Annotated in this window: 50 protein-coding genes (2 of these 50 cut by a window edge); 28 read left to right on the forward strand and 22 right to left on the reverse strand. The window is 65.6% G+C overall.

The window, feature by feature from the left end; all coding sequences use genetic code 11:
• Window positions 1-1,662, reverse strand: partial view of an amylosucrase gene (locus DFP89_RS03570; RefSeq protein ID WP_114348011.1) — the 5' portion only. The gene continues 237 nt to the left of window position 1, outside the view; only the first 1,662 of its 1,899 coding nucleotides appear in the window; it begins with the start codon at window positions 1,660-1,662; the stop codon falls past the left edge of the window.
• Between the two features lie 429 nt (window positions 1,663-2,091).
• Here DFP89_RS03570 and DFP89_RS03575 point away from each other — a divergent pair, with 429 nt between their 5' ends.
• The 3 genes from DFP89_RS03575 to DFP89_RS03585 are packed head-to-tail and all read left to right on the forward strand — an operon-like array spanning window position 2,092 to window position 4,500.
• Window positions 2,092-2,565, forward strand: a complete 474-nt coding sequence (locus DFP89_RS03575; protein WP_114348012.1) for an SRPBCC family protein — start codon at window positions 2,092-2,094, stop codon at window positions 2,563-2,565.
• Entirely contained in the window at window positions 2,562-3,977 is a 1,416-nt protein-coding gene (locus DFP89_RS03580; RefSeq protein WP_114348013.1) for an MFS transporter, read from the forward strand. Before DFP89_RS03575 ends, DFP89_RS03580 begins: the two co-directional genes overlap by 4 nt.
• 22 nt (window positions 3,978-3,999) lie before the next feature.
• Complete coding sequence (locus DFP89_RS03585; protein WP_114348014.1) at window positions 4,000-4,500, forward strand: universal stress protein; 501 nt, start codon at window positions 4,000-4,002, stop codon at window positions 4,498-4,500.
• A gap of 50 nt (window positions 4,501-4,550) precedes the next feature.
• On the opposite strand, the gene DFP89_RS03590 is transcribed toward DFP89_RS03585, so the two are convergent.
• A complete protein-coding gene (locus DFP89_RS03590; RefSeq protein ID WP_114348015.1) occupies window positions 4,551-5,582 on the reverse strand; it encodes a LacI family DNA-binding transcriptional regulator in 1,032 nt (343 codons plus the stop codon).
• Between the two features lie 354 nt (window positions 5,583-5,936).
• Between DFP89_RS03590 and DFP89_RS03595 the strand changes: the two genes are divergently transcribed.
• The 3 genes from DFP89_RS03595 to DFP89_RS03605 all read left to right on the forward strand — a co-directional run bounded on the left by DFP89_RS03595 (window position 5,937) and on the right by DFP89_RS03605 (window position 9,069).
• Complete coding sequence (locus DFP89_RS03595) at window positions 5,937-7,250, forward strand: hypothetical protein (protein ID WP_114348016.1); 1,314 nt, start codon at window positions 5,937-5,939, stop codon at window positions 7,248-7,250.
• Between the two features lie 111 nt (window positions 7,251-7,361).
• The gene (locus tag DFP89_RS03600; RefSeq protein WP_114348017.1) at window positions 7,362-8,174 is read left to right on the forward strand and encodes an FkbM family methyltransferase; all 813 of its coding nucleotides are present in this window, start codon (window positions 7,362-7,364) and stop codon (window positions 8,172-8,174) included.
• A gap of 13 nt (window positions 8,175-8,187) precedes the next feature.
• Window positions 8,188-9,069 carry a glycosyltransferase family protein gene (locus DFP89_RS03605; protein WP_114348018.1) on the forward strand — a complete coding sequence of 294 codons (882 nt, stop codon included), beginning with the start codon at window positions 8,188-8,190 and terminating at the stop codon, window positions 9,067-9,069.
• Between the two features lie 32 nt (window positions 9,070-9,101).
• Here DFP89_RS03605 and DFP89_RS03610 read toward each other — a convergent pair whose 3' ends face one another.
• Together DFP89_RS03610 and DFP89_RS03615 are read right to left on the reverse strand one after the other, a co-directional pair.
• Complete coding sequence (locus DFP89_RS03610) at window positions 9,102-10,835, reverse strand: hypothetical protein (RefSeq protein WP_181870230.1); 1,734 nt, start codon at window positions 10,833-10,835, stop codon at window positions 9,102-9,104.
• A gap of 116 nt (window positions 10,836-10,951) precedes the next feature.
• Entirely contained in the window at window positions 10,952-11,341 is a 390-nt protein-coding gene (locus DFP89_RS03615) for a MerR family transcriptional regulator (protein WP_114348020.1), read from the reverse strand.
• 73 nt (window positions 11,342-11,414) lie between these two features.
• On the opposite strand from DFP89_RS03615, the gene DFP89_RS03620 reads away from it, so the two are divergent.
• The 6 genes from DFP89_RS03620 to DFP89_RS03645 all read left to right on the forward strand — a co-directional run bounded on the left by DFP89_RS03620 (window position 11,415) and on the right by DFP89_RS03645 (window position 20,874).
• Complete coding sequence (locus DFP89_RS03620) at window positions 11,415-12,683, forward strand: NADH:flavin oxidoreductase/NADH oxidase family protein (RefSeq protein ID WP_114348021.1); 1,269 nt, start codon at window positions 11,415-11,417, stop codon at window positions 12,681-12,683.
• 571 nt (window positions 12,684-13,254) lie between these two features.
• Window positions 13,255-16,599, forward strand: coding sequence for a M10 family metallopeptidase C-terminal domain-containing protein (locus DFP89_RS20985; RefSeq protein ID WP_114348022.1), 3,345 nt, complete (start codon window positions 13,255-13,257; stop codon window positions 16,597-16,599).
• Between the two features lie 107 nt (window positions 16,600-16,706).
• Complete coding sequence (locus DFP89_RS03630; RefSeq protein ID WP_114348023.1) at window positions 16,707-17,111, forward strand: hypothetical protein; 405 nt, start codon at window positions 16,707-16,709, stop codon at window positions 17,109-17,111.
• A 286-nt stretch (window positions 17,112-17,397) separates the two neighbouring features.
• Window positions 17,398-18,387 carry a DUF4123 domain-containing protein gene (locus tag DFP89_RS03635; protein WP_114348024.1) on the forward strand — a complete coding sequence of 330 codons (990 nt, stop codon included), beginning with the start codon at window positions 17,398-17,400 and terminating at the stop codon, window positions 18,385-18,387.
• 1 nt (window position 18,388) lies between these two features.
• A complete protein-coding gene (locus DFP89_RS03640; RefSeq protein WP_114348025.1) occupies window positions 18,389-20,089 on the forward strand; it encodes a polymorphic toxin type 15 domain-containing protein in 1,701 nt (566 codons plus the stop codon).
• A 107-nt stretch (window positions 20,090-20,196) separates the two neighbouring features.
• On the forward strand, window positions 20,197-20,874 hold the full coding sequence (locus DFP89_RS03645) for a GAD-like domain-containing protein (RefSeq protein ID WP_181870231.1): 678 nt from the start codon (window positions 20,197-20,199) through the stop codon (window positions 20,872-20,874).
• A gap of 337 nt (window positions 20,875-21,211) precedes the next feature.
• Here the strand turns inward: DFP89_RS03645 and DFP89_RS03650 are convergent, their stop codons facing one another.
• Window positions 21,212-21,400 carry a DUF2293 domain-containing protein gene (locus DFP89_RS03650; RefSeq protein ID WP_114348027.1) on the reverse strand — a complete coding sequence of 63 codons (189 nt, stop codon included), beginning with the start codon at window positions 21,398-21,400 and terminating at the stop codon, window positions 21,212-21,214.
• Between the two features lie 631 nt (window positions 21,401-22,031).
• Window positions 22,032-22,682, reverse strand: coding sequence for a carbonic anhydrase (locus tag DFP89_RS03660; protein WP_114348028.1), 651 nt, complete (start codon window positions 22,680-22,682; stop codon window positions 22,032-22,034).
• A gap of 144 nt (window positions 22,683-22,826) precedes the next feature.
• Here DFP89_RS03660 and DFP89_RS03665 point away from each other — a divergent pair, with 144 nt between their 5' ends.
• The 5 genes from DFP89_RS03665 (at window position 22,827) to DFP89_RS03685 (ending at window position 27,905) form a co-directional block, all read left to right on the forward strand.
• A complete protein-coding gene (locus DFP89_RS03665; protein WP_114348029.1) occupies window positions 22,827-23,204 on the forward strand; it encodes a hypothetical protein in 378 nt (125 codons plus the stop codon).
• Between the two features lie 76 nt (window positions 23,205-23,280).
• A complete protein-coding gene (locus DFP89_RS03670) occupies window positions 23,281-24,684 on the forward strand; it encodes a leucyl aminopeptidase family protein (RefSeq protein ID WP_114348089.1) in 1,404 nt (467 codons plus the stop codon).
• Complete coding sequence (locus tag DFP89_RS03675) at window positions 24,681-25,535, forward strand: C40 family peptidase (RefSeq protein ID WP_114348030.1); 855 nt, start codon at window positions 24,681-24,683, stop codon at window positions 25,533-25,535. Before DFP89_RS03670 ends, DFP89_RS03675 begins: the two co-directional genes overlap by 4 nt.
• A gap of 29 nt (window positions 25,536-25,564) precedes the next feature.
• Window positions 25,565-26,632 carry a saccharopine dehydrogenase gene (locus tag DFP89_RS03680; RefSeq protein ID WP_114348031.1) on the forward strand — a complete coding sequence of 356 codons (1,068 nt, stop codon included), beginning with the start codon at window positions 25,565-25,567 and terminating at the stop codon, window positions 26,630-26,632.
• Between the two features lie 58 nt (window positions 26,633-26,690).
• A complete protein-coding gene (locus tag DFP89_RS03685) occupies window positions 26,691-27,905 on the forward strand; it encodes a PQQ-dependent sugar dehydrogenase (RefSeq protein WP_114348032.1) in 1,215 nt (404 codons plus the stop codon).
• 30 nt (window positions 27,906-27,935) lie between these two features.
• On the opposite strand, the gene DFP89_RS03690 is transcribed toward DFP89_RS03685, so the two are convergent.
• Window positions 27,936-28,307, reverse strand: a complete 372-nt coding sequence (locus DFP89_RS03690) for a DUF3775 domain-containing protein (protein ID WP_114348033.1) — start codon at window positions 28,305-28,307, stop codon at window positions 27,936-27,938.
• 52 nt (window positions 28,308-28,359) lie between these two features.
• Window positions 28,360-30,189, reverse strand: coding sequence for a DNA mismatch repair endonuclease MutL (gene mutL / locus DFP89_RS03695; RefSeq protein ID WP_114348034.1), 1,830 nt, complete (start codon window positions 30,187-30,189; stop codon window positions 28,360-28,362).
• 82 nt (window positions 30,190-30,271) lie between these two features.
• Here mutL and DFP89_RS20085 point away from each other — a divergent pair, with 82 nt between their 5' ends.
• A complete protein-coding gene (locus tag DFP89_RS20085; RefSeq protein WP_147273263.1) occupies window positions 30,272-30,490 on the forward strand; it encodes a hypothetical protein in 219 nt (72 codons plus the stop codon).
• A 45-nt stretch (window positions 30,491-30,535) separates the two neighbouring features.
• Here DFP89_RS20085 and DFP89_RS03700 read toward each other — a convergent pair whose 3' ends face one another.
• The 7 genes from DFP89_RS03700 to DFP89_RS03730 all read right to left on the reverse strand — a co-directional run bounded on the left by DFP89_RS03700 (window position 30,536) and on the right by DFP89_RS03730 (window position 39,292).
• The gene (locus DFP89_RS03700; RefSeq protein WP_114348035.1) at window positions 30,536-31,867 is read right to left on the reverse strand and encodes a M16 family metallopeptidase; all 1,332 of its coding nucleotides are present in this window, start codon (window positions 31,865-31,867) and stop codon (window positions 30,536-30,538) included.
• Complete coding sequence (locus DFP89_RS03705; RefSeq protein WP_114348036.1) at window positions 31,864-33,291, reverse strand: M16 family metallopeptidase; 1,428 nt, start codon at window positions 33,289-33,291, stop codon at window positions 31,864-31,866. Before DFP89_RS03705 ends, DFP89_RS03700 begins: the two co-directional genes overlap by 4 nt.
• Window positions 33,292-33,397: 106 nt before the next feature.
• Complete coding sequence (locus tag DFP89_RS03710; RefSeq protein ID WP_114348037.1) at window positions 33,398-33,961, reverse strand: DUF3035 domain-containing protein; 564 nt, start codon at window positions 33,959-33,961, stop codon at window positions 33,398-33,400.
• Between the two features lie 31 nt (window positions 33,962-33,992).
• Window positions 33,993-34,682, reverse strand: a complete 690-nt coding sequence (gene lspA, locus DFP89_RS03715; RefSeq protein WP_114348038.1) for a signal peptidase II — start codon at window positions 34,680-34,682, stop codon at window positions 33,993-33,995.
• Window positions 34,682-36,271, reverse strand: a complete 1,590-nt coding sequence (gene purH / locus DFP89_RS03720; RefSeq protein ID WP_114348039.1) for a bifunctional phosphoribosylaminoimidazolecarboxamide formyltransferase/IMP cyclohydrolase — start codon at window positions 36,269-36,271, stop codon at window positions 34,682-34,684. The genes lspA and purH overlap by 1 nt, the downstream gene beginning before the upstream one ends.
• Window positions 36,272-36,307: 36 nt before the next feature.
• On the reverse strand, window positions 36,308-37,957 hold the full coding sequence (locus DFP89_RS03725) for a heparinase II/III family protein (protein ID WP_114348040.1): 1,650 nt from the start codon (window positions 37,955-37,957) through the stop codon (window positions 36,308-36,310).
• 30 nt (window positions 37,958-37,987) lie between these two features.
• Window positions 37,988-39,292 (reverse strand): RsmB/NOP family class I SAM-dependent RNA methyltransferase, encoded by a 1,305-nt coding sequence (locus DFP89_RS03730; protein ID WP_181870232.1) that lies wholly within the window; start codon window positions 39,290-39,292, stop codon window positions 37,988-37,990.
• Window positions 39,293-39,334: 42 nt separating this feature from the next.
• Between DFP89_RS03730 and DFP89_RS03735 the strand changes: the two genes are divergently transcribed.
• The 5 genes from DFP89_RS03735 (at window position 39,335) to DFP89_RS20245 (ending at window position 45,232) form a co-directional block, all read left to right on the forward strand.
• Window positions 39,335-39,508, forward strand: a complete 174-nt coding sequence (locus DFP89_RS03735) for a DUF1674 domain-containing protein (protein ID WP_114348041.1) — start codon at window positions 39,335-39,337, stop codon at window positions 39,506-39,508.
• Window positions 39,509-39,670: 162 nt separating this feature from the next.
• Window positions 39,671-40,849, forward strand: a complete 1,179-nt coding sequence (locus tag DFP89_RS03740; protein ID WP_114348042.1) for an efflux RND transporter periplasmic adaptor subunit — start codon at window positions 39,671-39,673, stop codon at window positions 40,847-40,849.
• Window position 40,850: 1 nt separating this feature from the next.
• The gene (locus tag DFP89_RS03745; protein ID WP_114348043.1) at window positions 40,851-43,952 is read left to right on the forward strand and encodes an efflux RND transporter permease subunit; all 3,102 of its coding nucleotides are present in this window, start codon (window positions 40,851-40,853) and stop codon (window positions 43,950-43,952) included.
• Window positions 43,949-44,992 carry a selenide, water dikinase SelD gene (selD, locus tag DFP89_RS03750; protein ID WP_114348044.1) on the forward strand — a complete coding sequence of 348 codons (1,044 nt, stop codon included), beginning with the start codon at window positions 43,949-43,951 and terminating at the stop codon, window positions 44,990-44,992. Before DFP89_RS03745 ends, selD begins: the two co-directional genes overlap by 4 nt.
• A gap of 63 nt (window positions 44,993-45,055) precedes the next feature.
• Window positions 45,056-45,232 (forward strand): hypothetical protein, encoded by a 177-nt coding sequence (locus tag DFP89_RS20245; protein ID WP_181870233.1) that lies wholly within the window; start codon window positions 45,056-45,058, stop codon window positions 45,230-45,232.
• Between the two features lie 70 nt (window positions 45,233-45,302).
• Here the strand turns inward: DFP89_RS20245 and DFP89_RS03755 are convergent, their stop codons facing one another.
• Window positions 45,303-45,998, reverse strand: a complete 696-nt coding sequence (locus tag DFP89_RS03755) for a fumarylacetoacetate hydrolase family protein (RefSeq protein WP_114348045.1) — start codon at window positions 45,996-45,998, stop codon at window positions 45,303-45,305.
• A gap of 110 nt (window positions 45,999-46,108) precedes the next feature.
• On the opposite strand from DFP89_RS03755, the gene DFP89_RS03760 reads away from it, so the two are divergent.
• The 3 genes from DFP89_RS03760 to DFP89_RS03770 are packed head-to-tail and all read left to right on the forward strand — an operon-like array spanning window position 46,109 to window position 49,134.
• Window positions 46,109-46,762, forward strand: a complete 654-nt coding sequence (locus tag DFP89_RS03760) for a protein-L-isoaspartate O-methyltransferase family protein (RefSeq protein WP_114348046.1) — start codon at window positions 46,109-46,111, stop codon at window positions 46,760-46,762.
• A gap of 23 nt (window positions 46,763-46,785) precedes the next feature.
• Complete coding sequence (locus tag DFP89_RS03765; RefSeq protein WP_114348047.1) at window positions 46,786-48,177, forward strand: TolC family outer membrane protein; 1,392 nt, start codon at window positions 46,786-46,788, stop codon at window positions 48,175-48,177.
• Window positions 48,178-48,207: 30 nt separating this feature from the next.
• Window positions 48,208-49,134, forward strand: a complete 927-nt coding sequence (locus tag DFP89_RS03770) for a hypothetical protein (protein WP_147273264.1) — start codon at window positions 48,208-48,210, stop codon at window positions 49,132-49,134.
• 146 nt (window positions 49,135-49,280) lie between these two features.
• On the opposite strand, the gene DFP89_RS03775 is transcribed toward DFP89_RS03770, so the two are convergent.
• The 3 genes from DFP89_RS03775 to surE are packed head-to-tail and all read right to left on the reverse strand — an operon-like array spanning window position 49,281 to window position 51,962.
• Window positions 49,281-50,459: a M23 family metallopeptidase gene (locus DFP89_RS03775; protein WP_114348049.1), complete on the reverse strand. Its 1,179-nt coding sequence runs from the start codon at window positions 50,457-50,459 to the stop codon at window positions 49,281-49,283.
• Between the two features lie 49 nt (window positions 50,460-50,508).
• Complete coding sequence (locus DFP89_RS03780) at window positions 50,509-51,159, reverse strand: protein-L-isoaspartate(D-aspartate) O-methyltransferase (RefSeq protein ID WP_114348050.1); 651 nt, start codon at window positions 51,157-51,159, stop codon at window positions 50,509-50,511.
• Between the two features lie 8 nt (window positions 51,160-51,167).
• Window positions 51,168-51,962 carry a 5'/3'-nucleotidase SurE gene (gene surE, locus DFP89_RS03785; protein ID WP_114348051.1) on the reverse strand — a complete coding sequence of 265 codons (795 nt, stop codon included), beginning with the start codon at window positions 51,960-51,962 and terminating at the stop codon, window positions 51,168-51,170.
• 172 nt (window positions 51,963-52,134) lie between these two features.
• Between surE and DFP89_RS03790 the strand changes: the two genes are divergently transcribed.
• The gene (locus tag DFP89_RS03790; protein WP_114348052.1) at window positions 52,135-53,058 is read left to right on the forward strand and encodes a sulfite exporter TauE/SafE family protein; all 924 of its coding nucleotides are present in this window, start codon (window positions 52,135-52,137) and stop codon (window positions 53,056-53,058) included.
• A complete protein-coding gene (locus tag DFP89_RS03795; RefSeq protein WP_114348053.1) occupies window positions 53,055-53,864 on the forward strand; it encodes a TIGR02186 family protein in 810 nt (269 codons plus the stop codon). The genes DFP89_RS03790 and DFP89_RS03795 overlap by 4 nt, the downstream gene beginning before the upstream one ends.
• Here DFP89_RS03795 and DFP89_RS03800 read toward each other — a convergent pair.
• The 3 genes in view from DFP89_RS03800 to DFP89_RS03810 are tightly spaced (at most 32 nt apart) and all read right to left on the reverse strand, a layout consistent with a single transcriptional unit that may run on beyond the window.
• On the reverse strand, window positions 53,861-55,003 hold the full coding sequence (locus tag DFP89_RS03800; protein ID WP_114348054.1) for a GNAT family N-acetyltransferase: 1,143 nt from the start codon (window positions 55,001-55,003) through the stop codon (window positions 53,861-53,863). The two genes, DFP89_RS03795 and DFP89_RS03800, sit on opposite strands and share 4 nt — an antisense overlap.
• A 32-nt stretch (window positions 55,004-55,035) precedes the next feature.
• Window positions 55,036-55,782 carry an SDR family oxidoreductase gene (locus DFP89_RS03805; RefSeq protein ID WP_114348055.1) on the reverse strand — a complete coding sequence of 249 codons (747 nt, stop codon included), beginning with the start codon at window positions 55,780-55,782 and terminating at the stop codon, window positions 55,036-55,038.
• Between the two features lie 23 nt (window positions 55,783-55,805).
• A protein-coding gene (locus DFP89_RS03810) for a glycerophosphodiester phosphodiesterase family protein (protein WP_181870238.1) crosses the window boundary here: on the reverse strand, window positions 55,806-56,220 show its 3' portion. 344 nt of this gene lie beyond the right edge of the window; only the last 415 of its 759 coding nucleotides appear in the window; its start codon lies off the right edge, out of view — the gene reads right to left on this strand; the stop codon is at window positions 55,806-55,808.

The following is a 56,220-nucleotide window of genomic DNA, read 5'->3' on the forward strand; positions in this document are numbered from 1 at the left end:
CTTGGCGTGGAATTCCGGCGTCGCGGCGCGGCGGGCCAGCATCCCGCGCAGCCCCGAAAACACCCGCGCCGCAGCCCCGTCCGGGTCCGCAGCCATGCCATCCACCCGGTCCCAGTCCATGATCGGGCGATGCAGCCAGCGGCTGTCATGGGCGTGGGGCTTATAGTCGTGATAGCCGTAATCGTTCGGCAGCGCGACCTCGTCACCCATATAGATCAGCGGCAACCCGCCGTGGCTCGCCATCAGCGCATGGCCCATCAGGATGCGGTCCACGGCGCGGTCGATGGCCTCGGCATCCCCGGCAGCCTCGGCCTTTTCCAGCCCGGCAAGCGAGGCGCAGGTGCCGCTGATCCGCTTGTCGCCGGTCTCGGGGTTGTATTGGAACAGCTCGCCCTTGGCGAAGGAATCCGGGAACACGCCTTCGTAGAAATCCGACAGGAAGGCGCGGTGCAGCCGGCCGTTCAGGCCCACGGCGGCGGCGTCCTCGTCAGTCACCGCCCAGCCGATATCGTCATGGCAGCGCAGGTAATTGGCAAAGGTCGCATTGGTCAGCGTGCCCGGGAAATGCGTCGCCATCACATGCGTCATCAACTGCGTGTCGCGCGCCGCGAGCGCCGACCAGAACTGCACCATCAGCGAGTTGTGATAGGCCAGATTGCCTTCCTTGCCGTCATGCTCGCCCCGGCCCAGATAGGGCAGCATTTCCTCGGGGCTGACGATGGCCTCTTCCAGATGGATGACGGATGGCGCGACGATGCGGCAGGCGGCGCGCAGGGCTTGCAGGATCATATGCGCCTCGGGCTCGGACTGGCAGCGGGTGCCCATGCGCTTCCACAGGAAGGCGACGGCATCCAGCCGCATGATCTCGACGCCCTTGTTGGCAAGGTTCAGCATGATCTCGGTGATTTCCAGGAACACCTGCGGATTGGCCCAGTTCAGGTCCCACTGATGTTCGTTGAAGGTGGTCCAGACCCAGCGCTGGCAATCCTCGTACCAGGTGAAGTTGCCCGGCGCGTTGTCGGGGAACACCTCGGTCAGGGTTTTCTCATATTGCTTGGGCAGGGTGTCATCGGGGAACATCAGGTAATAATCCTGATATTTCGCATCGCCCTTGCGCGCGGCCTTGGCCCAGCGATGTTCCTTGGCGGTGTGGTTGATCACCAGATCGACGCAGACGCTGATGCCCCGCTCGCGGCAGGCTTTGGTCGCGGCCTCGAAATCCGCCATGTCGCCGTAAAGCGGGTTGATGGCGCGGTAGTCCATCACCGAATAGCCGCCGTCATTGTCGCCCTTGCGCGGTTTCAGGCAGGGCATGAAATGGACATAGTTGATGCCCAGATCCTTCAGGTAATCCAGCCGCCCGACGACGCCCTTCAGGTCATTGGCGAAGCGGTCGATATAGAAGCAATAGCCGGCCATGCCGGGGCGCATGAACCAGTCCGGTTCCAGATCGCGGATCATGTCCAGCCGCTTCAGGTCATCGGGGCGCTGGCGCCAGGCAGTCAGCAGCGCCTTGTCCAGATCCTTGCGGAAGGCGGCAAAGCCCGAATGCGCGCCGTATAGCCGCGTCAGCATGTCCCACAGATCGTCCCGGCTGCGCGCGTAACGCAGTTCGAACAGCGTATCGTCCGAGATGCCGGGGGCCGGGGCTGCTGTGGTCATGGTCGCGTCTCCTCTGCGGACTGGGTCGGAAAAATGGGCTGATCGGGTGAAGGCGGGGCTATCGCGATTCGGTTCGGCGGTGCGGGGCGGTGACTCGTCTCAAGCGATAGTGGCTCATGGCGTCCCCTCCCCCCAGATTTGGCATGATCACTGCCGCTGATTCCAGCAGCGTCAACCTGTCACGCGCTTCTTTGCCTATTCTTAACGAATTTGTCTTCCCAAATCGATTTGGATTGTTAACTTCGGGGCAGTTTTTTGGAATCACCGACTGCGTCAGCGATCTGGCGCCAGCCCCCTTTGCCACCGGCGCCACCCGCGTCCGGGGACAGATGGGGCATGGCCAAAGCCTGCACGCATATCTGCACAAGGCACGTTCACGAGAATTTCTGAAAAGGGATGCCCCATGCGGGCAAGGGGAGGAGGGTTCGCATGACAGCAAATGTCATGGTCATCGTCGAGCGCCAGTTCGACTATCCGCGGCAGGTGGTGTTTCGCGCCTGGACCGCGCCCGAGGAAATGGCCCAATGGCGCGGCAGCCCCGGCTGGCATGTCGAGGCCGAAACCGTCACGTCCGACCTGCGGGCCGGCGGGCGCCATCACCACGTCAAGCTGCGCGACAACGATCCCAGCGTGCGTGTGACCACGGATGCGGTCTTTACCGAGTATTTCGAACCCGACGTCTTTGTCGCCCGCCAGCGCATCACCGGCGATCCCGGCATCGATCCCGACAGGCCGCTGGAACTGCGGGTCGAGTTCACCAAGATGGGCCGCGATGGCACGCTTTTGCGCATCGTGCAGGGCCCTTATGACGCCGAGGTTGCCGGTTTCCACAGCAAGGGTTGGGAACTGGAACTGGGACGGCTTCAGGAATTTCTGGATCGCACCGCAGGAGGCGTCAGATGAGCGTTCAGACCGAGGGCGCTGTCAGCGCCGCCCTGCCCGATGGCGGGGAAGACCTTACCCACACCACCATCGTGCGGCAAAAGCCCCTGATGGACATGCGCCAGATTCTGCTGATGAATTTCGGCTTTTTCGGCATCCAGTACAGTTTCGGGATGCAGCAGACGGCGATCAACCCGATCTTTCAGTTCATCGGCGCCAACGCCCATGACCTGCCGATCCTGAACCTGGCCGGGCCGGTGACGGGCCTCTTGATCCAGCCGATCATCGGCGCGCTTTCCGACCGCACCTGGAGCCCGCGCTGGGGCCGCCGGAAACCGTTCTTCCTGATCGGCGCCATCGGCTGTTCGATCTGCCTGTTCCTGTTCCCCTTCGTCTCGGCCTTGTGGATGGCGGTGCTGCTGCTTTGGCTGCTGGATGCCAGCAACAACACCGCGATGGAGCCCTACCGCGCCTTCATCGCCGACAAGCTGCCGCCCTCGCAACTGGGCAAGGGGTTTCTGGCGCAAAGCTTTTTCACCGGCTTCGGGATCACGCTGGCGAACCTGTCGCTGTTCGTGTTCCAGAACCTGATAGACGGCGCGACCGAGGCGGGTATTCCCTATTGGGTCGTCGGTTCCTTCATGCTGGGCTCGGTCTGCTCGATCGGATCGGTTCTGGTCTCGGTGCTGACCACGCCCGAGATCCCGCCGACCGAGGCGGAGCTCAAGGCGCTGCGCGAGAAAAAGGGCAGCGCGCTGGGGTTCATCCGCGAGATCTGGGACGCCATCGTCGAAATGCCGACCGAGCTGCGCAAGCTGGGGCTGGTCTATCTGTTCCAGTGGTATGCGATGATGTGCTATTGGCAGTTCGTCACGCTTTCCATGGCGAAATCGGTCTGGGGCACCACGGATGCGCATTCCGAGGGCTTCAAGGAGGCCGTCGGCTGGACCGGGCTGATCAACGGCTGGTACAATATCGTGACCTTCATGGTGGCGTTCTCGCTGGTCGCCTTCGCACGGCGTCGGGGCGCGAAATTCGTCCACATGACCTGTCTGCTGCTGGCGGCGGCGGGGCTGCTGATTTTCCCGCACCTGACCAACAAATACCTGCTGTTCATCCCGATCATCGGGCTTGGCATCGCCTGGGCCTCGATCATGGGCGTGCCCTACATCATGGCGGTGCGGATGATCCCCTCGACCCGCTACGGGGTCTATATGGGCATCATCAACATGATGATCGTGATCCCGATGCTGATCCATTCGGTCACTTTCGGCTGGGTCTATACCCATATCCTCGGCGACAACCCCAACAACGCCATCACCTTTGCGGCGCTGGGACTGGCGGCGGCGGCCATCGCCATGCTGTGGATCCGCGAACCCCCGATCGTGCGCGACGTCGATGACGTCATGGCGATGCCCGGCGGCGGCCACTAGGCCAAGGACAGGAGAAAACAGCATGAAAATGACCGATTACAGCGTGGTCGTCGTCGGCACCGATGGCTCGTCGCTGGCCGAGCCGACCGTCGCCCGCGCCGCATGGCTGGCCAAGCACGAGGATGCCGATCTGGTGATCGTCTGCGCCTATAGCCGGCTGTCGCTGCGCGCCGAGGCCAAGAACGTCGCCACTCTTGGCGGCGATCCGCGCGGGGGCGAGGTCCTGGGCCGCGCCGCCGCCAATGATGCGCTGACCCGCGCCGTCTCGGTGGCCTCGGGCTGCGGCGCCACCGTCACCGCGGCGCTGATGATCGAGGGTGACCCGGCCGAGGCGCTGATCGACACGGTCAAGAAATACCAGGCCGAGGTGCTGGTTCTGGGCGCGCGCTCGGATGTCAGCTTCACCGAACGCCTGCTGGGCACGCTGGCGCGCGAGATCGTCGACCGCGCCTTCTGCGACATCCTGATCGTGCGCCCCAATGAGCCGGGCGAAATCCCCGTCCCCGAGGACGCCGAAGGCTGACTCGCAAGAAACGACAAAAGGGGCGCGGCCGATGGCTTGCGCCCCCTTTTCTATGCGCGGGCGGGTGCCGCGACCGATGCGCCCTGCACCGCAACCGGCGCGATCAGCTTTTGCAGCCCGCCGGGGTTCTTGCCGTCGATGGCTTGCCCCAGAAAGCCCGCGATATCGCCCCAGGCCTCGGTAAAGGGGGATGCGGTGCCCGACAGATCGGGCGTCAGCGTGGTGCGGGGATAGCGCGCCAGCACATCGTCATGGGCCATGACCGAGACATCGCCCGGCACCGAAAGCCCCAGCCGCTGCAAGCCCCGCATCACCCCGGTCGCCAGCACCAGATTGCCGACCATGATCGCCGTGGGCGCGCGGTCCGGGTTCTTGAACAGCGACAGCACCGCCGCCTCGCCGAATTGCTCGGTCATCATGCCGCGATGGATCAGGTCGTCGCGCTGGCTCAGGCCCCGCGCCGCCAGAACGCCGCTCAGGCCCGAAAGCCGCTCTTCGGCCGAGAAGCTGTCTTGGGGGCCGTCGACAAAGGCGATGTCGCGATGGCCCAGATCGGCCAGCCGCGCCGCCATGATCTGGCCCACGGCGCGGTTGTCCAGATCGACAAAGGCATGCCCGGCCGTGGTTGCGGCGCGGCCATGGGTGACAAAGGGGATGCTCTCGGCCATCAGAAAGGCCAGAAGGCCCGGATCGGCGCTGGGATTGACCACGACAAAGCCGTCAACGGCGGCCTGCCGGAACAGCCGGGTATAGGATTTCGTGCTGGGCGCGGCCTTGGGCAGGACGTTCAGCACCACCAGCACGTCGCGCTTCCAGAACTCGACCGCCAGCCCCAGCAGGATTTCCAGCAGGATATTGCTTTCTTCCTGTTCCGAGTTCTCGGGCACGACCAGCCCAACCACGCCCGAGCGCCCGGCCTTCAGGCGCAGCGCATTCGGATTGGGGCGATAGCCCAGCTGGCGCACCGCGTCCTCGACCCGCTGACGGGTGTCGTCGCTGACATCGGGATAGCCGCCAAGGGCCCGGCTGACTTGCGTCGGCGAAATGCCCAGACGAAGGCCGATATCTTTCAAGGTTACCACGAGCTGCGCCTGTCCAATGATTGACCCATGCCGCCAAGGGCGCGGCCCGCTTTTCCGAAAACCCTGCGCGCGCAGGCCACGGCGTCGGTCCGATCCCCGCCACTGTTGTCCGGTTGGCCCCGTATTTGCAAGAAAATTTGCGCCATGGCGGGCCGGGGCGATGCGCGCCGATCAAAGGACGGGCACCGGCGGTCGGGATCGGGCAAATGCGCAACCCTGCCGCCGCCATCGGGCCTTGCCGTCATCATCGCCGCTTTCAAATCCGCCCGACTGTGCCTAGCCTGTCGCAACGCCCCCCTGCCGGGCCGAGACGAACGGCCCTGGCCCCGCGCCCGGGCTCCATGCGGAGGCACCATGCCCGACGACGACGCCGAAGCCGAAGACCTTCTTGCGGACGATCCGCAACCCGCCCCCGCGCGCGAGGCAGCCCCCGAATGGCTGGTGAATTTCCGCCGGTCGGAATTCCGCCGCGGCTTCTATGTCTCGGGCGAGGGCTATGGCGTGGTCTTTTCCGACCGCACAAGCGAGGTTCTGGTCGTCAGTTGCGACAACCTGTCCTCGGCGCGCGAGGATACGCTGGACCGCCTGCCCTGGGGCTATGGTTTCGTGGCCAAGAACGGCTGGTCGCAACTGGGCATCATGACCTTCGATGCGGACTGGTTTCGCAATGACGGCCTGCTGGGCTATATGCAGGAACTGGCGCAATCGGGATTTTTCCGCAGGTTCCGCAAGGTGGTGATGACCGGCACCTCGATGGGCGGCTATGCGGCCTGCGCCTTCGCCTCGCTGGCGCCGGGCTGCACGGTGATCGCGTTTTCACCGCAATCGACGCTGAAAAAGGATCTCGTGCCCTGGGAAAGCCGCTTTCCCTCGGGGCGGCGCGCGGATTGGAGCGGCGCCTTTGCCGATGGCGCCGCGGAATCCGTCGATGCCGAGCGGGTCTTTCTGGTCTATGATCCCGGCTTCGCGCCCGACCTGCAGCATGTCGAACGCTTCACCGCGCCGAATGTGGTGCGGCTGCCGGCGCGCTATTCGGGGCATAAATCGGCGCTGTTCCTGCGCCGGGCCGGGCTTTTGTCCAGCGTGGTGCGCAGCACGGTCGAGGGACACATGTCCGAAGCCGAATTCTTTCGCATCTATCGCGGCGGTCGAAGCCTGCCATGGTATCTGCATGCGGTGCAGGCGCGGCTGGTCGAAGGCAAGCGCCACAAGCTGCTGCCGCGCTTTGCCGCGGCGGTCCGCAAGCTTGGAAACGAACCGATCGCGCGCTCGGCCGAAGCCAAGGCGGTCGAGGCGGGGGTGATGGCGCCGCGGCCCCGCCCCGCAGCGCCCCGTCCTGCAGTACCCCGGCCTTCCGCCCCCCGTCCCGCAGCGCCCCGGCCAACAGCCGCCGGCCCGGCGCCGCAAGGTCCGGCCGGGGAAAAGCCCGCGCCGCAGAATGCGCCGCTTGGCCCGCATCAGCAGCGCCTGCTGGCCGCCCAGGGCCGGGTGCCGGAGCAACCGGCCCCGGAGTTCCGGCCCGCCCCCCCCCCGCCCGAACCCCCACCCGAGCCCGAGGCATGGGCCGATCTCTATCACACCGATCCCGGCCTGCCGCCGCTTCAGCCGGCGGGCGATCTGCCCTGGCAGCTGGCGCAACGGGCGCGCCGGCAGGGAAGCTGGGGCTAGTGCGGCGGCCCGATGCGGCAGCTCTTCCCCGGAAAAAAGGGATTGAGATGTGCAGGAAGCTCTGCAAAGAGACCCGCATCCACCTGCGGATCATTGGGCGGGATTAGATGAATGGCGGAATTTCAGGTTTCGGAAATGGATAGCGTGGACAGTCTCGATCAGAATGAATCCGAACCCTCGGCCGACGCGGCGCTGTTTGATCGCGCCAAGCGTGTTCTCGACCGCCTGGATCAGCAGATCAACCTGATGTCGAACCCCGTGGACGGCACCTGCCCGGTCTTTCACCTGGATGAGGTGTTCCAGATCGCGCTGCCCTGGGCGAGCTTCGAATCCTATCAATACCGGATCGTGAACCGCCACAGCGTGCCCGATCCGGTGCTGTTCACGCAGCTTTTCGACCTGATCCCGACGCTTGCGGGCAAGGCATTGCTGGATATCGGCTCATTCACCGGCCTGCAGGCGCTGGTCATCCGCCGGTTCATGTCCCCAAGCCATGTCCACATGATCGAGCCGCAGAACATGCTGCAGGCGCCCCTGAAGCGCACCATCGACGCCAATCCCGAAGGCTGCCCGGTGACGCTGGTGCAAGAGATCATCGACGACGAGACCTCGGCCATGGCGATATCCGCCGTCCGCACCGAGCGGCTGTCCGAGACCAGCTATCTGCGCCGCGACGGCGGCAAGCTGAAATCGAAATCCATCGACCGCCTCAAGCTGAAGAACATCGGGATGATCAATCTCGATATTCCCGGCACCAAGGTCTATGCCCTGAAAGGGGCTGAGACCATGCTGAAGAAGCAGCGTCCGGTGGTCATGGTGAACCTGTCGGGCCGGGATGTCGTCGAGATGAAGGCCTTCATGGAACCGCTTTCCTACGATTTCGTGCGCCTGGGGGCACATTCGGCGCTGTTCCTGCCGCGGTGACGGGACAACGGACATGTCCATCGCCTTTGTCACCATGGTCTATAATGACGAGTTCTTTCTGGATGTCTGGCTGCGTCACTATCTGAAATACACCGCCCCGGAGAATCTATACGTCATCACCCACGGCCCGCAGCCCTATGCCCATGAGATGGCGCGGGGCTGCAATGTCATCGAGATCGATCGCGATCCGCGAAACCCGCGCCTCGATCAGGACCGGTTTGCCCATCTCAGCAAGTTCTGTTCGGAACTGACCGCATCCTATGACCGGGTGATCTGGAACGACGTGGACGAGATCATCCTGCTGGACCCGAAATACGGTTCGGACCTGATCGGCTATATGGAATCGATTCCGCGCCAGCAGCAGGTGATTACCCCGCTGGGGCTGGAGATCGTGCATCGCGCCGATCTGGAAAGCGATTACGACTATGGGCGCGAAATGTTTGCGCAACGCCGGTATGTGCGCTTCAACGGCTGGTATACAAAGCCCAACATCACCGGCATTCCGATCATCTGGGGGCCGGATGGCCATGGCTCGTCCCATGACCAGATCCATCTGGACGACAGGCTATACACCTTTCACCTGAAATGGTTCGACCAGAGCTTCCACATCAACCGGCATCGCGACCGGCTGAAGCTGCGCTTCAACGATGATGACGGCAATGAGGTGATCGTCGGCGCCGGCAGCTGGGCGTGGTCGGAATCGACCTATCTGATCATCTCGAACAGCTTCCTGCGCATGAATGTGCTGCCGCCGCGCCGCTCGTTCGATTTCGGCCCGCAGCGCGAGCTGGTCCGGTCCTCGTTCCGGGGCGGCTCGAACGGCATGTATCGCATCTCATGGTCGGTGGACGGTACCCTGCACCACCTGCCCGAGCGCTTCGTCGGCATGATCTGAGCCCATGATCCGGGCCGGCCGCGCGGGCGGGCTCAGCTTGCCTTGGCCAGCGGCATGACATGCGCGTTGATGAAATTCGCGATCCGGAAATAGCCCTTGCGGGTATAGTGGTCGCTGTCGACGAATTCGTCGCGCGGGATCATCGCATCGACATCGATGAAATAGGCCCGGTCATGGCTGTCGCAGAACGCGCGGCACATCCGGTTATAGGCCGTGCGCTGCGGGCCCGAGCGCTCTGCCTGCGGGCCGAAACTGTCGCTGGTTCCCAGAATGAACAGGGTCGCATCCGGCCGCATCGCCGCCGCCGCCTTTTCAAAGCAGCGGCGCACCAGTTCCAGATGGCTGGCCTCGTCCAGACGCAGGTGATGCAGCGTGCGCAGCATGCGGATCGCCATCTGCGGATTGCGCACCAGCCCGGTCAGCCGCTTGGGCGGCAAGGTGGTCAGGTAGCGATCGACCTCGCCCTGCGCCTCATAGGTGAACAGGTTCGGGGTCAGAAAGGCGAAGAGCATCGACAGGATGATGACATCCGCCGAGGCGAGGCTGGCATCCAGTGCCTCCATCTCGGACAGGGTATGGCCGACGACATTGCGCAGGACCCAGTGGTTCGCAATCGACTTGTCGCGCGGATTCAGGAAGAACCCGGCATCGTCATAGCGGATGATGATGCCGTTATCGTCGGGCTTGTTGACAAACTCGTCCCGCCTGGTCCCGCAATAGAACGAGACCTGCTGCAGGTCGCAGCCGCCGACCAGACACAGATGCCGGTCATCGGTGGCGCTGGCGGTCGCGCCGAATTCCTCGACATGGCGGATCCAGTCCACGGTCGCGGGCGTGTCCAGCGGGCTTGCCACCGGCGTCGCGATCTGGAATTGCGGGCGTTCGAGATAGTTCCAGACCCATTGCTCGACGCCCATGTTGAGCGTGCGGCAGGAAAAGGCGAAGTGATGCACCGTCGTGCCGTTGAAGCGGCGCCGGATGCAGAAAAAGCCGACCAGCCCGTAATCGCCATAGCGATCCTTGACCTGGACCAGCCCGGCATGGACGCCGGGGATGCGCAGCAATTCCGCCAGTTCAGCCTTCTGCGCCTCGGTCGTGACCCGGACCTTGGTGAAGTTCAGCTGGTTGGTGCGGTTGATCAGCTCCAGCACCCGATCCATCTTGTCGTCGAAATCGGTGATGATCTTCAGCTCGATCCCGGACTGGCGCAGGAAATCCTCGTTGTTGAGATTGCCGTCCTTCTGATCGTTCTCCTTGGCTTCGAGCACGCGATACTGCGCCAGCCGCGAATGATCGCGGTCGTCCTTGCCGGCAAGCTGCGGCAGCGCGGCCAGCCCGGACAGGTCGGGGCGGCTGCCATCGGTGGCGCCGCTGGCGTCGATGCAGGCAATGCCGGGGCAGAAGAACTTCACCTCTTCAAGGTTCAGGTGGTTGTCGTCCAGAAACAGCGCGTTCTCGTCGCGCAACTGCATGCGCTCGAGGATCGATTTGACCGCCTGCCCCTTGGGCGTCCAGTCGATATGGGGAAAGACGAACCGGTCCCAGATCCCCAGCTCTTCCAGCTTGGCCCTGGCGGGTTCAAGATCGTTCTTCGAGCAGATCGAGCACATGATCCCGCGATCGACCAGATCCCTGACCAGATCGATATGGGCTTGCACGGGGGTGATTCCGCCCTCGGACAGGGTTCCCTTCCAGAAGGTTTCATCCAGATCCCAGATGACCACCTTGATGTCCTTGGTGACGGCGAGGAAACGGTCGTCTGACATGAATTCCACTTTGAACGACATATGATCAGTTTGCAGATTTATCAGCTTTCAGCGGATATGCCACCTTGCAGTGCAGCGGCCACGCGCCGCCACACGGATCGCGGGCATGGACGGCATCAGGCCATCAGGGCCGACGACAGCTCGGGCTGCGCCTCCGCCTTGCCGGCCTTCAGTTCCGCCATCAGCGCCGCGATCCGGCGCCGGCGATCCTCGGCATCGGCGATCAGCGCGGTGACGGCCGCGTGCTTTGCCGCCAGCAATGTCAACGCATCCTCGCATGAGATGACATGCGCGCCCTCCTGGGGCTCGACCCTGGCGATCTCGCGCAGCGTGAAGCCAAGGCCCTGCGCCTGCTCGATGAATCTCAGCAGGCCGACCAGCCTGGCCGGATAGTCGCGATAGCCATTGGCCAGGCGTTCACCCGGCGGGATGATCCCCTCGCGCTCATAAAAGCGGATGCGCGAGGTGCTGACGCCAGCCGCTTTGGCAATTTCGCCGATTTTCATCGCCAGAGCCCTTGACCTTAAACCTAGGTTCAAACCCTATATCCATGGCGAACCCATAGCAAGGATCGCAACAATGTTTGATCATTCCACCGACTCGCGCCTGTTCGAACCGCTGCACCTGCCCGGCGGACAGGTCATCGCAAACCGCATCGCCAAGGCCGCGATGGAAGAGAACATGGCCGATTCCGCCCATCTGCCTGATGACGCGCTGCTGGCGCTTTACCGCCGCTGGGGCGCGGGCGGCTCCGGGCTGTTGCTGACCGGCAATGTCATGGTGGCCGCCGATGCGGTGACGGGTCCGGGCGGTGTGGTGCTGGATGCCGGGCAGCCGCTTGAACCCTTCCGACGCTGGGCCGAGGCCGGGCGCGCCCATGGCGCCCGGATCTGGATGCAGATCAATCATCCCGGCCGCCAGGTTTATGCCGCGACCAACCCCGTCGCCATCGCGCCCTCGGCGGTGCCGGTCGAGCTCGACGGCTATTCCAGGTTTTTCACCCAGCCCCGCGCCATGACCGAGGCCGATATCGCACGCGTCATCGGCCAGTTCGCCGAGACCGCCGCGCTGGCCGAACATGCCGGTTTCGACGGGGTCGAGATCCACGCCGCGCATGGCTATCTGCTGAGCCAGTTCCTGTCGCCGCGCACCAACCTGCGCGACGATCAATGGGGCGGCGCGCTGGGAAACCGCGCCCGTCTGCTGATCGAGATCGTCCGCGCCATCCGCGCCCGCGTCGCCCCCGGCTTCGGCCTTGGCGTCAAGCTGAACTCGGCCGATTTCCAGAAGGGCGGGTTCGAGGCCGAGGATGCCGTGGCGGTGGTCCGCCTGCTGAACCACGAGGCGGTCGATCTAGTCGAGATCTCGGGCGGCAGCTATGAAAGCCCGGCGATGCAGGGCCGCCCCGAACGTGCCAGCAGCCGCGCCCGCGAAGCCTATTTCGTCGAATTCGCCCGCGACATCGTGGCCGAAGCAGAGATGCCGGTCATGGTCACCGGTGGCATCCGCCGCCGCGCCACGGCCGAGGACGCCCTTGCCCCCGAGAATGGCCGCCCCGGCGTCGCCATGGTCGGCATCGCGCGGGCGCTTGCCTATGTGCCGGACCTGCCGTTGCTGTGGCGCAAGGGCGAAAGCGTCGCCGAGGTGCCGGTCCTGCGCTGGAAAGGACGGCTTTGGGCCGGGATTACGACCATGGGTCTGACCAAGCTGCAAATGCGCCGGCTGGGCGCGGGCAAGATGCCCAAACCCGATGCCTGGGCGCCGGGGGTCCTCATCTCGGATCTGCTCCGGGCCTGGCGGCGCAATGGCCAGTATCGCGCCTGGCTGCGCCGGCGCATCGCCGGATAAGCGGGCTTGGCCGCCGGCATGGACGGCATGGACGGCATGCTGACGGCTGACAACTGACGGGCGGCGCTTCACCGGCACGTTCTCGAACCCCGACAAGCGCCCGGACGGGCTTTCGCCGCAAAACGATCCGCCGGATCCGCTGGGGCCGGTCGCGGGCGGCTCATCCGGTTGCCGGATTCCGGCAGTATCCCGGATGCGGGGGCGCGCCCCACCCCCTTCGCCGCATAGCACCCGTGAGTTGAGATGCACCCCCCGCAAGCCCGGTGCGCGGCGCCCTTGGCCCGGCCGGGTTTCTCGCAACAAGGGACAGGGATGCCCGCCCGCCCGGGATCCCCGTCGATAGGCCAAATTCCGCCGATGCGGCGATCATGATTTTCCATCACATTAAATATAAATGATAAATTTACAAAATCCGGCCCGGGAAAAATCATAGACTCGTCTGCATTCCGCCAGCATTATCGATGTTAGTTGCGAAATTTTAAGCAACTCATGCTGCGCCAACAGGCAGTTGGCAGCGCCAAAAGCCGTGCAAATCTTACCACTCATGATTGTTACACAGGGAGTCTCCAGAATGCCGCCCGCAGTTCAATCCGACGACCAATGGTGGATCAACGACCAAACCCCGGATAACCCATATGGAAAAAGCGAGGATTACGAGGCTTTTCTCAATTATGTCGGAGCGCTGCCTCGCAGCCTGACGCCCGCGATTGCGGCGAACCCGCTGCTGATCAATGTGCAGGAACTGAACAATCATCCCGAATACAAGGCAGCCGCGATTGGCGCGCTGACGATGTGGTCCTCGGTCACCCCGCTTGAATTCCAGATCGTCGACGACAGGCCCTTCGACCGCACGACGCAATGGATGCAGATCGTCAGCCCCGAACTGGGCGAGGCAAACGATGGCAGCGCCTTTTCAAGCAACCGCTATGTCAGCGTCGGCCAGCGCTTCCACGATACCGAACCGAACAAGACCGATATCGGCGGCTATGTCTTCGATTCGTTCATTCACGAATTCGGCCATGAATTCGGCCTGAACCATCCGGGGCTTTACAATTACAGCGGCCCCGGCGGCGTGCAGATCAACTATCTGAACAATGCGACCTGGATCTATGATCGCCAGCAATATAGCGTCATGTCCTATTTCGACGGCATCGATGTCGGCGAGGATACGCGCTGGTCGGCCTCGACGCCGCTGATGGCGGATATCGAGGCGGTGATCCGGCGCTTTTTCTCGACCGTCGATGCCGAGGGCAACCGGACCTACCAGACGATCAACCTGAATACCGGCGACAACACCTATGGCTTCAACAGCAGCCAATACGGCTATCAGCTGACCTCCTCGGGGATGCAGCACGATATCGGCTTCGTGATCCATGATACCGGCGGCATCGATACGATCGACTTTTCCGGCTCGACGGCGGGCACGATCCTGGACCTGCGCGCCGGGCAGTTCTCCAGCGTCAACGGCCATAGCAACAATGTGTCGATCTTTGCCGGGCACAATGCCGACCAGACCGAATATTACATCGAGAACGGCATCGGCAGCAGCCATGCCGACGTGCTGATCGGCAATGACGGCAACAACATTCTGGATGGCGGCGCCGGCAATGACAGCATGGCCGGCAATGGTGGTGACGATACCTATTTCGTCGATTCCGCCGATGACATCGTCCGCGAGAACGCTGATGGCGGGAACGATACCATCTATGTGCTGACCAGCGTCCTCGACCTCGGCGAGATCGCCAATGTCGAGAACATCGTCTATGTCGGCGGATCGTCCGTCGAACCCGAGGATGATGACGAGGACGACGAGACCTCGACCACGTCCGGCGGCACGCTGGCCAGCATCATCCTGGGCACCGCCGGTAATGACACACTGGACGGCGGCGCCGACGGCGACACCATCTTTGGTCTGGATGGCGACGATCTCATCATCGGCGGGCGCGATTCACTGGCCAGCCGCGACATCAACAACACGATCCCCGTCGCGGAACTTGAGGACCAGACCGAAAGCGATGACGGCAATGACTCGCTTTACGGCGGCGGCGGCAACGACACCATCATGGGCGGTGCCGGCGACGACACGCTGGATGGCGGCGAGGGCGACGATGTTCTGCGGGGCCAGGACGGCGTCGATGTGTTCCGGGGCGGCGCCGGGATCGACACGGTCGATTTCAGCATGGAAAGCCCGTTCCAGCTGCTCGTCAATCTCGAGACGAATGTCGCCAGTGGCGGCACAGCCTCGGGCGATACCTTCTATGACATCGAGAACCTGATCGGCTCGAATGACCGCATCGACAGGTTCGTCGGCAACGCCTCCGCCAACCACTTCATCGGTCAGGGCGGCGGCGACTATTTCAACGGCCGCGATGGCGATGACCTTCTTGATGGCGGCAATGATGGCGACATCATTTACGGCGAATGCGGCAATGACACGATCATCGGCGGTGCTGGTCAGGACTATCTGAACGGCGGCGCGGGGATCGACACGGTCGTCTATACGGGCAGTTCCGCCGGTGTCACGGTCGATCTTGTCAACAACACCGCCAGTGGCGGCGATGCGGACGGACCGGTGCAGATCGTCGGGCGCGGCACGACCATCCGGCACGACATGCTTGCCGGCTTCGAGAATGTCGTCGGATCAAGTTTCAACGACAATCTCATCGGTGACGCGCAGGTGAACGATCTTTCGGGCGGCGCGGGCAATGACACGCTGACAGGGGGCGGCGGAGCCGACATCCTGCAAGGCGGTGCCGGTGCCGATACGGCGGATTACTCCGACGCGACCAGCGGCGTCTCGATCGCGCTCAACGGCGGCGGGAATGTTGGCGACACCTATGTCTCGATCGAGAATCTTGCCGGTTCGGGCTTCAACGATCTGGTGCGCGGCAGTGTCGGCGCCAATGTGCTGACCGGTCAGGGCGGCAACGATACCATCAATGGCGGTCGCGGCAATGACACCCTGATGGGCGATTTCGGTGATCGGGGCGACCTGCCGCCGCGTCCGGGGCTGGGCACCGGCTACGCCACGCTGGGGCCGGATGCGACGAACAACTCGATCGCGACCGCCTTCGACATTTCGAACAACTTCTCGCTGGCTTCCGACCCCGACATATTCGATTCGACGACCGTCCTGCACACGACCGTCAACGCCACCGGAAACGGCCAGGGCGGATACTACCGGGTCGAGCTGGCCGCCGGTGCCATCATCACCATCGACATCGATGGCATTGCTGATCCAGATGTCCATGACAGCTGGGTCAGGCTGCTGGACGCCGACGGCAATATCGTCGCCGAGAACGATGATGGCGGCGGCGATCCTGGCTCGAACTCGAACCGGGATTCCAGCACCGTCTTTGTCGTGCCGGAAACTGGCACCTATTACATCGTGGAAGGCAGCTGGTCGCCCTACGCTCCCGGCTCGGGCTGGGCGGAAACGGTGCCTGCGGGCTCGACATACGAACTGAACGTATCGGTCGATTTCCCGCCTGCGACGCCAGAGCCGGGCGAGGCCGGGTCCGACCGGCTCAGCGGCGGCAATGGCAACGACCTGCTGGATGGCGGGCTGGCGGCCGATATCCTGATCGGTGGCGCGGGCGCGGATTCCTTCCGCTTCTCGACCGCACTTGGAGACGGCAATGTCGACCGGATCCTGGAATTCAGCACCGCCGACGACACGATCCTGCTGGACAGCCTGGTCTTTGCGGATCTCGGCGCCGAGGGGGTCCTCAGCTTCGGCGCATTCCAGGCCGGCACCAGCGGTACCGCGCAGGATGCAGATGACCGCATCATCTACGATAGCGACAGCGGGATGCTGTATTACGACGCCGATGGCTCGGGATCGGGGGCGGCGGTCCAGTTCGCCCGCGTGAGCATCGGGCTGAGCCTCACCTCCGATGATTTCGTCATCATCTGACACGAAACCCGGAGGGGGCGCATCGTTGCGCCCCCTCTGTCCGCCGACCGGCCGTTCCGACGCCTCGGCATGGCGCCGGACCACGCAACTAAAAAGGAAAGCCTGCGATGCAGCACCTGACCGATCGCCGCAAGGTACTTCTGGCCGCCGGAGTTGCGGCGGCCGCCATGATGACCGGGCCAGCCGCCGCGCAATCGACAGATATTCGCGGCACGGTGGAATTCGAAGGCGGCGCCGAGATACCGAAAGGCCAGATCGCCATCTATCTTGAGGACAGCGCGGCGCAGAACGGCACGCAGAACCGCACCGCCGAGGCGCGCGTCAAAAGCGATGGCGGCTCCAGGACGATCGATTTTTCCCTGCCCCTGCCCGAAACCGCCGTCGCGAACCCGACAATGCAGATCGTCGCCCGTCTGGAGCGTGCCGATGACGGCTGGCTGCTTGCCCGCGGCAGCGCCGATTTCACCGCCGGCGCGCCCGCCCAGATCACGCTTTATACGGTGATGTACTGACCGGCGGCTGACGAACGCCAATCCCGGCATTTCAGCGGCTTTCCCGTGACCTTGGCTCTTGGCGCATTCCCCGCCATGATGGCGGCGTTCATGATTGATTCGTTCCCGGAGGCCAGTAAGTTGCACGCCCCCCTTTCGTCAGGCCGCATGTTCCGTCCGACCAAGCGCCTTTCCTCATCCCGCGACATGTATCGGCCCCAGCCTGCCGCATGACTGACGGACGCCGCGACAATGGTGGATCTGCCGCTTTCCGGTCCTTGACCGGTCGGGCGTCCGGGTGTCGGCCATGCTGCTGACGCGCAGTCCGGTTCGGAATGACGGTCCGCGACCGGCCGTCCCGCCCGCGCTGCGCGAGGCGCTGCCCGACCTGCCGGCGGGCCTTCTTGCCGCGCTTTACGGGCCGCAGGCACCTTCGGGCGTCTATATGCTGGTCGATGCCACCCTGCGGCGCGAGGTCAGCGGCATCTTCGATCTTGACGGGATCGCGCTGCCCTCTGAATGCCTGTTCAATGGCGAGGCCGCCCTGACGCATCTGGAAAGCGCGCCATGGATCGTCGACATGTCGATCCGCGACCCCGACCGCCCGACCAATCTGGGCTTTCATCGCCGCTTCTTCGCGCAGCACTGGCCGGTCGGCACCAGCCTTCTGGTCCAAAGCGACGCATCCTTTGCCCAGCTGCGCAGCCATCTGCGCCGCTTTGTCAAACTGCGCGTCAGGGATGATGGCGGGCGGCGCATCTTCCGGTTCTGGGATCCGCGCGTGCTGCACCCCTTTCTTGAAGTGATCAAGGATGACGCGCCGCGGTTGCGCCGCCTGGCCAGAACCGATGACGGCACCGCCATTCGCTATCTGATCCGCGCCGGGGACCAGGACCAGCTTTATGCCGCCGAGGCGGCAGAGCTGGCCGATACGCCGGTCGAGCCGCTTCAGTTGCGGCTGTCGGATTTCGACCCGATCGCCCGCGCGCGCGAGATCAAGCGCCGCCAGCGTATCGCCGACCGCATCCAGCAGGATTTTCCGGCCGAGCTGAGCGGTCGCCCCCGCAAGGCAATCGACGCGGCGGTCGAATATGCCGTCAACCGCTTCGGCGGTTATGGCTTTCGCGAACATGCCCATCTGCATTTCTTCGCCGCCTGGACCGTCTTTTACGGGCCGGAATTCGAAATGGCCGATCCGACCGGCCGCCTGCATGAAATCTGCCAGGAAACCGGCCCCGAATTGCAGCGCTTCAAGGCGTTCCGGGACCGTTTCGACAGCTTCGAGATAAGGGCCTAGCATGTCACCACGCCAGCCGCCAAATCCCTCAGCCATCTCGCAGCGCTCGGAACGCAGCGCCTATGCCGAGGCGACGCCCGCGACGGGTGTCGTCGCGCCCTGCATGGGACCGGTCATGGTCTGCGCGAATTACGACGACCGCTGGCGGACACCCGTCACCATGAGCCCGCTGCGCATCACCGACATGAACGGCAAGGTCGTTCTGGACGGCGGCGCGCGCACGCTCGGGCTGCCCAGTTTCGGCATGCAGGACGGCCAGGCGATCAGCGGCGTCCGTCCCCAGCTTGGCACCTTCACCTTCAACGCCGCGACCCGCGGTCCGGCCAGCATCGCATTGGTGGGCGATCCATCGGCCGATCAGCAGATCAAGGCGCTGGAAGCGCAGATCATCGAGGATCTGCGCGCCTTTGCCACCTCGATGGAAACCGCGCTGCAACCCTGGATCAATGAATGGAACGACCAGGGCTGGATGGGGGTGGTCAAGACCTTCTTCGAAAGCGCGCGGAACGGCATTTCCCAGTGGTGGGACGGCGAAGGCGAATTCTGGGCCGCCGTCTGGGATTGGCTTTCGAAACTGCCCGAGGTGGCCGAGGATGCCTGGGACAGCCTGAGCTCGACCACCAAGGCCCTTTGGGAAAACCGCGCGCGGATCACCGAGCTGCTGGAGGCGCTCAGCCAGGGCGCGGTCAACAGCTTCGAGGCCTGTATCGAGGCCCTGAAGAATGCCCTCGCCAAGCTCCCCGGACTGGAGGAGATCGCCGAAACCTTCCGGCAGCTGGTCGATGAAAGCGCCGAATGGGTCGGCGCGATGATCGAGATGATGCGCAACACCCGCGTCCTCGATGTGCTGGGCGGCACGGTCGTCGGCATCGTGATGACGCTGACCCCCAATTTCTGGGCCGATATCGTCGGCACCGTCGGCGGCTATCTGATCCCCGAGATCATTCTGGCGGCCATATTCGCCGTGCTGACCTATTTTACCGCCGGGACCGCCGGCGGTCTTCTGGCCGCGCGTCTGACGAAATTCACCACATCCGTGGTGACCAAGCTGAAGGCCGCCGGCAAGGCCGGCAAGGCGGCGCTGAAGATCTTCGAGTTCCTCACGCAGCTGACGCAGAAGATGCTCGATCTGATCAAGGCGCTGAAGCGCAAGATCGAAGAGGCGGTCGAAAGCGCGACGGATGTCCTGACCCGGATCACGCGCCGCGCCGGACGCCGGATCGAACCGGCCGCGGACCTGCCCTGCTTCAAGAAGCCGTTCGGGGTGTCGGACAAACAGTTTGACGACCAGCTTCGCGAACAGGAAGCCGCGATCAACAACAGCGATCTGTCCGAATTGATCCGGCGGCGTGACATGGTCAAGAATCAGGGCACGAAAGCGCTGCGCGATGCCGATGCGCAGCGGACGGCCCGGACCGAATGGATCAATGCAAGAGCCGCCGAAATCATGGAGGGCGGCCAGCATTCACGCCGCAAGGCGGTCGAGCTTGCCCAGAACGAGGCCTCGAAGCTTGATGCCACGCATGTGCTCGACATTGTTGCCGGCGGCGATCCATCGGCCATCAGCGGCCTGCAGGACAGCAGCGTGAACCGCTCGATCGGTCGGCAATGGCGCGACCGGGTCGGTTCGCTGGACGACGCCCTGGCGCATCAGAAAGGCAAGGGATACGACAAGGCCCATGTCAAGCTCAAGAGATGCTGACCGCCGCCCGTCACGCCGGCATTGGCGGTGACGGGCGCCCGGCGGTCCGCAGGACTTGGCAGTCCCCCCCGAAAACCGATATGCCGGATACAGGCCGAAACGAGGACATGATGGACATTCAAGCCGAAATAGCCGACCTGTTCGAGGATAACGGAGCCTATCGGGCGCAGCGCCCCGCCCCGCCGGAGCTGATCGCCGAATTTCAGGGCAAACTGCCGGAATTCCTGCTGGCGATCTGGAAGGACAAGGGTTTCGGCAGCTGGGCCAATGGCCTATTCAGCCTGTGCAATCCGCATGATTTCAAAGGGTTGGTTTCGCAGATCGTTCATGCCGACAAGGACCTGTCGCACAAGGACTGCCATATCTTTGCCCATTCCGCCTTCGGCAAGCTGATCTTGTGGAGCGAACGCCATGGCATCGTGAATGTCGACCTGCTCAATGGCAGGCTGTCATGCCCCTGGCTGACGACCCCGGCAAAGAAGGGCAATCCCGACGTGGCGATGGCCCTTGCCCTGTCGCTTTATGGCGAGGCGCTGCAGGCCCTGAACGTCTATGACGAGAACGACAAGCCGCTGTTCGCGCGCGCCGCGAAAAAGCTGGGCACGCCCGAGCCGATGCAGGCCTTCGGCTTTTTCCCGGCGCTGGCTATGGGTGGCGCGCGGGATCTCAAGAGCATCAAGATCACGCCGGCGATGGAATATTTCCTGTTTCTCGCTCAGCTGCAGCAGTTCCAGCTGGTTGATTATCTGTCGCAGCCGCCCCGGATCGTGCGTCAGATCGGCTGACAGACCCGCGCCCCGACCCTGTCAGGGGCAGGCCGGGCGCCGCCTCGCCGATGCACTCAACGCGCCCAGCGTGTCGCCACCGATCACGATGACTGGACGGATTGCGCCCTGGAAGCCAGCCGCTCACAGCAATGAACCCAAGCCGGAAGCGGAATTGAAAGATCTGCCGCATCTGGCCCCCATATCGCGTATCGAAGAAGGGCGCGAAGGGAATGGCTCGGCCCAATGCGCGGCTCGGCTATCCCGGGGTCACGGAGGGTTCAGGCTTCAATGGATCATGGCCGCTGTGCCAATATTCGTACCACTCGTCCAGTTCCGGCTGCGCGATCAGGCGTGCCTACTTGCGCGTCAACCCGCCCTTTCTGATCAGGCCTTCATAATCGGTCAGGTTATGGCGGATATAATTATGCACGACAATCGACAGAGCTGCGACAATCCTGGTCTTCTTGGTCCAGTCGCGCGCGATCAGCCGTTGCAGGACCTGCGCCTTGTGATCCTCGGGACAATACGGGAAATGCCGCGCCATTGCATCCTCGCAGCTGGCCAGTGAAAATCTTTTGTAGCCAGGGAGTTGCGAAGCGTTCGGATCACTCATGCTGCTTCTACTTTCATCGCTGCCTCGCTTTGGATCGGTTCTCACCGCCACTCGGCACGTTTTTGACGCGGCGGGCCGCGATCAGCCCCAATCATGCTATCCAGATCAAGGCATAGACAACCCGCAGGCTGCGGATGCCTTGAACGCACCTGCCTGAACTCGGCCGAACGGATGATCACCTCGTCGCGGCTTGGCGGGTTCAGATGCATGAGGTTGAAATATGGGCACGGAAAGGGTGCGGGAAGGCGCGCTCGCCAGAGCGCCTTAGGCTCGGGACTCATCGCAAAAAAGATGGCGGTAGCGGCCAGGGCGGTTGCGAAGAGAAAGACCTTCGGGCCTCGGTCGTGGCGGGTGGCAGCGCGCCGCCCATCCTTGCGCCTGCCGAAACGGCCCCGAGCCATGCATCCGATCCCGTATTCAGGCTGCTCGCAAACACCTGGTATCAACGGCTGCGGGCAACCCGGCAGCAAATGAGCGACGATGCGGTCCGAGCTCGGCAAAGACGGGCCGCATCGCGGGGTGTTTCGGAATTCTCCGCCTGCGGGCCCGATATGGGCCGCGATCAGGTCACCAGACTGAACGCCTGAGACCTGCCATCATACTGATCAAGCGTGCCTTGCGCGATGTCGTGCAGGACCCCATGCAGCGACAATTCACCTGACTCGACCGCCGCCTTCACGAATGGGAAGGTCATCAGGTTTTCAAGCGAGATCACAACCGCCTGCCTCTCCAGCGCCTTGATCTGTTCTTCGGGCGGCAAGGTCACGACCCGCTCGTAGCCAGGACGCAGGATATCCATCCAGCGGCCGACGAAGCTGGTCTTCTCCTCAAGCTCTGGCGCATGGCCAGAACACATCGCATGGCACCCCTGAACCCCGCCGCAATTGGTATGCCCCACGACCACGAGATGGGCGACCTTGAGCGTCTTCACCGCATATTCGACGGCGGCCGAGGTGCCGTGCTGCTCGCCATCCGGCGCATAGGCGGGCACGAGGTTGGCGATATTGCGGTGAATGAAGAACTCTCCCGAATCAGCCCCGAAGATCGAGGTGACATGAACGCGCGAATCGCAACAGGCGATCACCATCGCACGGGGACGCTGACCGTCCTCGGCCAGTCGGCGATACCAGGCACGGTTCTCGACAAAGGCAGTTGCGCGCCATCCATGATAGCGCTGGACCAGATATTGCGGCAGCGGCGTGGCATCGATCATCGCGTCCTCATCGACTGTTCGTCCGCTTGATAACCGCGGATTGGATAAAGTTCGAGCGGTTTAGCGCAGCCAGCCTAACCTTTTCTTGAGAGATTGATGACAGTTTGCGCGGAGGTATGCGGGAACACGGGTTGAGGGAATCACATGACAAAGATTGCGGTCCTCACCGTCGACGAAGCCGTGCATATCGACTTGCAAAGACTTGAGCAAATCATCCGCGAACTGGGCGAGGCGACGGCTGCGCAAGTCATCGGCGCGGCGCTTGAGCAGCTGGCGCTGGCGCTGACGCGGACCCTGGCCGCCGCCGAAAAAACCGATCTTGTCGAGGTGGTTACCCAGGCCGAACAGCTTGCCCGCCTGGCTTGGCAAGTCGGGCTGGTCACGCTGGCCGGGGTTGCCGTCGATGTCGGCAGCTGCGCCGAACGGCAGGATCGGTCCGGTCTGGCGGCGACATCCGCCCGCCTGCGCAGGATCGGCAATCGTTCCCTGACCGAGATATGGGATGCGCCGGGCAGCAAGTGAGCCGTGGTCCGGTTCCTCTTGCAGCTTCCCTCATGCGCGCTAGGCTGCGCCCGACATGAAAATGACGAGGATGCCGATGTCCCCCCGATTTGCGGATCCCTCCGCCCCGTCGCTTCCCTTGTGGCTGGTCAGGCCGGGCGAAAGCGGTCCCGCATTCCCGCAAGACACCGGCGCAGCGACCCGCCAATGGGCCATGGCGCAGGGGTTCAAGGGCAATGCCGGCCAGGTCTGCCTGCTGCCGGCGCCGGATGGCACGATTTCCGGGGCGCTCTACGGAATCGGGCCGGTTGCTGCGGCGACCGGCCGCCCCCCGCGTGAGCGTTATCTTCTGGCCCGAGCGGCCGAAACCCTGCCCTCGGGGAACTGGCGGCTTGCCTGCCAGCCCGACGGTTTCGATGCCGCATTGGGCGCATTGGGCTGGCTTTTCGCCCAGTACCGCTTTGCCCGCTACAAGAAGGCCGAACCGCCATCGGCTTGGCTGGTCTGTCCTGACAATGTGGACCAGACCCGGCTTCTGGCCCTGGCCGGGGGCGAATTCCTCGCACGCGACCTGATCAACACGCCGACTTCGGATATGGGGCCGGCCGAGCTTGAACAGGCGGCGCGCGATCTGGCCGACCGATATAGCGCGGAAATCTCGGTCACGGCCGGTGACCAGCTGCTGGCGCAGAACTTTCCGATGATCCATGCCGTCGGGCGGGCCGGGGCTCAGGCGCCGCGCCTGCTGGATCTGCGCTTTCCCGGCGACGGCCCGCGCGTGACGCTGGTCGGAAAAGGCGTATGTTTCGACACTGGCGGGCTGGACATCAAACCGGCCGCCTCGATGGCGCTGATGAAAAAGGACATGGGTGGCGCCGCGAATGTCCTTGGTCTGGCCGAGACGATGGCGCGGCTGGGTCTGACCCGCGACATCCGCCTGCGGGTGCTGATCCCGGCGGTGGAAAACGCCATCTCGTCGAACGCATTCCGGCCCGGCGATATCCTGACCAGCCGCAAGGGCCTGACGGTCGAGGTGAACAATACCGATGCCGAGGGGCGGCTGGTTCTGGCCGATGCATTGGCCCTGGCCGATGAAGAGGCGCCCGAACTTCTGATCTCGATGGCCACGCTGACCGGCGCGGCGCGGGTTGCGCTGGGACCGGACCTGCCGCCCTTTTTCTGCGACGACGACCGCGTGGCGGCCGCGCTGCAGGCCTCGGGCCGGGATCATGCGGATCCGATCTGGCGCATGCCCTTCTGGGAACCCTATGAGTCCATGATCGAGCCCGCCATCGCCGATCTGGACAATGCGCCCGGCGGCGGATTCGCCGGGGCGATTACGGCCGCGCTGTTCCTGCGCCGCTTTACCGGCCGGGCCCGGCATTACGCGCATTTCGACATCTATGGCTGGCAACCCAGCGCCGCGCCCGGCCGTCCGAAAGGCGGGGCGGGACAGGGGATGCGCGCGATTCTGAACGCGCTGCCCGGGATTCTGACATGACCGCCGTCGCGCTGGATCGCCGGCTGACCCCGGCCAATGACCGGATCGCCCTCGAGTCGCTGCGTGGCGTGATCGAGCGTCCCGCCTATACGCCCGGACGCCCGGTGCGCCTGACCGCGCCACTGTCCGATCTGTGCCGTGCGCCCGACGGCCCGCGCGACCGGCAGGTGAATTTCGGCGCGGATCTGACCATGCTGGACGAGCAGGACGGCTGGAGCTTCGTGCAGGCCGCCCAGGACGGCTATTGCGGCTGGCTGCCGGCCGGCGATCTGGGCCAGGTCTCGTCCGTGATCACCCACCGGGTTCGCGCGCCCGCCACGCATATCTATCCCGAACCGAACATGAAACGCCGCGAATTGATGGGGCTCTCGCTGGGTGCCCGACTTTCGGTGACCGACATGAAGGACGGGTTCGCGCGGCTGGCACAGGGCGGATGGGTGCCGCTGCAACACATCTCGGAGCGGCCGGCAGAGGATCCGGCCAGCATCGCCGAAACGCTGATCGGCACGCCCTATCTGTGGGGCGGCAACAGTCGCGCAGGGATCGACTGCTCGGGCCTGGCACAGGCCGCGCTGACCGCTTGCGCGGTTGCCTGCCCGGGCGACAGCGACATGCAGGAGGCGGCCTTTCCGCATGTTTCAGGCGATATTCGCCGCAACGATCTGCTGTTCTGGCCCGGCCATGTCGCGCTGGCACTGGATGGCGAAAGGATGATCCACGCCACCGCCTTCGCCATGGCCGTCATCATCGAGCCGATTGCTCACGCCATCGCGCGGATCGACACCAGCGGCCAGGGGCCGTTTCTGGGTGCGCGGCGTCCATCGCTTGCCGCAACCGGCGCCTTCCCCTAGGCTTTCACGAGTCACGGCAGGAGACAGGCATGCCGCATCTTTGGGTCCGCTCGGAAAGCCGCGCCAATGAACGGCGTGTCGGCATCACGCCCGATGGCGTCCAAGATCTGCGCGCCCAAGGCTTTCGCATCACCGTCGAGGACAGCCCGCATCGTATTCTGCCCATTGCCGGCTTCGCCGATGCCGGTGCCGAGATCGCAGCCGAAGGAACCTGGCCCGAGGCCCCATCGGATGCGATCGTCTTCGGGCTGAAGGAACTGCCCGAGGACGGGCGCGCCCTGCGCCATCGCCACATCATGTTCGGCCATGCCTATAAGGGCCAGCCGGCCGGACAAAAGCTGCTGCAACGCTTTCGCGACGGCGGCGGCACGCTTTACGATCTGGAATACCTGACCGACGAGGCTGGCCGGCGGCTGGCCGCCTTTGGGTATTGGGCGGGCTATGCGGGGGCGGCGGTTTCGCTAAGCGCCTGGGCGGCGCAAAGGCGCGGCGGGATCTGCGGGCCGGTGCAGGCCTGGCCGACGCAACGGGCGCTGAACGACGCGCTGCGGGCGGAACTGGACGCGACCGGCGCCGCGCGGCCCCATGCCATCATCATCGGCGCGCTGGGACGGGTGGGCAGCGGCGCCTCGGACCTGTTGACGGGACTGGGGGTCAGGATCACGAAATGGGACATGGCCGAAACCGCCAGCGGCGGACCTTTCCCCGAAATCCTGATCCATGAGCTGTTCATCAACTGCATTCTGGCCGGTCCCAAAACCCCGGTCTTTCTGCACGCCGAGGCCGTGGCGCCCGGCCGAGCGCTGACGGTGATCGGCGACGTAGCCTGCGACCCCTCCAGCGATTTCAACCCGATCAAGGTCTATGACCGGGTGACCGACTGGGCAGAGCCGGTCCTGCGCGTGGCCGAGGCACCGGTGCTGGACGTCATGGCCATCGACAACCTGCCTTCGCTGCTGCCGCGCGAAAGCTCGCTGGATTTCGCCGCTCAGTTGCTGCCGGTGCTGCGGGATCTGGACCGTATCGATCAGGGGCCATGGGGCCGCGCCCAACAGATGTTTGCCGCGCATCGCGCGGCGCTTGGATCGGGCCCATGAACCTGCCCGGGAACGCCCGGACATACCGGACGACAGGAGCTTCTCAATGACCGTAACGATGTCCAAGCCGCTTCGCATCCTGAGCTGCGCCCTTGCGCTGGCTCTCGTGCCGCTTTCCCCGGCGCGTGCCGATTTCAACGACTACCCGCCCGAGGCCAAGGGCCAAAGCCCGGCCTTCGCCAACCAGACCCGCGCCCCGATCATCCCCGGCGCGTTGCGGCTCAGCCGCACGTCGCTGGCCGAGGGGCTGCGCAGCCCTTGGGGCATGACCTGGCTGCCCGATGGCGGGCTTTTGATCACCGAGCGCGAGGGGACGTTGCGGCTATATCGCGACGGCCAGCTCTCGGCGCCGATCACCGGCCTGCCGGCGGTCGATTCCGATGGCCAGGGCGGGCTTTTGGACGTGGCGGTGGCACCCGATTTCGCCCAGACGCGGCAGATCTGGTTCAGCTTCGCCGAGCCGCGTGGCGATCAGGGGGGGAATGCCACCGCAGTCGGGACCGGCAAGCTGTCCGAGGGCGCCTCGGCGCTGACGGATGTCCGGGTGATCTTCCAGCAAGAGCCGCCACATGCGACGCCCATGCATTTCGGCTCACGGCTGGTTTTCGACCGCGACGGCCAGCTTTACGTCACCGCCGGCGAACGCAGCCTGCCGCCCGAAGAGCCCGATGGCGCGCAGGCACTTGGCAATCATCTGGGCAAGGTCTTGCGCATCGACCCCGCGACCGGCGCGGCATCGGCGGGCAATCCCTTTACCGAGGCGCAGGCCCGGCCCGAAATCTGGTCCTATGGCCATCGCAACATCCAGGCCGCCGCGCTGGACCCGCAAGGCCGGCTGTGGACGGTCGAGCATGGCCCCAAGGGCGGGGATGAGCTGAACCTGCCGCAGCCCGGGCTGAATTACGGCTGGCCCGTCATCACCTATGGCGTGCAATATGACGACAATCCGGTCGGCGCCGGCATCACCGCGAAAGATGGTATGGAGCAGCCGGTCTATTACTGGGACCCGGTCATCGCCCCCAGCGGTATGATCTTTTATCAGGGCGAGATGTTTCCCGAATGGCAGGGCGACCTGTTGATCGGGGGGTTGCGCGCCGGATCGGTGGTGCGGCTGAAACTTGACGGCGACCGCGTCGCCGGAGAGCAGCGTCTTGTGCAGGGCATCGGCCGCGTCCGCGACATCGAGATCGCCCCCGACGGCGCGCTGCTGGTGCTGATCGACGGCGATCCGGGATCGCTGATCCGGCTGGCGCGGCGGGGGGCCGCGCCCTGACGGCCGGGGGCGGCGGATCAGACCGGGCGATCAGACCGGGCGGTGCAACTCGTCCTCGGCATCCTCGGGCGAGATGCCAAGCGCGTCCATCCCCGCCTCAAGGTAATCGGCCAGCTGCGGCTCGCCCATGAGGTAATCCTCGGTGGGCGATCTGCGCTCGGCCTTGGCGGTCTCGATGGCCTCGGCCAGATCCTCGGGGCCAAAGGTGTCGCGACCGATCCACATGACGGCGACCAGGCTGGCCTGCTCGTCCTCGTTCAGGCTGGCGATGAATTCCGCAAGCTCGGTCTGGGTGCCGTGGCCGGTGCGGTGCCCGCTATGCGCCCAGGCGTTGACGCCGCTGTCATATTCGCGGGCGCGGATGATGATATGGGCGATCTTTTCGGGGCTGATTTCCAGCATGAAGTCCTCCGGGGTGCTGACCCGTTGTCGCGCCGCCGGGGGGCAAGGTCAACTAGCGCCCGAAGAGCCGCTCGATATCGGCCAGCTTCAATTCGATCCATGTCGGGCGGCCATGGTTGCACTGGCCGGATTTCGGCACCCGCTCCATTTCCCGCAAAAGCGCGTTCATTTCCTCGGCATTCATGCGCCGACCCGAGCGGACCGAGCCATGACAGGCCATCGAGGACAGCACCGCATCGACCCGCGCCCTGAGACGATCGGACGCGCCCTGATCCTCGAGATCGTCCAGAATGTCGCGGATCAGGCGGGGCGCGTCGATGCGCTTGATCAGCGCTGGCACCTCGCGCACGGCGATGGCGCCGCCGCCGAATGGCTCGATCACCAACCCCAGCCCGGCCAGATCCTCGGCGATGGAGAGGATGCGGGCGGCGTCGACCTCGGACAGTTCGACGATTTCGGGGATCAGCAGGGCCTGGCTGGCGATGCCATGCGCCTCGGCCTGCGCTTTCAGGCGCTCATAGACCAGCCGCTCATGCGCGGCATGCTGATCGACGATGACGATGCCATGGGCGGTCTGGGCGATGATCCAGTTTTCATGCAGTTGCGCACGGGCGGCACCCAGCGGCGCATCCGGTTCAGCGGCAATCTCGGGCTCGACCCGGGCGGTCGGGGCCTCGGCAAAACCGGGGGCCTGAAAGGCAAGGCTGGCGGCGATGGCCGGGGCCGAGGGACGCGGCGCAAAGCCCGGCGCCGGGCGGTAATCGGCCTGATAGCTGCGCGGGGTAGCCTCTGGGGCAGGCTCGACCCGCGCCACGCCAAGCGCCGCCGTGGCCACGGTGGACGACGACCGATGCCCCACCCCGGCCAGCGCATGGCGCAGGGCGCTGACCACCAACCCGCGTGCAAGGCCGGGGTCGCGAAAGCGCACCTCGGCCTTGGCGGGATGGACGTTGACGTCGACCAGATGCGGATCGCAGCTCAGAAACAGCACCGCCGCCGGATGCCGGCCCGAGGCCAGCACATCCATATAGCCCGCCCGCAGCGCCCCGGTCAGCAGCTTGTCCCGGACCGGGCGGCCATTGACGTAAAGATGCTGCGCCACCGCCGCGCCGCGCGAATAGGTCGGCAGGGCGGCAAATCCGGTCAGCGAGATCTCGTCGCGGGTGGCGTCGATAGCCAGCGCATTGTCGATGAAATCGCGGCCCATGACGCGGGCAAGCCGGGTCTGCAAGGCGCCGAACAGTTCCCCATGTTCGGCATCGGCGCGAAACAGCACGCGGCCCTCATCCTCGTCGGTCAGGGTGAAGGCGACATAGGGCTCGGCCATGGCGAGGCGGCGGAGGGTGTCGGCCACGGCCTGGGTCTCGGCGCGGTCGCTGCGCAGGAATTTCAGCCGCGCGGGCGTGGCAAAGAACAGGTCGCGCAGCTCGACCACGGTGCCGCGATTGCCGGCGGCAGGTCGGACTGCCTGCGCGCGTCCGCCCGCAACCGAGATCTGCGCGCCGTCATGGCCGGGCGCGCGGCTGGTGATCGTCAACCGCCCCACCGCGCCAAGGCTGGGCAAAGCCTCGCCGCGAAAGCCGAAGCTGCGGATATCCAGAAGGTCGCTGCCGTCGATCTTTGAGGTCGCATGCCGGGCCAGCGCCAGAGGCAGGTCATCCGCCGTCATGCCGCAGCCATCGTCGCTGACCCGGATCAGCGCCTTGCCGCCCTTGGCGATGGAGACCTCGATCCGGGTGGCACCGGCATCCAGCGCATTCTCGACCAGTTCCTTGACCGCCGAGGCCGGACGCTCGACCACCTCGCCGGCCGCGATGCGGTTGGCGGCGGCCTCATCCAACTGGCGGATGATGGGGCGCATATTGGGCATGTGGGTATTCATGACCCCAGATATAGCAGGCCCCCGGCAAGGCGAAAAGAACTTCATCGCAAAGCCGCAAACCGGGGAACCACGATCGCCCTGAATGCACTTATCTCAGCGCGACAGGTTCATCATCCGGAGGACGATCATGAACAAATCTATTGCGATTCTTCTGTTCGGCGCGGTTTTGATTTTAAGCGCCTGTGACCTCAGCTCGATGACCGGCGCGAAATTCCAGCCGGTCGACAGCGCCCCGGGCGGCGGCAGAAACGCCCCGACCTGGGAAACCGCGGTACAATATGGCGGCGGGATTCCGAATTAGGCCGCAGCCCGCGGCGGCAAACCGCGGGCAGCATCCATCATTGCCTCAGTTCGACGGCGCGGCAGCCGCATCACCGCTGATCCCCTGCGGCCGGCCGACCAGCACGAAGCGGATCTGGTCGGCATGCAGCAGGCGCTGCGCGACGCGCTGCACGTCCTTAGCCGTGACCGCCTCGACCTTGGCATTGCGGGTATTGACGTAATCGGCGGGCAGCCCGACCAGTTGCATCCCGGCCAGAATGCTGGCGATCTTGCTGTTGCCGTCAAAGCGCAGCGGATATTCGCCGGTCAGATAGGTGCGGGCGTCAGTCAGTTCCTTGTCGGTCACGCCGCCCTCGGCAAAGCGCGCCCATTCCTGCCGGATCAGATCGACCGCCTCGGCCACCTTTTCATTGGCGCTGGCCATGCCGCCCTGCCAGGTCTCGCCGTAAAGCGCATTGGCAAGGCCGGTGCCGACGCCATAGGTCAGGCCGCGCTTTTCGCGGATCTCGTCCATCAGGCGCGAGGAAAACCCGCCGCCGCCCAGAATGTGATCGGCGACCACGGCGGCGAAATAATCGGGGTCGGACATGGGCAGGCCGGGCTGGGCAAAGGTCACAACGGTCTGCGGGCTGTCCCAGTCGATCACCGTGACGCCGCCGGTCAGGCCCAGTTTCGCCGGTTCGGGCAGGGGCACCGAGCCGGCTTCCGGCAGCCCGCCCAGCACCTTGTCGATCAGCAGCCCCAAGGCCTCGGCGTCGATATCGCCGGCAGCGGCCACCACCACGCGGTCGCGGGCCAGAATGCGCTTTTGCGCTTCGATCAGGTCGTCGCGGGTCAGCGCGGCAACCGATTCGGCCGTGCCGTTGATCGAGGTCGCATAGGGGTGATCGCCCCAGGCCTGCGCCGCCAGCGCCTTGGTGGCGATGGATTCGGGGTCCGTCGCCTCGCTGCGGATCGACGATTGCACCTGTGCGCGCACCCGCTCGATGGCGTCGGCGTCGAAACGCGGCTGGGTCAGCGCCTGACGCAAGAGGTCAGCGGCCTGATCGCGGTTTTCGGTCAGGGCGCGGGCGCTGACCACCAGCGCATCGTCGCTGACATTGAAGCTGGCGCTGGTCGCCAGCGCCTCGGCCGCCTCGGCGAACTGGACCGAGTTCATCTCGCCCGAGCCTTCCTCGAGCAGCGCGGTCATCAGGTTGATAGCGCCGCGCTTGTCGGGCGCATCAAGGCTGGCGCCGCCCTTGAACATCAGGGTCAGCGCGGTGAAGGGGATCGAGTGATCCTCGACCAGCCATGCCTTGATGCCGCCGGGCGAGGTGATCTGCTGGATCTCGATGGCGCGCGCCGGAAGGCTGGCCAGCGCGACAAAGACGAAAGTGGCAAGGGCGCGGATCATTGGCTTTCCCCCGGATTGGCTGGGTCGGTCGATGCGGCGGGGGCGTCCCCGGCCGGGGTCACGGCGGGCGTGGCGGCAGGCGCGGCTGCGGGCAGCAGCCAGCCGGTCACATCGGCCTTGCTGTCCAGAACCAGCTCGGCGGCGGCGCGGATATCCTCGGGGGTGACGGCGGCAAGGATCTCGGGCCAGTCGTTTACATCCTCGATCCCCAGCCCGATCGACAGGCCCTGACCATAATCATAGGCGCGGCCATGGGCGGAATCCTTTTTATAGACCTCAGCCGCGCGGACCTGCGTCTTGACCCGCTCAAGCTGTGCCGGGTCGGGACCGTCCTGACGGAATTTTTCCAGCGCCGCGTCCAGCGCCGCCTCGGCCTCGGCATTCGAGAGGCCGGGCGCGGGCATCAGCGCGATGGTGAATGTGGTCGGATCGACCGACAGGCCGTCATAGCCGGCATCGACGAAAAGCGCCTTGCCGGTCAGCATCAGTTCCCGCGCCAGAACCGAGGTCTGGGCCGAACCGCCCAGCAGTTCCGCCAGCACGGTCAGCGCGGCGGCGGTCTTCTGGTCGCCCGGATTGCGTTCGGGGACCAGAATGGTGCGGATCAGCACCGGCTCGGCCACGCGGGGGTCGGAACGCTCCATCCGGCGGGGCGAGCGCTGCTCGGGTTCCTGCGGGCGGGGTCCGCGTTCGGCGCCGGCTTTGGGCTTGACCGGGCCGTAATATTCCTGCGCCAGCTCCTTGGCCCGCTCGGGCGTCACGTCGCCGGCGATGATCAGCACCGCGTTGTTCGGGGCGTAATGCGCGTCATACCAGGCATTGGCATCGTCGCGGGTCAGCCCCTCCATCTCGGCGCGCCAGCCGATGACCGGGCGGCCATAGGGGTGGTTGTAGAACTGGACCGCGCTGCGCTCCTCGGCGAATTGGGCGCCGGGATCGCTGTCAGTGCGCTGCGAGCGTTCCTCAAGCACGACCTGACGTTCGGCCTGCCAGTCGTCCTCGCCGATCTTGAGGTTGGCCATGCGGTCGGATTCCATCTCCATGACCAAGGGCAGGCGGTCGCTGGCGATACGCTGGAAATAGGCGGTGAAATCATAGCTGGTAAAGGCATTGTCCATGCCGCCATTGGCGGTCACGGTCTTGGACAGCTCGCCCGCCGCAACCTTGTCGGTGCCCTTGAACATCAGATGTTCCAGGTAATGCGCGATGCCGGATTTTCCCGGCTGCTCATCGGCCGAGCCGACCTTGTACCAGACCATCTGCACGACGACCGGGGCGCGGTGATCCTCGATCACCACGGCCTCGAGGCCGTTATCAAGGGTGAAGTGGCTGATTCCCTTGGGCATCTCGGCCAAGGCAGGGCCGGTCACAAGCGGGGCGGCCAGCAAAGCCGCAAGGGGCGCCGCGCGGGTGAAAATCGTCATGGGCAGGCTCCGGTTCCGGGTCGCGTGCCGAAAACTGCCCCGCCGGGCGGTTGGGCGCAAGCCCGGGGCCCGTCATCTAAGCGTGATCACCCGTGAGGATGCGCGGTCACTTCACCAGCACCGCGCCCTGAACGTTGGGATCGGTCGACTCGACCGGCGCGCCGCGATTGACGGGCGGCGCCGCGGGCAGCAGCACGCCGGTCGGGCGCCAGCGTTCCTGTTCGGCCCAGCTGTCCAGCGTCATCGGCTCATAGGCGCGGTAATAGACGTTCGAGCGCGCGAGAACCTCGAGCACGCGGCGCGAATGGCGGCTGCGCCATTCCATATCTTCCTGTGCGGTCAGCTGGCGAATCGCCGGGTCGCGGCCCATGCGCGAGGCATAATTGACCAGCCCGCCATCCGAGGCGCCGATGCCCTGCGCCGACAGCTGCGCGGGATTGCCGCCAAGCGCCGCCACCGCATCGCCCATCGGCGTCGGGTCGGTGATGTTGCTGCCGCCCGGCGTGGGCGCGGGCAGGGCGTTCAGATCCTCGGGCATCTGCAAGGGCTTTGTCGGCACGATGCCGAATTCATCCGGCCCGTCCTGCCCGCCACTGGTGTTCATCAGATGCGGATCGTTGCTGCAGGCGGCCAGCCACAGCATGGTCATTGTCAGCGCGATCGCCCGCATCGTCCGTCCCTCATGTTCTTCTGGCGTCGTTCTAGCGTGAATTCCCGGCCTCGTCACGGGTCTTGTCGCCCGCGAACAGATCGCCCTGTTCGACAAGCGATCCGTTGCCCGGATCCGCGGCCGGTTCCGGGCGGGGTTTCGCCGTCCGGGGCTTTGCCGGCGCGCGGCGTTTCTTGGGTTCGGGCTTTTTCTCGGGCGGTTGCAGCACCAACCCAAGCGCGCCCATGAAGATCGCGATATCGGCGACGTTGAAGCTATAGGGATTGCGCCAGCCGGGCAGCGACATGTTCAGGAAATCGGCAACCGCCCCATAGACGAACCGGTCGACGACATTGCCCAAGGCGCCACCAATCAGCAGCCCGGCGGAAATCTGCGCAAAGCGCGAGGGTTTGGCCCGGCCGACCCAGATCCCGACCCATAAACAGACCGCAAGCGCGATGCCAATCAGGATCCAGCGCGTGGTGTCGACATCGCTGGCGAACAGGCCGAAATTCATGCCCTGATTCCAGGCCATGCGCAGGTTCAGCCACGGGTCCAGCACGTCGATTTCGCGCACCCGGTCCAGTTGCAGCACATGCACGACCAGATATTTCAGCGCCTGATCCAGGAAAAAGATCAGCCCCGCCCACAGCCCGACATTGCGCCAGACACGCGGCGGCGGCGCCTTTTTGGCGCGCTTGCGGGGGGCCGCGGGTTTCTTGGGGGTCGAGGCGTCGCTCATCAGTGGCGGAAATGCCGCTGGCCGGTAAAGACCATGGCCAGACCCAGACGGTCGGCGGCCGCGATCACCTCGGCGTCCCGCATCGAGCCGCCGGGCTGGATCACCGCTTTCGCGCCCGCCGCAGCCAGCGCCTCGACCCCGTCAGCAAAGGGGAAGAACGCGTCCGATGCGACCGACGAGCCGATGGTCAGCGCCTGATCCAGACCCAGCACCTCGGCCATGTCTTCGGATTTGCGCTTGCCGATGCGGGTCGAATCGACGCGGCTCATCTGGCCGGCACCGATGCCGACCGTCGCCAGATCGCGGGCATAGACGATGGCGTTCGATTTCACATGCTTGGCGACGGTCCAGGCAAACAGCAGGTCGTTCAGTTCGGCCTCGCTGGGCTGGCGCTGGGTCACCACCTTCAGGTCGCTGCGCAGGATGCGGCCATTGTCGCGGCCCTGCACCAGAAAGCCGCCCGCGACCTGACGGAAGGCCAGACCCGCCGCGCCCGCATCGGGCAGCCCACCGGTGGTCAAGAGACGCAGGTTCTTTTTCGCGGCAAAGATCTCGCGCGCCTCGTCGCTGGCCTCGGGGGCGATGACGACCTCGGTGAAAATCTCGGTGATGGCGCGGGCGGTATCGGCGTCCAGCGCCGTGTTCAGCGCGACAATCCCCCCGAATGCCGAGGTGCGGTCGCAGTCATAGGCGCGCCGATACGCCTCGATGGCCGAGGCGCCGCGCGCCACGCCGCAGGGGTTGGCGTGCTTGATGATGGCGACGGCGGGACCGGCGGCCGGATCGAACTCTGCCACCAGTTCAAAGGCCGCGTCGGTGTCGTTGATGTTGTTGTAGGACAGCTCCTTGCCCTGCCATTGCCGGGCCGTGGCCACGCCCGGCCGGTCCGAGCCGTCCTTGTAGAAACCCGCCGCCTGATGCGGGTTCTCGCCATAGCGCAGCCCCTGTGCCAGCGTGCCGGCGAAGGCGCGGCGGCGCGGCATGTCCTCGCCAATGGCGCCCGCCATCCAGTTCGAGACCGCCGCGTCATAGGCCGCCGTCCGGGCATAGGCGATCTGCGCCTGACGCTGGCGGAAGGCATAGCGGGTGGTGTCGTCATTGGCGTCCAGTTCCGCCAGCACGGCGGCATAGTCCTGAACGTCCACGACCACGGTCACGAATGCGTGGTTCTTGGAGGCGGCGCGGATCATCGCCGGGCCGCCGATATCGATATTCTCGATGCAATCCTCATACGAGGCACCCTTGGCGACAGTTTCCTCGAACGGATACAGGTTGACGACCAAGAGGTCGATCATGCCGATCCCGTGCGAGGTGGCGGCGGCCATGTGTTCCTCGCTGTCGCGCAGCGCCAGCAGCCCGCCATGCACCGCCGGATGCAGCGTCTTGACGCGGCCATCCATCATTTCCGGGAAGCCGGTCACGTCAGCGACGTCGCGGACGGTCAGCCCGGCCTCGCGCAGGGTCTTGGCGGTGCCGCCGGTCGAGAGCAGCTCGACCCCTCGCGCCGACAGCGCCCTTGCGAAGTCGATCAGCCCGGTCTTGTCGGACACGGAAATCAGCGCACGCTTCAGCGGAATACGGTCGGTCATCGGTCAGGCCCCGTTATGGATCGCGGATGTGGCCCGTCACCTAGCGCCGGAATGCGCCAAGGTCCAGCCGATCTGGATGGCCTTGCCCTGAAGACGCGCGGAAATCACGATCTGGCGCGAGGGGCGCGGCTCGGCCAGAGTCCGGTCCAGAAGGCAGGATGCCTCAAGCCGGGCCTCGCCCACCCCGTCATGGCTGAACTGCCAGAGCTCGCCATTGGGCAGGGTCAGTTGCACCTCCTGTCCCTGCATCCGCGCGTCGATATCGGGGTGCAGGTGGAAACGCAGGTCAAAGGCCAGCCCGTCCTCGGGGCGGACCTGATCCAGCCGGATCTGGGCGCTGGCATCCAGCGCGGCCAGCGAATCCTCGCCGCGCAGCGACAGGCCGTCGGGTTCCAGCCACAATTCACGCAGATGCGTCAGCCCGTGACTGGCCAGCCAGCCGTCATGGCCTGACAGCAGATGTGCGGGTTCGGGCGAATGGGCAGGGCCGAAATCGGGCGCGGTCAGATTGCCCAATTCATCGCAATCGCCTGCCCAGACCAGTGCCGGACGCTCGGTCAGGATATCGGGCTCACCCTCCTGACGGTTGGGATTCAGAAGTGAGCTGGAAAGCCCCGCCAGGCATAGCGCCGAATGGCAGGGCGTGGCGCGCGCGGCCTTGGCCCAAAGCGGGCCGAAACCGTCGCCGGGGCCGCAATTCACGATCAGCGGCTGGCGCTGCACGGTCAACTCGAACGCCAGCGTTGAGGCATGGGCGCGGACCGCCGCCGGACCGCCGGGCGGGGGTGCGGCGTCCAGAATCAGCGTCGTGCGCGCCCGCGCCATGCGGGCAAAGCCCATGGCAAGGCCATGCGCGGGCAAAGCCGCGCCCTCGGCCGCGCGCAGGCAGCGATCCAGCCGCCCCGCAGCCCCGCGCCCGCCGCCGTGAAAGCTGGGCAGACCGCCATCGGCATGGCGCAACGCGCGCAGGATCGGGGCGATTTCGGAAATGATCGCGGTCAGCTCGGCCGGGCTGTCCAGTCCCGTTTCCGCCGCGACCTCTTGCGCCCAGACCAGCAGGGCCATGGCCTCCAGCAGCGATTCGGGGGCGCGCGCCTCGGACAGCGTGCCGACTCCCATGGCGTCGGCTTCCTCGGCCAATGCGATCAGCGCGGGCTGCGCCATGAACTGGCGGTCGCGCAGCGACATTGCGCCGATGGCCAGGCCCGCCAGCGCCTCAAGCCGGTTCAGCCCGTCGACGGTCTCGTACCAGCTGTCGCGCAGATGGTTCAGATGCGTGTCCAGCGCCCGGAAATAGGGCTCGGCCCCGTCGCGATCCAGACCGGGCAGGATCATCCCGGCATGAAAGATCCAATGCAGCACCCGCCGGCCCGCCACCTCGGGCGCCCATTCGACGCGGCTGGCATCGGGCACGCGGTGCTGTTTCAGCCAGTGCAGCACATGGTCCTGCGCCAGCGCCCGCGCCTTTGGCGTGCCGACGGCGGCCAGATCGTCCAGCCAGCCAAAGCCGTGCAGCTCGGCGCTGACGGTCGGAGGCACATCGGCGGCAAAGAAGTCGCCATTCAGCGTGACGCCGCCCAGATGCAGCGCTCCGCCAACGATCTGCTCGCCCCGTCCGGCATGGCCGATGGCTTTGGGTTCGGGGCGGCGCAGAAACCCCCTTGGGGCGGTCGTGCTATCGGTCATGGACTGGGCAGTTGTTGGAACGGCGCAACCTTATGTCCCTTCGGTTGTTTTCCGCAAGCACAGGATGAAAAACCCGTCCATGCCCCCGCGTTCCGGCCACAGGTCCGGGCGCAGCCGCAAGGCGCCCTGCGGCGTGATCCATGCCGGATCGATGCCCGGCGCCTGCGGAGGTTCGACCGTCAGACCGGGATGGCGGGCAAGGGCTGCGGCCATCTGGTCCTCGCCCTCGGCAGGCAAAAGCGAGCAGGTGGCATAGACCAGCCGCCCGCCGGGTTTGAGAATGTCCAGTGCGTGGTCGATCAGCCGCGATTGCAGTTCGGTCAGTTCGGCAAGGCCCGCGCCATCGCGGATGCGCGGCAATTCGGGATGGCGGCGAATCGTGCCGGTCGCCGAACAGGGCGCATCCAGCAGCACCGCATCCAGCGGCGCATCGGACCGCCAGTCCAGCGCATCGCCCGCGACCAGCGTGGCACTGAGGCCGCAGCGGGCAAGGTTTTCGGCCACGCGGGCCAGCCGCGCCTGAGAGATATCGACCGCCGTGACCTCGGCCCCGGCGGCGGCCAGTTGCAGCGTCTTGCCGCCCGGCGCGGCGCAAAGATCGGCAATGGCCTCGCCGGGCTGCGGGTCAAGCACCCGCACCGCCATGGCGGCGGCGGCGTCCTGCACCCACCAGTCGCCCGCCTCATAGCCCGGCAGCACGCTGACCTGCGTGCCCGAAGCCAGCCGATACGAGCCGGTGGGCAGCGCCTCTCCGGGCATATCCTCGGGCATCGCGCCCTTTGGGGTCAGGTCAAGCGGCGCGCCGGCCTCATGCGCGGTCTCGATGGCAAGGGCGATATCCTCGCCCCATTGGGCGGCGACGGGCTTGCGCAGCCAGTCAGGCATGCGCTGCGCGGGCAGGTCGGCCCAGATGTTCTGGGCCGAGGAGACCTTGCGCAGCACCGCGTTCACCATGCCCGATGCCGCCTGCCCCTTGCCGCCAAGGCCGCGGGTCAGCGCCACGGCGGCATTGACCGCGCCATGCGGCGCCTCGCCCAGGGCCAGCATCTCGACGGTGGCAAGGCGCAGGATGCGCAGGATATCGGGGCGCGGACGGCGGGCCATCAGCGGCATCAGCACGGCATCGGCGGGCTGGGTGCAGCGCAGCACCTCAAGCGCGAGGCGGCGGGCACGGGCACGGTCGGGGGGCGCAAGGCGCTCGTTCAGGGCTGCGGCCTCGTCCAGCGTCGCGCCCTCATCGACCGCCGCCAGCAGGCGCAGCGCGCCCATACGTGCCGTGTCCCCGGCTGGCTTGCGCCCCGATCTGCCCTGTGACTTGTTCAATGCCTGCCCCATGTCTAGATTGCCTGCATCTAGCGCGATGCAAGGGAAACCGCCATGACCGACCGCAAGGATCTGCCCCCCGCCGCGCAGCGCGCCCTGGCCGAGGCCGAGGAACGGCGCCGGAATGCCAAGCCTCTGGACCTGCCCACCGAGCTGGGCGGGCGCGACGGCCCCGAGCCGGTGCGCTATGGCGATTACGAGAAAAAGGGGCTTTGCGTCGATTTCTGACGCCTGCTTGCATCGCGCTTGCGTCAAGGCCGCATGGATATTTGAACATGGAAGATGGCATCAGGCCCCGTCCGGCGGACAGGTCATGCCGTTCCGTTTACTTGCCATTGGGGTTCGCGCTCTAAAAGATGCCGGCAACGAGCGAAGAACCGGGATCGGCGAATGGCCATGCGGCAACAGGTATTCTTATGGGTGGCGCTGGCGCTGATGCTGGCGAATCAGGCGCTGGCACAGGGTGCGCCGGGTCCGCGCGGGCCGACCGAGGTGGGGGTGATGACCGTCACGCAAGAGGATGTGCCCTATACCGTGACCCTGCCCGGCCGTGCCATTGCCTATCAGCAGACCAGCATCCGCCCGCAGGTGGGCGGCGAGGTTCTGGAAATCACCTATGATCCCGGCAAGTCGGTCAAGGCGGGCGACCTGTTGTTCCGGCTGGACCCGGAAACGCTGGCCGCCGCGCTGGCCGCAGCCGAGGCCGCCGTCATCGGCGCCGAGGCCAGCCTGACCGAGGCGCAGAACACCGTCACCCGCTATCGCCGGCTGGAGGGGTCGGGCGTATCGGCGGTGGACCGGGCCAGCGCCGAGGTGGCCGTGCGGCAGGCCGAGGCGGATGTGAAATCGGCCGAGGCCGCGCGCGATTCGGCCCGGCTGGCGCTGGAGCGGACCGAGATCACCAGCCCTCTGGACGGGATGGCCGATGTGGCCGCCGTCTCGGTCGGGGATCTGGTCACCGCCAGCCAGTCCGAGGCGCTGACCACCATCACCCAGCTGGACCCGATCTATATCGATGTCTCGGAATCCAGCGCCCGCATGCTGCGCAACCGCGCCCGGATCAATGCCGGGCAACTGACCGCCAGCCGCGAGGTACAGACCCAACTGATCCTTGAAACCGGCGAGGAATATCACGGCACGGGCCGTATTGTCAGTCCGGGGATCAGCGTGTCGTCGACCACCGGCACGGTGCCGATCCGCCTGCAATTCGACAATCCCGAGGGCGTGATCCTGCCCGGCCAGTTCCTGCGGCTGAAGCTGACGCTGGGCACGACGCGCGCCGTTCTGGTGCCGCAGCGCGCGACCAGCCGCGCCTCGGACGGGACACTGACCGCCTTTGTCGCCCGCGAGGGCAAGGCGGCGCAGGTCACGCTGAACGAGACCGGCAGCTATCGCAACAGCTGGATCGTCATTCAGGGCATCACCCCCGGCGAGCAGCTGATCCTGGACGGGCTGGACGACCTGCGTGCCGATGCCGAAATCACCACCGTCCCCGTCACCATCGACGCCGAGGGCGTGGTCCGCGAGGTGCCCGAAAGCGCCGACAAGACCGCAGCCGGAGAGGGCTGAGATGGCGCAGTTCTTTATCCACCGCCCGGTCTTTGCCTGGGTGCTGGCCATCGTGACCATGCTGATTGGCGGCTGGTCGGTCTTTACCCTGCCTGTCGAGCAATATCCCGATATCGCGCCCACGACCGTGCGCATCACCTCAAGCTATTCGGGGGCCACGGCGCGGGCGGTGCAAAACAGCGTCACCACCCCCATCGAGGACGCGCTGACCGGGCTTGACGGGCTGCTATATACCGAATCCTCGTCCTCGACCGGGCGCAGCGTCATCACCCTGACCTTTGACGACAGCGTCGAGCCGGTCGATGCCCTGAACGAGGTGCAGTCCAAGGTGCGTTCGGTCGAAAGCCGCCTGCCCTCGCCGGTGCAGGATGACGGGGTGTCGGTCACGCGCTCGTCCTCGTCGATCCTGATGGTCGGCTCGCTGGTCTCGACCACGGGGCAGCATTCGACCATCCAGCTGGGCAATCTGCTGGAGCAGGTCGTCGAAGGCCCGGTCAAGCGCACCGAGGGCGTGGGCGGGGTCAATGTCTTTGGTTCGGGCTATGCGATGCGGATCTGGATGGACCCGCTGCGGCTGGCGCAGTTCCAGCTGACGCCCACGGACATCACCACCGCCGTGGCCCAGCAAAACAGTACGGTTTCCGTGGGCAGCCTTGGCGGCCAGCCGGTCGTGCAGGGCCAGCAGTTCACCGCCACCATCACCGCGCAAAGCCAGCTGACCTCGACCGACGATTTTCGCAACATCCTGCTTAAAACCGGCGAGGACGGCGCCGCCGTGCATCTGGGCGATGTGGCCGAGGTCGAGATCGGACAGGCCATCTATGGCCGCGATTCGCGCTTTAATGGCATGAATGCCTCGGGGTTTGCGGTGAACCTTGCGACTGGGGCCAATGCGGTCGAGACGGCGAACGCGGTCCGCGAGACGCTGGCCGGGCTGAAAAACGCCCTGCCCGAAGGGGTCAATATCAACATCGCCTATGACACCGCGCCCTTTGTCGAGCTGTCGATCGAAAAGGTCTATCACACGCTGCTTGAGGCCATCGTGCTGGTGTTTCTGGTCATCCTGCTGTTCCTGCAGAACTGGCGGGCGACACTGATCCCGATCATCGCGATTCCGGTGGTGCTGCTGGGCACCTTCGCCATGCTGGCGGCGCTGGGATATTCGATCAACACGCTGACCATGTTCGCCATGGTGCTGGCCATCGGCCTGCTGGTCGATGACGCCATCGTCGTCGTCGAAAACGTCGAGCGGGTCATGCAGGAGGAGGGGCTGGACCCGGTCGCCGCCACCGAGAAAAGCATGAGCCAGATCAGCGGCGCGCTGGTCGGGATCGCACTGGTCCTGTCGGCAGTGTTCCTGCCGATGGGGTTCATGCCCGGCTCGACCGGGGTGATCTATCGGCAGTTCTCGATCACCATCATCACCGCCATGGTGCTGTCCCTGCTGGTCGCGTTGATTCTCACACCAGCCATGTGCGCAAGTCTGCTGCGCGCCCATCAGGGGCCGTCGCATTTCGCCCCGGCGCGCTGGTTCAATGCCGCGTTCGAGCGGATGACGCGCGGCTATTCCACGACCGTGCGCGCCACATTGCGCCGGCCCTTCCTGATCATGCTGGTTCTGGCAGGGATCAGCTATGGCGCCTATGACCTTTTCGGGCGCATGACCACCACCTTCATCCCCGAAGAGGATCAGGGCGTCTTGCAATCGCGCATCACCCTGACCGAGGGCTCGACCGCGCAGCAGACCCTGGCCGTCGTGCGCGAGATCGAGGATTACATGCTGAAAAACGAGGCCGAGACCGTCGAATCGGTCTATGTCGCGCTGGGATTCAGCTTTGGCGGCACGGCCCAGAACCGGGCAATGATTTTCGTGAAGCTGCGCGATTTCGATCTGCGCAGCGGCACCGAGGCCTCGGCCGCCGCCATTGCCGAACGGGCGAATGCACATTTCGAGAAGCACCGCGCCGGGCGCATCAGCTTCATGCAGCCGCCGGCGATTCCGCGGCTGGGCAATTCGTCGGGGTTCAGCATGTATCTGCTGGATCAGGGCGGGCATGGCGTCGACCGGCTGAACGATGCCGCCGATCAGCTGGAACTGGCGGCGGGCGGCGACAGCCGGCTTGAGCGGGTCGAGAATGACGGCTCTGAGGACGACGCCGCGCTGCGCATCGATATCGACCAGCAAAAGGCCGAAAGCTTTGGCGTCAGCATCTCGGCGGTGAATGCCATGCTGTCCACGATCTTTGCCGGGGATGAGGTGAACGACTTTGCCCTTGGCGCGCAATTGCGCCCGGTGATCGTGCAATCTGCCGCCGCGAACCGCATGCAGCCCGAGGATGTGGACAGCTGGTATGCCCGCAATTCCCAGGGCGAGATGGTGCCCTTTACCGCCTTCATCACCACCCGCTGGGAGCCGGTAGAACCCAGCCTGTCGCGCATCGACGGCATCGACGCGGTGTCGATCGGCGGCCAGCCCGGCCCCGATGCCAGCTCCGGCGTCGCCATGACCGCGATGGAGGAACTGGTCGCCGAACTGCCCGGCGGCGGCTATGGCACGGCGTGGACGGGCCTGTCCTATCAGGAACGGCAGGCCGGAAATCAGGCGCCCTGGCTTTTCGCGCTGTCGGCGCTGGTGGTGTTTCTGTCGCTGGCCGCGCTTTACGAAAGCTGGTCGATCCCGTTTTCGGTCATGCTGGCGGTGCCGGTGGGGGTTCTGGGGGCCATCGTCGCCGCGCTGACATTCGGTCAGGCCAATGACGTCTATTTCAAGGTGGGGATCCTGACGACCATCGGGCTTGCCTCGAAAAACGCCATCCTGATCGTCGAATTCGCGCGCGAGCTGGAACAATCGGGCCGTGCCACCGTCGCCGCCGCCATTGAGGCCGCGCGGCTGCGGCTGCGGCCGATCCTGATGACCTCGCTCGCGTTCATCCTTGGGGTGACGCCGCTGGCCATGGCCACGGGCGCGGGGGCCGGGGCGCAGAACTCCATCGGCATCGGGGTCATGGGCGGCATGATCGCCGCGACCTTCCTTGGCATCTTCATGGTCCCGGCATTCTACGTTACGGTGCGCCGGCTGACGGACCGGAGGGCAAGGACATGAACGAACATCCCAGATTGACGGCGCTGGCGCATGGCGGCGGTTGCGGCTGCAAGCTGGCGCCCTCGGTCCTGCGCGAATTGCTGGCCGATCAGCCGGTGGCGCAGGTCTTTCCGCAGCTTCTGGTCGGGACCGAGACCTCGGACGATGCCGCCGTCTGGCAAGTGGACGACAATACCTGCGTGATCGCCACGACCGATTTCTTCATGCCGATGGTGGATAATCCGCGCGATTTCGGCCGCATCGCCGCGACCAACGCCATTTCCGACATCTATGCCATGGGCGGGCGGCCGATCATGGCGCTGGCGATCCTGGGCATGCCCATCGACAAGCTGCCCGCCGAGCAGATCCGCGAGATTCTTGCCGGAGGCCGCGACATCTGCGCCGAGGCCGGCATTCCCGTCGCCGGCGGCCATTCCATCGACGCGCCCGAGCCGATCTACGGCCTGGCCGTGATCGGACTCTGCCACCCGTCCGAGCTGCGCCGCAATGCCGATGCGCGCCCCGGCGACGTCCTGATCCTGACCAAGGGGTTGGGCGTCGGCATCTATTCCGCCGCGATCAAGAAGGGCGCGCTGGATGCGGACGAGCTGGCCGAGATGGTCGCCTCGACCACGCTCTTGAACAAGGTGGGCAGCGATCTGGCGAAACGCGCCGATATCCATGCCATCACCGATGTGACGGGTTTCGGCATTCTGGGCCATGGGCTGGAGATCGCCCGCGGCGCCGGTCTGACCCTGCGCCTGCGGCTGGCCGATCTGCCGCTTTTGTCCCGCGCCGCCGAACTGGCCGAGGCGGGGTTTTTCACCGGCGCCTCGACCCGGAACTGGGCCGCTTACGGCACTGATGTCACGCTGCCCGAGGGGTTGGCGCCGTGGCAGCGCAATCTGCTGACCGATCCGCAGACCTCGGGCGGGCTGCTGGTCGCCTGCGCGCCGGAAGCCGCCGGCGAGGTGCTGGAACAGATCCGCGCCGCCGGTTTCCCGCTGGCCGCGATCATCGGCACCGCCGAGACAGGACCCGCCGGGATCGTGGTCGAATAGCGCCGGTTTTGGATATTTGAACATGGAAGAAACCCTGCGGGGGCAAGTCAGGGAGGGGCGGGCATGACTGACGGTCAAGGCACGCAGTCCCATGAGCAGTCGCCCTTTTCCGAGTCGCTCGGCATCCGGCTGATTTCCGCCGACAAGGATGAGGTGATGCTGCATATGCCCGCGACACCGCCCATGGCCGCTGCATCGCCCTGCGCAAGGGGCGCACCATGGTCCTGCAAACCACGGTGACGCACGACGACAGCAAGGTTGCCGCCATCGTCACCCAGACGCAGATGATCATGGAATGGCGCGAACCAAGCTATTCCGCCGGACCGATGGTCAGTTCGAGCGGCGCAAGCCCGGTGATGCCGCCGGAAACCCGGTCTCCGGGGCGCAGCGCACCGACACCGGCGGGGGTGCCGGTCATGATCAGGTCGCCCGCCGCCAGATGATAGTAATGCGACAGGTCCGCGATGATCTCGGGGATCGACCAGACCATGTCGGAAATCACCGAATCCTGCCGGGTCGCGCCGTTTACCTCAAGGTGGATACGCTGGTTCGCGGGATGGAAGTCCCGCTCGGGCGTCAATGCGGACAGGACCGCCGAGCCCTCGAAATTCTTGCCCAGATCCCAGGACCGCTGCATGGCCTTGGCCTTGGCCTGCAGGTCGCGCCGCGTCAGATCCAGCCCCGCGCCATAGCCCCAGATCGCATCCGCCGCCCGGTTCACGGTCGCGCGAAAGACCGGCGCGCCGATGGCCACCACCATCTCGATTTCGTGATGCAGGTCCTCGGTCCCCGGAGGATAGGGCAGGATGCCGCCGCTTTCCCGCACCGCATGCGAGGATTTCAGGAAATAGAACGGTGCCTCGCGGTCGACCTCGGACCCCATTTCGGCCGCATGGGCGGCATAGTTTCGGCCCACGCAGAAGATACGACCGACCGGAAAACGCAGGCCCTGTCCGATCACGGGCAGCGACGCGGGACGGGGCGCGGGAAAGAGATATTCGGCCATGCTATGGTGATGCCACGACGTCAGGACTGGCGCAATGGCGCAGCGGGCGTTGCCCGTCCGGAATTTTCGTGGCAATAGATCGGAAAGCCAACCGAAAGCAGGGTTTGCAGATGACCGATTTCGCGCAGCGCCGCACCATGATGGTCGACACCCAGGTTCGTCCGAACGAAGTAACCAGCTACCCCGTCATCGAGGCGATGCTGAACGTCCCGCGCGAGCAGTTCGTGCCGGATTCCCGCAGGGATGTCGCCTATGCCGAGAACAATATCGAGCTGGCCCCCGGCCGCGTGCTGCTGGAGCCGCGGACGCTGGGCAAGATGATCGACGCGCTGAACCTGCAAAATGACGATCTGGTCTTGAATGTCGGCAGCGGCTACGGCTACGCCGCCGCCCTGATGGCCCGCATCGTCGAGGCTGTCATCGCCGTTGAGGACAACCCCGAAATGGCCGCCGAGGCCGAGACCCGGCTTGCCGCGCAGGATGTCTTCAATGTCGCCGTCATCAAGGGCCCGCTGGTCGAAGGCTGCGCCAGCCAAGGCCCCTATGACGCAGCGCTCGTCGAGGGCGCGATCGAGGAATTTCCCGATACGCTGACCGATCAGATCGCCGATGGCGGTCGCGTCGTCGCGCTGTTCCGCGAGGGGCAGCTGGGCGTCGTGCGCCTCGGCCTCAAGCGGGATGGCCGTATCAACTGGCGTTTCGCCTTCAATGCCGGGGCCCCGCTTCTACCGGGTTTCGGGCATCAGAAGGGCTTTGTCCTTTGACTGTAACAACGAAAGGCGCTGTGATGTTTCGCAAGTCTCTGAAGATTCTGCGGCGCCCGCTTGTCGCGGCACTCCTTGCCGGTGCAACGGCATTTCCCGCCAGCGCCGAAACCCTTGCCGATGCCATGGTCGACGCCTATCGCCACTCGGCGCTGCTGGACCAGAACCGGGCCGTGCTGCGCGCCGCCGACGAAGATGTGGCCGCCGCGCTGGCCCAGCTGCGTCCGGTCGTGCAATGGATCGCCCAGCACAGCTATACCGATTCCGACGGCATCGACCTGCGCACCTCAAGCATTGCGCTGCAAGCGCAGATCACGCTTTACGACTGGGGCCGCAACGCCATCGCCATCGATATCGCCAAGGAATCGGTGCTGGCGACACGCGCGGCGCTGGTCGGGGTCGAGCAGGACGTCCTGCTGGGTGCGGTGCAGGCCTATCTGGACGTGCGCAGCGCCATCGAGCAGGTCGATCTGCAGCAGAACTCGGTCCGCGTGATCGGGCAGGAACAGCAGGCGGCAACCGATCGCTTCGAAGTGGGCGAGATCACCCAGACAGACGTCGCGCAGGCCGATGCGGCGCTGGCGGCCGCAAGGGCAAGCCTGGCCGCGGCCGAAGGCGATCTTGAGGTGGCCCGCGAATCCTATCGCCTTGCGACCGGCAAGGCCCCCGTGCGACTTGCCGCCCCGCCGCCGACGCCCAAACTGCCGGCCGGGCTGGAGGCCGCGCGCGACATCGGCCAGCGGACGCATCCCGCGATCCTGCAGGCCCGGCGTCAGGCCGCCGCCGCCGAACTGGGCGTGGCTGCCGCCGAGGCCGAACGCAACCCCGAGCTGACCGGCTCGGCGGGGATTTCGCGTCAGCGCACGAACAACAACAGTGCGCTCGATACGCGCTACGGGACCAACAAGACGGTCGCGCTCGAGATGTCGCAGACGATTTATTCCGGCGGACGCCTGCCGGCCGCACATCGCCGGGCCATGGCCGAGCGTGATTCGGCCCGCGCGGCACTGTTGAACGTCGCGCGCCAGGTGAACGAGGCCGTTGGCATCGCATGGGCGGGAATCGACGTGGCACGGGCACAAATCGCCTCGATCGACGAGCAGATCGTGGCCGCACGCAAGGCATTTGAAGGGGTTAGCGAGGAAGCGACGCTGGGCGCGCGGACCACTCTGGACGTTCTGGACGCCGAACAATCGCTGCTTGCGGCGCGCGCGGACAAGATTACGGCGGAAGCCAATCTCCAATTAGCACATTATCAACTTATGGCTGCTATGGGTTTGTTGACGGTAGAAAACCTGAAACTGGGAATTCCGACCTATGACCCATCGGCCTATTACAACGCGGTGCAGGACGCACCTTATACCAGCAGGCAGGGCAAAAGCCTGGATCGCGTGCTGCGCGCAATCGGGCAGTAACCGCGCTGCCCCCTATCCGGGGGGCGCATCATGCAACATGAAATGATGCGCCAACCGGCACCGACCCATGGGTCGGACAATGTCGGCGATGTTCTGGCCTCGATCCGGCGCCTGATCGCCCAGGACGAGACCCCCTCGCCGATCATCCCGAACCAGATGCTGAACACGCTGCCCCGCGGCATTGTCGCAGCACCGGCAGACGAAGCACCGGCAGACGAAGCGCCGGAAGATGGCGCGTCGGCAGAGGCGGTTTCGGCGCAAGACGCCCTCGACACCGCGCCTGAACCGACACTGGCAGAGGTCGAGGTCGCGCCGCTGATCCTCGACACCAGCGCCCTGATCGCACCCGATTTCACCGACCTGTCCGAAGACCGGCCCGAGATTGGCTCAGACGACAGCCCGGACGACAGCGTGCGGCTGCATCTCGAACCCATCGCCGATCCGGTCGACAGCGCCGATCAGGAAGCCGAACCGCTGGCAGAGCCTGCGGAAACGCAAGACGTCAATCCCTGGCAACAGGCGATGACGGGGACCGGCTTTGACCCCCGCTTGATCTGGGCAGACCCGCCGCAAGTCGACAGGAACCCGACCACTCTGGCCGAGGACGACGCCCTGCGCGCCGACATCACCGAACCGACCACCATCGCCTCCCCCTCCAACGCTGCACAATCCGAGGAAACCATGCTGCACGCGAATGCCTCCGTTACCCCGATCAATCCGCAAATCGAAGCCCAGATCCATGCCGAGATCGAGCCCCCGCGCGACAGCGGCGAGCCGCATCTCTTCGCGCCGCAAGACAAGGACGCCCAGAAGGGCACGCATCTGCGCGGCATGATCCGCGAGGCCATCCGCCAGGAATTGCAGGGCGAGATCGGCACCCGCCTCAGCCGCAACCTGCAGCAGATGATCCGCCACGAGATCGAGCTGACTCTGCGCCAGATGTGCGAACAGGAATGATCCCTCGCCCGGCGGGCCTGTTGCCCGCCTGATGCTCCCCTTGGCGTGCGGTCCCGCACCGCGCGCGCAAAAGCAAGGCGATGGGCAAGGATGCGCAGCGGCGTCCCCGGATTGGGGGCGCCGCTCGCAAATACGGCTGACAGGGGTCAGTTCAGGTATTTTTCGGGATCGACGCTGTCGAAGCCCTGACGTACCTCGAAATGGACGACACCCTGGCTGCGGGCCTTGCCCAGCGCGGCACCGGCTGAAACGCTTTGCCCCTTGCTGACGGTCACATTGTCCAGCCCGGCATAGACCGTCATCAGATTGCCCTCGTGACGGATGACGACGATCGACACCTGATCGACATCGCGGGTGATCGCCGCAACCGTGCCGCTGCCGGCCGCGGAAACGGTGCTGCCGGGCGCGGCGGAAATGTCGATGCCGTCATTCTTGCCCTTTTGATAGGTGCGGATGATCGAGCCATTGACCGGCATGCGGAACTTGCCGCTGCCCGAGGCAGCGGTGCGGGTCTTACCCAGATCGGGGCTTGCCGGCTTCTTGACGGCGGCGCTTGCGGGCGCGGTCTTTTCCGCCGGCAAGGGCTGCGCCGCCGAGGGCGGACGCGGCGTCGGGCTGCCGACACCCGGCGCGGTCACACTGGCCGTGGCCGTGGGCTTTTGCCCTGCGACCGGGATCAGCAGCCGCTGGCCGATCCGCAGCGTCATCGCCGAGGAAAGCCCGTTCCATTCTGCCAGATCGTTGACGGAAACGTCGTATTTCCGCGCAATCGACCAGGCGGTCTCGCCTGAGGCGACGACATGCTGCTTGGGTTGGCTTGAAGCGGGAAGCGTGGTCGCGGTGACAGCAGCGCCCTTGGCGGCATCCGCCGCCGGCGGAATGTTCGGCTGCTTGATGCCTTGCCCCGCAAAGGGATCGCTGACCTGCCCGGTCGAGGAAACGACGGCCCCCGCCACTGGCGCCCCGCCCGCGACACGGCGCGGCAGCGCGACGACCGCGCCGGGGTTCAGCACGGTATTGGCATTGACGGCGTTATAACTGGCCAGTTCGGCCGCGTTCAGGCCCAGCCGCACAGCGATGGTCGCGACCGTATCGCCCTGGCGCGCGATGGCCACCTGATAGCCGGGATATGAAATCACCCCGCGCTGGTCCGGGGTCGGGCGTGGCGCTGCCTGCGCCGCCGCCCCGGCGGTATCCAGCCCGCTGCCGCCCCAGCCCCGCAGGTCGGGGTCGAAATTGTTAAGATTCAGCCCGCCCTGCGGCCCGCAGGACGCCAAACCCACCGCCGCACCAGCGGCCAATGCCAGCTGCCTGATTTTCGCCATCTGCCCGTACCTCATTCTGGCCTTGCGGCCCGTTCTGGGTGGCCGGGGGTCATGTCTGTCCCAACCCCTCGACCAGCGGCACGAAACGCACCTGCCGCAATTCGTCATAATCAAAGCCATTCTCGCCGCGCCGAACGCGGATCAGCGTCTGCACCGCATCCGACTGCCCGACCGGCACCACCATGATACCGCCGATCTTCAACTGCGCCAAGAGCGGGCCGGGCGGGTCCTCGGCTGCGGCGGTCACCATGATGCGATCAAAGGGCGCCTGATCGGGCAAGCCGCGCGAGCCATCGGCGACCATGGCGGTGATATTGGACAGGCCGAAATGGCGAAACAGCGCCTCGGCCTCGGCGACCAGCCGGCGATGGCGGTCGAGCGTATAGACGCGACGGCACAAAAGCGACAGGATCGCCGCCTGATAGCCCGAGCCGGTCCCCACCTCGAGCACCTTGTCGCGCGGCCCGACCTCCAGCGCCTGGGTCATCAGCCCCACGACCGAAGGCTGACTGATCGTCTGCCCGCAGGGGATCGGCAGGGGGGTGTCCTCATAGGCGCGGTCCTCGAAATGGCCGCGCACGAATTCGCCGCGGTCGATCCGCTCCATCGCCTCAAGGACGCGCGGGTCGGTCACGCCGCGTTGCCGCAGCGCGAACAGAAAGCGCATCTTGCGTTCGGCAATATCGGGCTCGTCGCTCATGCTGTGGCTCAGCCCTCCTCAAGCGCGCGGCTTAGCCCGCCCAGCGAGGCGTGGCAGGTCAGGTCGGGCCGCATCGGCGTCACCGAGATATAGTCGCGCATATTCGCATCGACGTCACTATCGGGCGTCGCGGGCGCGGTCTGCGAACCGCCCATGACCCAAAGAAAGCGCCGCCCGTTCGGGGCGTGATAGGGCTCGACCCCGAAACGCACGCCGTGCCGCCGGCCCTGCGGCGCGACGCGGGTGCCTTTGACCCCGGCGGCATCGCAGGGCGGGAAGTTGATGTTGTAAAACAGCCGGAAATCCGCGTCCGAGGTCCAGTCGCCATGTTCCAGCAATTGCCGGATCAGGCGCGGCCCATGGACGCGCGCGGCTTCGAACGGGTCGTCCAACCCTGCAGTGCGCTGGCCCATATATTGCGACAGCGCGATGGCGGGCAGACCTTGCAAGGCGGCCTCCATCGCGCCGCCGATGGTGCCCGAATACATCACGTTCTCACCGGAATTGTTGCCCCGGTTCACGCCGGACAGAACCAGATCCGGCAGCGCGTCCTTCATAACGTCACCGATGGCGGCCAGCACACAATCGGCGGGCGTGCCCTCGGCAGCAAAGCGGCGCGGCCCCATTTCGGCGATCAGGGTCGGGTGTACATAGCTGATGCAATGCGCCACGCCGGATTGTTCAAAGGCGGGGGCCACGGTCCAGACCTCGCCCTGCCGGCCGGCCAGCTCGGTCGCGATGTCGAAAAGCGCCTCAAGCCCGGGGGCATTGATGCCATCGTCATTGGTGATCAAAATGCGCATCGCCGCTCCTGCCCGCCCCCAGGGCATCCCGCCCATCCTTGCCTATCTGTCCGTCAGACAATGCTTATCCGCGCCACAGCCCTGCGACAACCCGCAGGACGCGCGATATCAGCGTTTGACGCGGCCCCGGCGCCGGGGCAGAATCGGCATAAGGCGGGCGGCCGGGCAGGACATGCAAATCTATCTTCCCATTGCCGAAGTGGTGGTGAATGCGTTCACCCTCATCGGACTTGGCGGTGTCGTCGGGCTGATGTCCGGCCTTTTCGGCGTGGGCGGAGGCTTTCTGATCACGCCCCTGCTGTTTTTCATCGGCATTCCGCCGGCGATTGCGGTGGCGACCGGGGCCAATCAGGTCGTGGCCTCATCATTTTCGGGCGTTCTGGCGCATGTCAAACGCAAGTCGGTCGATTTCCGCATGGGCTGGGTGCTGCTGGCGGGGGGGCTTGTCGGCTCGTCGCTGGGGGTGCTCTTGTTCAACCTGCTGTCGCGGCTCGGGCAGGTCGATCTGGTGGTGCAGCTGTGCTATGTGATCTTTCTGGGCCTGATCGGCGCGATGATGTTGCAGGAAAGCCTGCGCGCGCTGCGCCGCACCCGGGTCAGCGGCCCGATCAAGCCGACGCGCCGCCACCAGCACGGCTGGGTGCACCGCTGGCCGCTCAAGATGAAATTCCGCGCCTCGGGCCTATATATCAGCGCCATTCCGGTATTGGGTGTCGGCGCGGTGGTGGGCATTCTGGGCGCGCTGATGGGGGTCGGTGGCGGCTTCATCATGGTGCCGGCGATGATCTATCTGCTGGGCATGCCAACCAAGGTCGTCATCGGCACCTCGCTGTTCCAGATCACGTTCCTGTCCGCCTATACGACGCTGATGCATGCGGTCTCGTCGAATACGGTCGATGTGATGCTGGCGGTGCTGCTGATCGTGGGCGGTGTGGTCGGCGCCCAGATCGGCACGCAATGGGGGGCAAGGCTGCGCGCCGAACAGCTGCGCATCCTGCTGGCGCTTCTGGTGCTGGCAGTCTGCGCCAAGCTGGCGCTGGACCTGTTCCTGCGCCCGGATGAGCTGTATTCGATCACGCCGGGGCTGCTGAAATGATCCGCCGCGCCGCCCTGATCCTGCTGCTGAGCGCCCTGCCCGCGCTGGCCCAGCAGGCGCCTCCACGCGTTCCCGCGCCCCCCCTCCCCGAGCCGCCCGAACAGATCGTTGCCGGCATCTCGCGCGACGATATCGACATCACCACCAATTTCGACGGCTCGGAAATCATCATCTATGGCGCCATCAAGCGCGAGACCCCGATCCCCGACGGTGATCCGCTGGATGTCGTGGTCGCCGTCGCCGGTCCCTCGGAATCGGTGACGGTGCGCCACAAGGAACGCAGGCTGGGCATCTGGATCAATACCGGCCGCGTCAGCATCGGCGCGGCGCCCAGCTTTTACGTCGTCGCCTCGACCCGGCCCCTGCACCTGATCCTGACCCCCGAGGAGGACCAGCGCCATCGCGTCTCGGTCCCCTTGGCGATGCGCAGCTTTGCCGGTCCCCTGGATGTCGAGGATGCCGTCCCTTATACCGAAGCCTTGATCCGCCTGCGCGAGGCCGACGGGCTTTACCGGCTGGACGATGGCGCCGTGCGGCTGGCCGAGGAGACGCTGTTTCGCGCCGATGTGCGCCTGCCCGCGAACCTCATCGAGGGGGATTACAGCGCCCGCATCTTTCTGCTGCGCGGCGGCAAGGTCACCGACACCTTCCGCGCGCCCATTGAGGTGCGCAAGGTCGGGCTGGAACGCTGGCTATATCGGCTGGCACTGGAAAATCCCTTTGCTTACGGGATCATGTCACTGGCCATCGCCATTGCTGCGGGCTGGGGGGCCTCGGTCGCATTCCGGCAATTGCGGCGAACCTAGCCCGCCAGTGGCCCGCGCCGGAATGGTCCCATCTCGGTCAGGGCGGCGATTTCGTCGCTGACCGCCTCGGCTTCGCGGGTCAGGTAATCGGCGATGGCATTGTGAAAGCCCTCATCCGCGACCCAATGCAGGGAATGGGTCTGGCTGGGCATATATCCGCGCGCCAGCTTATGTTCGCCCTGCGCGCCGGCCTCGACCCGGGGGATGCCGTGATCAATCGCCCAGTCGATGGCGCGGTGATAGCAGAGCTCGAAATGCAGGAAACGGTGATCCTCAAGACAGCCCCAATAGCGGCCATATAGCGCGTCCTGCCCGATCAGGTTCAAGGCGCCCGCGACCGGCACGCCGTCGCGTTCAGCCAGAACCAGCAGGCAGTCGTCGCGCATGGTGTCGTGCAGGATGTCGAAAAATTCGCGCGTCAGATAGGGGCTGCCCCATTTCCGCCCGCCGGTGTCCTGATAAAAGGCCCAGAAGGCATCCCAGTGATCCGGCCGGATCTGGTCGCCGGTCAGGCTGCGGATGGTGCCGCCGAAACCCTGCGCCCGCTCGCGCTCCTTGCGGATCGCCTTGCGCTTGCGCGAGGAAAGCTGCGCCAGAAAATCCTCAAAACTGGCATAGCCGTGATTGAGCCAGTGGAACTGCTCGCTGGCGCGGGCCAGAAAGCCGACCTCTTCGCCCAGACGCGCCTCGGCCTCGGTGCAGAAAGTGACATGGGCGCCCGACAGGCCCGATTGCCGCGCCACCTGCGCCATGGCCTGCAACAGGGCCGCCTGCACGGCCGGGGCCTTCGCGATCAGCCTTGGCCCGGTCACAGGGGTAAAGGGCACCGCGCATTGCAGTTTCGGGTAATAGCGCCCGCCGGCGCGCTCATAGGCCTGCGCCCAGGCGTGGTCAAAGATGTATTCGCCCTGGCTGTGGGTCTTGAGATAGGCCGGGGCGACGCCCGCCACCTGCCCGTCCAGCCGCGCGATCAGGTGGCTGGGATGCCAGCCCGTCCCCTGCCCGACCGAGCCGGATGCCTCCAGCGCCGCCAGAAAGCGGTGGCTGGTGAACGGGTTCGCGCCCGCCCCGGTGCCATCCCATTCGGCGGCATCGAGGCTGGAAATCTGCGGCAGGACGGAGACGGTCAGTTCGCTCATGCCCGGCAAGATATGTATCCGGTGGCGCTTTGTCAGCGCCCGCCGGTCACTTCGACATTGGTGCCGGTGACATAGCTGGCCTGCTCGCTGGTCAGCCACAGGATCACCTCGGCCACCTCCTCGGCCAGTCCGGGCCGGCCCAGGGGCACGCCCGATGACAGCCGCTGCGCCCGGTCCGGGTTCCCGCCCGAAGCGTGGATCTCGGTCTCGATCAGGCCGGGGCGAACGGCGTTCACGCGGATGTTCTGGGGCGCCAGCTCCTTGGACAGGCCGATATTCAGGCTGTCCAGCGCCCCCTTGCTGGCGGCATAGTCGATATACTCGCCCGCCGCCCCCAGCCGCGCCGCGGCCGAGCTGACCAGCACGATCGACGCCGAGGGCTGGTCCATGGGCCGCCCGAGCCGCCGCGCCGCCTCGCGCGCGGTCAGAAGCGCGCCGATCACATTGACGTCGATGGTGCGCTGCATCCGCGCAGCGCTCATCCGGGCCAGCGGCATGGTCTGGGCCAGTATCCCGGCATTGACGACGACGGCATCGATGCGGCCGAATTCACGCTGGGCGGCGTCAAACAACGCAATCACCTCGGCCTCTTGCGCGACATCGCCGCGCAATCCGATGGCGCGGCGGCCCCGGGCGCGGATGCCCTCCAAGACCTCAGCCCCGGCGGTATCGTTGCTGTGCCAGTTGATGGCCACGTCCCAGCCGCGTTCGGCGGCCATCAGGGCGACCGCGCGGCCGATACCACGCGCGCCGCCGGTCACGATCATTGCCTTGGCCATTGCCTCCCCCGTTTCGGATGCCGTCAGGGCGTATTCGCCAGATAATCCTCAAAGGTGATGTTGTCGGCGACGTAGCGCGCCTCGGCCTCTTGCGCGGCCGAGCGGATGGTCCAGGTCAGGACCGGCACGCCCCGCGCCTTGAGCGCCGTCACCGCCGGATTGTCCAGATCGCCCCGGTCATGCGAGATGAAGCTGGCGCCCACGGCGTCGAAATCGGCGATGGCGGCCAGATGCGCGCGCGTCGCATCGTCCAGCATCGGCCATTCGCCGGCCTCATAGGCGCAGGTGGTCAGCCCGACCGCGATATCCGGCGCCGCCTTGTGAAAGGCCGCGATGACATGCGGGTTGAAGGACATGACGGCGACCGGCCCCTGATAGCCGGCCAGTTCCTCGGCCACGCGCTGCGGCAGCTTGCCGACCGCGGCGCTGGAATCCATC

Origin of the sequence: Paracoccus lutimaris (assembly GCF_003337565.1) — a bacterium.
Taxonomy (GTDB): domain Bacteria; phylum Pseudomonadota; class Alphaproteobacteria; order Rhodobacterales; family Rhodobacteraceae; genus Paracoccus; species Paracoccus lutimaris.

Bases quoted from the DNA above. Each gene is read 5' to 3' on its own strand.
- DFP89_RS03575 (WP_114348012.1), top strand. From the start codon at position 2,092: ATGACAGCAAATGTCATGGTCATCGTCGAGCGCCAGTTCGACTATCCG.
- DFP89_RS03580 (WP_114348013.1), top strand. From the start codon at position 2,562: ATGAGCGTTCAGACCGAGGGCGCTGTCAGCGCCGCCCTGCCCGATGGC.
- DFP89_RS03585 (WP_114348014.1), top strand. From the start codon at position 4,000: ATGAAAATGACCGATTACAGCGTGGTCGTCGTCGGCACCGATGGCTCG.
- DFP89_RS03595 (WP_114348016.1), top strand. From the start codon at position 5,937: ATGCCCGACGACGACGCCGAAGCCGAAGACCTTCTTGCGGACGATCCG.
- DFP89_RS03600 (WP_114348017.1), top strand. From the start codon at position 7,362: ATGGCGGAATTTCAGGTTTCGGAAATGGATAGCGTGGACAGTCTCGAT.
- DFP89_RS03605 (WP_114348018.1), top strand. From the start codon at position 8,188: ATGTCCATCGCCTTTGTCACCATGGTCTATAATGACGAGTTCTTTCTG.
- DFP89_RS03610 (WP_181870230.1), bottom strand. From the start codon at position 10,835: ATGTCAGACGACCGTTTCCTCGCCGTCACCAAGGACATCAAGGTGGTC.
- DFP89_RS03615 (WP_114348020.1), bottom strand. From the start codon at position 11,341: ATGAAAATCGGCGAAATTGCCAAAGCGGCTGGCGTCAGCACCTCGCGC.
- DFP89_RS03620 (WP_114348021.1), top strand. From the start codon at position 11,415: ATGTTTGATCATTCCACCGACTCGCGCCTGTTCGAACCGCTGCACCTG.
- DFP89_RS20985 (WP_114348022.1), top strand. From the start codon at position 13,255: ATGCCGCCCGCAGTTCAATCCGACGACCAATGGTGGATCAACGACCAA.
- DFP89_RS03630 (WP_114348023.1), top strand. From the start codon at position 16,707: ATGCAGCACCTGACCGATCGCCGCAAGGTACTTCTGGCCGCCGGAGTT.
- DFP89_RS03635 (WP_114348024.1), top strand. From the start codon at position 17,398: ATGCTGCTGACGCGCAGTCCGGTTCGGAATGACGGTCCGCGACCGGCC.
- DFP89_RS03640 (WP_114348025.1), top strand. From the start codon at position 18,389: ATGTCACCACGCCAGCCGCCAAATCCCTCAGCCATCTCGCAGCGCTCG.
- DFP89_RS03645 (WP_181870231.1), top strand. From the start codon at position 20,197: ATGATGGACATTCAAGCCGAAATAGCCGACCTGTTCGAGGATAACGGA.
- DFP89_RS03650 (WP_114348027.1), bottom strand. From the start codon at position 21,400: ATGGCGCGGCATTTCCCGTATTGTCCCGAGGATCACAAGGCGCAGGTC.
- DFP89_RS03660 (WP_114348028.1), bottom strand. From the start codon at position 22,682: ATGATCGATGCCACGCCGCTGCCGCAATATCTGGTCCAGCGCTATCAT.
- DFP89_RS03665 (WP_114348029.1), top strand. From the start codon at position 22,827: ATGACAAAGATTGCGGTCCTCACCGTCGACGAAGCCGTGCATATCGAC.
- DFP89_RS03670 (WP_114348089.1), top strand. From the start codon at position 23,281: ATGTCCCCCCGATTTGCGGATCCCTCCGCCCCGTCGCTTCCCTTGTGG.
- DFP89_RS03675 (WP_114348030.1), top strand. From the start codon at position 24,681: ATGACCGCCGTCGCGCTGGATCGCCGGCTGACCCCGGCCAATGACCGG.
- DFP89_RS03680 (WP_114348031.1), top strand. From the start codon at position 25,565: ATGCCGCATCTTTGGGTCCGCTCGGAAAGCCGCGCCAATGAACGGCGT.
- DFP89_RS03685 (WP_114348032.1), top strand. From the start codon at position 26,691: ATGTCCAAGCCGCTTCGCATCCTGAGCTGCGCCCTTGCGCTGGCTCTC.
- DFP89_RS03690 (WP_114348033.1), bottom strand. From the start codon at position 28,307: ATGCTGGAAATCAGCCCCGAAAAGATCGCCCATATCATCATCCGCGCC.
- mutL (WP_114348034.1), bottom strand. From the start codon at position 30,189: ATGAATACCCACATGCCCAATATGCGCCCCATCATCCGCCAGTTGGAT.
- DFP89_RS20085 (WP_147273263.1), top strand. From the start codon at position 30,272: ATGCACTTATCTCAGCGCGACAGGTTCATCATCCGGAGGACGATCATG.
- DFP89_RS03700 (WP_114348035.1), bottom strand. From the start codon at position 31,867: ATGATCCGCGCCCTTGCCACTTTCGTCTTTGTCGCGCTGGCCAGCCTT.
- DFP89_RS03705 (WP_114348036.1), bottom strand. From the start codon at position 33,291: ATGACGATTTTCACCCGCGCGGCGCCCCTTGCGGCTTTGCTGGCCGCC.
- DFP89_RS03710 (WP_114348037.1), bottom strand. From the start codon at position 33,961: ATGCGGGCGATCGCGCTGACAATGACCATGCTGTGGCTGGCCGCCTGC.
- lspA (WP_114348038.1), bottom strand. From the start codon at position 34,682: ATGAGCGACGCCTCGACCCCCAAGAAACCCGCGGCCCCCCGCAAGCGC.
- purH (WP_114348039.1), bottom strand. From the start codon at position 36,271: ATGACCGACCGTATTCCGCTGAAGCGTGCGCTGATTTCCGTGTCCGAC.
- DFP89_RS03725 (WP_114348040.1), bottom strand. From the start codon at position 37,957: ATGACCGATAGCACGACCGCCCCAAGGGGGTTTCTGCGCCGCCCCGAA.
- DFP89_RS03730 (WP_181870232.1), bottom strand. From the start codon at position 39,292: ATGGGGCAGGCATTGAACAAGTCACAGGGCAGATCGGGGCGCAAGCCA.
- DFP89_RS03735 (WP_114348041.1), top strand. From the start codon at position 39,335: ATGACCGACCGCAAGGATCTGCCCCCCGCCGCGCAGCGCGCCCTGGCC.
- DFP89_RS03740 (WP_114348042.1), top strand. From the start codon at position 39,671: ATGGCCATGCGGCAACAGGTATTCTTATGGGTGGCGCTGGCGCTGATG.
- DFP89_RS03745 (WP_114348043.1), top strand. From the start codon at position 40,851: ATGGCGCAGTTCTTTATCCACCGCCCGGTCTTTGCCTGGGTGCTGGCC.
- selD (WP_114348044.1), top strand. From the start codon at position 43,949: ATGAACGAACATCCCAGATTGACGGCGCTGGCGCATGGCGGCGGTTGC.
- DFP89_RS20245 (WP_181870233.1), top strand. From the start codon at position 45,056: ATGACTGACGGTCAAGGCACGCAGTCCCATGAGCAGTCGCCCTTTTCC.
- DFP89_RS03755 (WP_114348045.1), bottom strand. From the start codon at position 45,998: ATGGCCGAATATCTCTTTCCCGCGCCCCGTCCCGCGTCGCTGCCCGTG.
- DFP89_RS03760 (WP_114348046.1), top strand. From the start codon at position 46,109: ATGACCGATTTCGCGCAGCGCCGCACCATGATGGTCGACACCCAGGTT.
- DFP89_RS03765 (WP_114348047.1), top strand. From the start codon at position 46,786: ATGTTTCGCAAGTCTCTGAAGATTCTGCGGCGCCCGCTTGTCGCGGCA.
- DFP89_RS03770 (WP_147273264.1), top strand. From the start codon at position 48,208: ATGCAACATGAAATGATGCGCCAACCGGCACCGACCCATGGGTCGGAC.
- DFP89_RS03775 (WP_114348049.1), bottom strand. From the start codon at position 50,459: ATGGCGAAAATCAGGCAGCTGGCATTGGCCGCTGGTGCGGCGGTGGGT.
- DFP89_RS03780 (WP_114348050.1), bottom strand. From the start codon at position 51,159: ATGAGCGACGAGCCCGATATTGCCGAACGCAAGATGCGCTTTCTGTTC.
- surE (WP_114348051.1), bottom strand. From the start codon at position 51,962: ATGCGCATTTTGATCACCAATGACGATGGCATCAATGCCCCCGGGCTT.
- DFP89_RS03790 (WP_114348052.1), top strand. From the start codon at position 52,135: ATGCAAATCTATCTTCCCATTGCCGAAGTGGTGGTGAATGCGTTCACC.
- DFP89_RS03795 (WP_114348053.1), top strand. From the start codon at position 53,055: ATGATCCGCCGCGCCGCCCTGATCCTGCTGCTGAGCGCCCTGCCCGCG.
- DFP89_RS03800 (WP_114348054.1), bottom strand. From the start codon at position 55,003: ATGAGCGAACTGACCGTCTCCGTCCTGCCGCAGATTTCCAGCCTCGAT.
- DFP89_RS03805 (WP_114348055.1), bottom strand. From the start codon at position 55,782: ATGGCCAAGGCAATGATCGTGACCGGCGGCGCGCGTGGTATCGGCCGC.